This is a genomic window from Pseudomonas sp. EA_65y_Pfl2_P78 (genome assembly GCF_963970495.1).
In the GTDB taxonomy this organism is placed as follows: domain Bacteria; phylum Pseudomonadota; class Gammaproteobacteria; order Pseudomonadales; family Pseudomonadaceae; genus Aquipseudomonas; species Aquipseudomonas baetica_A.
The window spans coordinates 168777-209495 of sequence record NZ_CAXAON010000005.1 but is presented as its reverse complement, the minus strand read 5'-3'; the positions used below and the strand labels follow the sequence as shown (position 1 = coordinate 209495).

36 protein-coding genes (1 of these 36 cut by a window edge) are annotated in these 40719 nt (G+C 58.9%); 15 read left to right on the top strand and 21 right to left on the bottom strand.

Annotated features, from left to right (window positions below; translation table 11 throughout):
* Window positions 1-250: 250 nt before the first annotated feature.
* The 3 genes from yjiA to AACY02_RS07645 all read right to left on the bottom strand — a co-directional run bounded on the left by yjiA (window position 251) and on the right by AACY02_RS07645 (window position 3658).
* Window positions 251-1225: a GTPase gene (yjiA, locus tag AACY02_RS07655; RefSeq protein WP_339431418.1), complete on the bottom strand. Its 975-nt coding sequence runs from the start codon at window positions 1223-1225 to the stop codon at window positions 251-253.
* A 153-nt stretch (window positions 1226-1378) separates the two neighbouring features.
* Window positions 1379-1576, bottom strand: coding sequence for a YbdD/YjiX family protein (locus AACY02_RS07650; RefSeq protein ID WP_003228401.1), 198 nt, complete (start codon window positions 1574-1576; stop codon window positions 1379-1381).
* 15 nt (window positions 1577-1591) lie between these two features.
* A complete protein-coding gene (locus tag AACY02_RS07645; RefSeq protein ID WP_221730122.1) occupies window positions 1592-3658 on the bottom strand; it encodes a carbon starvation CstA family protein in 2067 nt (688 codons plus the stop codon).
* Window positions 3659-3817: 159 nt separating this feature from the next.
* On the opposite strand from AACY02_RS07645, the gene AACY02_RS07640 reads away from it, so the two are divergent.
* A complete protein-coding gene (locus AACY02_RS07640) occupies window positions 3818-4186 on the top strand; it encodes a PilZ domain-containing protein (protein ID WP_339431417.1) in 369 nt (122 codons plus the stop codon).
* A 34-nt stretch (window positions 4187-4220) separates the two neighbouring features.
* On the opposite strand, the gene radA is transcribed toward AACY02_RS07640, so the two are convergent.
* From radA to katB, 3 genes are all read right to left on the bottom strand, one after another.
* Entirely contained in the window at window positions 4221-5588 is a 1368-nt protein-coding gene (gene radA / locus AACY02_RS07635) for a DNA repair protein RadA (RefSeq protein WP_007909773.1), read from the bottom strand.
* Window positions 5589-5634: 46 nt separating this feature from the next.
* A complete protein-coding gene (locus tag AACY02_RS07630; RefSeq protein ID WP_339431416.1) occupies window positions 5635-6180 on the bottom strand; it encodes an ankyrin repeat domain-containing protein in 546 nt (181 codons plus the stop codon).
* Window positions 6181-6241: 61 nt separating this feature from the next.
* On the bottom strand, window positions 6242-7783 hold the full coding sequence (katB, locus tag AACY02_RS07625; RefSeq protein ID WP_339431415.1) for a catalase KatB: 1542 nt from the start codon (window positions 7781-7783) through the stop codon (window positions 6242-6244).
* Window positions 7784-8068: 285 nt separating this feature from the next.
* Here katB and mscL point away from each other — a divergent pair, with 285 nt between their 5' ends.
* Window positions 8069-8482: a large-conductance mechanosensitive channel protein MscL gene (mscL, locus tag AACY02_RS07620; RefSeq protein ID WP_339431414.1), complete on the top strand. Its 414-nt coding sequence runs from the start codon at window positions 8069-8071 to the stop codon at window positions 8480-8482.
* 43 nt (window positions 8483-8525) lie between these two features.
* Here mscL and AACY02_RS07615 read toward each other — a convergent pair whose 3' ends face one another.
* Complete coding sequence (locus AACY02_RS07615) at window positions 8526-9302, bottom strand: ferredoxin--NADP reductase (RefSeq protein ID WP_339431413.1); 777 nt, start codon at window positions 9300-9302, stop codon at window positions 8526-8528.
* 281 nt (window positions 9303-9583) lie between these two features.
* Between AACY02_RS07615 and AACY02_RS07610 the strand changes: the two genes are divergently transcribed.
* Together AACY02_RS07610 and AACY02_RS07605 are read left to right on the top strand one after the other, a co-directional pair.
* Window positions 9584-10297, top strand: coding sequence for an autoinducer binding domain-containing protein (locus tag AACY02_RS07610; protein ID WP_339431412.1), 714 nt, complete (start codon window positions 9584-9586; stop codon window positions 10295-10297).
* Window positions 10298-10474: 177 nt separating this feature from the next.
* A complete protein-coding gene (locus tag AACY02_RS07605; protein WP_339431411.1) occupies window positions 10475-11599 on the top strand; it encodes a class I SAM-dependent methyltransferase in 1125 nt (374 codons plus the stop codon).
* 73 nt (window positions 11600-11672) lie between these two features.
* On the opposite strand, the gene AACY02_RS07600 is transcribed toward AACY02_RS07605, so the two are convergent.
* The 3 genes from AACY02_RS07600 to AACY02_RS07590 are packed head-to-tail and all read right to left on the bottom strand — an operon-like array spanning window position 11673 to window position 14351.
* Window positions 11673-11840, bottom strand: coding sequence for a DUF2474 domain-containing protein (locus tag AACY02_RS07600; RefSeq protein WP_221730131.1), 168 nt, complete (start codon window positions 11838-11840; stop codon window positions 11673-11675).
* A gap of 57 nt (window positions 11841-11897) precedes the next feature.
* A complete protein-coding gene (gene cydB / locus AACY02_RS07595; RefSeq protein WP_339431410.1) occupies window positions 11898-12905 on the bottom strand; it encodes a cytochrome d ubiquinol oxidase subunit II in 1008 nt (335 codons plus the stop codon).
* 3 nt (window positions 12906-12908) lie between these two features.
* Window positions 12909-14351, bottom strand: coding sequence for a cytochrome ubiquinol oxidase subunit I (locus AACY02_RS07590; protein ID WP_339431409.1), 1443 nt, complete (start codon window positions 14349-14351; stop codon window positions 12909-12911).
* 392 nt (window positions 14352-14743) lie between these two features.
* On the opposite strand from AACY02_RS07590, the gene AACY02_RS07585 reads away from it, so the two are divergent.
* The gene (locus AACY02_RS07585) at window positions 14744-15982 is read left to right on the top strand and encodes an MFS transporter (RefSeq protein WP_339431408.1); all 1239 of its coding nucleotides are present in this window, start codon (window positions 14744-14746) and stop codon (window positions 15980-15982) included.
* Between the two features lie 6 nt (window positions 15983-15988).
* Here AACY02_RS07585 and AACY02_RS07580 read toward each other — a convergent pair whose 3' ends face one another.
* Window positions 15989-16540 (bottom strand): DJ-1 family glyoxalase III, encoded by a 552-nt coding sequence (locus AACY02_RS07580; RefSeq protein WP_339431407.1) that lies wholly within the window; start codon window positions 16538-16540, stop codon window positions 15989-15991.
* Between the two features lie 66 nt (window positions 16541-16606).
* Window positions 16607-17056, bottom strand: a complete 450-nt coding sequence (locus AACY02_RS07575; protein ID WP_339431422.1) for a DUF4879 domain-containing protein — start codon at window positions 17054-17056, stop codon at window positions 16607-16609.
* 221 nt (window positions 17057-17277) lie between these two features.
* On the opposite strand from AACY02_RS07575, the gene AACY02_RS07570 reads away from it, so the two are divergent.
* The 4 genes from AACY02_RS07570 to AACY02_RS07555 all read left to right on the top strand — a co-directional run bounded on the left by AACY02_RS07570 (window position 17278) and on the right by AACY02_RS07555 (window position 21144).
* Window positions 17278-18573 carry an NCS2 family permease gene (locus AACY02_RS07570; RefSeq protein ID WP_339431406.1) on the top strand — a complete coding sequence of 432 codons (1296 nt, stop codon included), beginning with the start codon at window positions 17278-17280 and terminating at the stop codon, window positions 18571-18573.
* The gene (gene trmA, locus AACY02_RS07565; protein WP_339431405.1) at window positions 18570-19649 is read left to right on the top strand and encodes a tRNA (uridine(54)-C5)-methyltransferase TrmA; all 1080 of its coding nucleotides are present in this window, start codon (window positions 18570-18572) and stop codon (window positions 19647-19649) included. The genes AACY02_RS07570 and trmA overlap by 4 nt, the downstream gene beginning before the upstream one ends.
* Window positions 19650-19843: 194 nt before the next feature.
* Window positions 19844-20284, top strand: coding sequence for a type II 3-dehydroquinate dehydratase (gene aroQ / locus AACY02_RS07560; RefSeq protein ID WP_339431404.1), 441 nt, complete (start codon window positions 19844-19846; stop codon window positions 20282-20284).
* A gap of 5 nt (window positions 20285-20289) precedes the next feature.
* Window positions 20290-21144, top strand: coding sequence for a shikimate dehydrogenase (locus AACY02_RS07555; protein ID WP_339431403.1), 855 nt, complete (start codon window positions 20290-20292; stop codon window positions 21142-21144).
* A gap of 51 nt (window positions 21145-21195) precedes the next feature.
* Here AACY02_RS07555 and AACY02_RS07550 read toward each other — a convergent pair whose 3' ends face one another.
* Window positions 21196-21864: a TetR family transcriptional regulator gene (locus AACY02_RS07550; RefSeq protein WP_339431402.1), complete on the bottom strand. Its 669-nt coding sequence runs from the start codon at window positions 21862-21864 to the stop codon at window positions 21196-21198.
* Window positions 21865-21966: 102 nt separating this feature from the next.
* Window positions 21967-23868: a 3-dehydroshikimate dehydratase QuiC gene (gene quiC / locus AACY02_RS07545; RefSeq protein ID WP_339431401.1), complete on the bottom strand. Its 1902-nt coding sequence runs from the start codon at window positions 23866-23868 to the stop codon at window positions 21967-21969.
* A 261-nt stretch (window positions 23869-24129) separates the two neighbouring features.
* Here quiC and AACY02_RS07540 point away from each other — a divergent pair, with 261 nt between their 5' ends.
* Window positions 24130-25467, top strand: coding sequence for an MFS transporter (locus AACY02_RS07540; RefSeq protein WP_339431400.1), 1338 nt, complete (start codon window positions 24130-24132; stop codon window positions 25465-25467).
* A 217-nt stretch (window positions 25468-25684) separates the two neighbouring features.
* A complete protein-coding gene (locus AACY02_RS07535; protein ID WP_339431399.1) occupies window positions 25685-29563 on the top strand; it encodes a hypothetical protein in 3879 nt (1292 codons plus the stop codon).
* A gap of 323 nt (window positions 29564-29886) precedes the next feature.
* On the opposite strand, the gene AACY02_RS07530 is transcribed toward AACY02_RS07535, so the two are convergent.
* Together AACY02_RS07530 and AACY02_RS07525 are read right to left on the bottom strand one after the other, a co-directional pair.
* Window positions 29887-30765 carry a DMT family transporter gene (locus AACY02_RS07530; RefSeq protein WP_339431398.1) on the bottom strand — a complete coding sequence of 293 codons (879 nt, stop codon included), beginning with the start codon at window positions 30763-30765 and terminating at the stop codon, window positions 29887-29889.
* A gap of 146 nt (window positions 30766-30911) precedes the next feature.
* Complete coding sequence (locus AACY02_RS07525; RefSeq protein ID WP_339431397.1) at window positions 30912-31688, bottom strand: IclR family transcriptional regulator; 777 nt, start codon at window positions 31686-31688, stop codon at window positions 30912-30914.
* Window positions 31689-31918: 230 nt separating this feature from the next.
* Between AACY02_RS07525 and ypfJ the strand changes: the two genes are divergently transcribed.
* Together ypfJ and AACY02_RS07515 are read left to right on the top strand one after the other, a co-directional pair.
* Window positions 31919-32806: a KPN_02809 family neutral zinc metallopeptidase gene (gene ypfJ / locus AACY02_RS07520; RefSeq protein ID WP_339431396.1), complete on the top strand. Its 888-nt coding sequence runs from the start codon at window positions 31919-31921 to the stop codon at window positions 32804-32806.
* Window positions 32807-33760 (top strand): alpha/beta hydrolase, encoded by a 954-nt coding sequence (locus AACY02_RS07515; RefSeq protein WP_339431395.1) that lies wholly within the window; start codon window positions 32807-32809, stop codon window positions 33758-33760. It begins immediately after the preceding gene.
* Between the two features lie 138 nt (window positions 33761-33898).
* On the opposite strand, the gene AACY02_RS07510 is transcribed toward AACY02_RS07515, so the two are convergent.
* The 3 genes from AACY02_RS07510 to AACY02_RS07500 all read right to left on the bottom strand — a co-directional run bounded on the left by AACY02_RS07510 (window position 33899) and on the right by AACY02_RS07500 (window position 36037).
* Window positions 33899-34492, bottom strand: coding sequence for an HAD family hydrolase (locus AACY02_RS07510; protein WP_339431394.1), 594 nt, complete (start codon window positions 34490-34492; stop codon window positions 33899-33901).
* Window positions 34489-35358 (bottom strand): acyl-CoA thioesterase II, encoded by an 870-nt coding sequence (gene tesB, locus AACY02_RS07505; protein WP_339431393.1) that lies wholly within the window; start codon window positions 35356-35358, stop codon window positions 34489-34491. Before tesB ends, AACY02_RS07510 begins: the two co-directional genes overlap by 4 nt.
* A gap of 109 nt (window positions 35359-35467) precedes the next feature.
* Window positions 35468-36037: a GNAT family N-acetyltransferase gene (locus AACY02_RS07500; RefSeq protein ID WP_339431392.1), complete on the bottom strand. Its 570-nt coding sequence runs from the start codon at window positions 36035-36037 to the stop codon at window positions 35468-35470.
* A gap of 83 nt (window positions 36038-36120) precedes the next feature.
* On the opposite strand from AACY02_RS07500, the gene AACY02_RS07495 reads away from it, so the two are divergent.
* Complete coding sequence (locus AACY02_RS07495) at window positions 36121-37041, top strand: histone deacetylase family protein (protein ID WP_339431391.1); 921 nt, start codon at window positions 36121-36123, stop codon at window positions 37039-37041.
* 281 nt (window positions 37042-37322) lie between these two features.
* Complete coding sequence (locus AACY02_RS07490; RefSeq protein WP_339431390.1) at window positions 37323-38564, top strand: TIGR03862 family flavoprotein; 1242 nt, start codon at window positions 37323-37325, stop codon at window positions 38562-38564.
* A 117-nt stretch (window positions 38565-38681) separates the two neighbouring features.
* On the opposite strand, the gene AACY02_RS07485 is transcribed toward AACY02_RS07490, so the two are convergent.
* Together AACY02_RS07485 and AACY02_RS07480 are read right to left on the bottom strand one after the other, a co-directional pair.
* The gene (locus AACY02_RS07485) at window positions 38682-40022 is read right to left on the bottom strand and encodes a DEAD/DEAH box helicase (RefSeq protein ID WP_027612869.1); all 1341 of its coding nucleotides are present in this window, start codon (window positions 40020-40022) and stop codon (window positions 38682-38684) included.
* Between the two features lie 122 nt (window positions 40023-40144).
* Window positions 40145-40719, bottom strand: the 3' portion of a protein-coding gene (locus AACY02_RS07480) for a putative PEP-binding protein (RefSeq protein ID WP_339431389.1). 289 nt of this gene lie beyond the right edge of the window; the window shows 575 of its 864 coding nt (coding positions 290-864); its start codon lies off the right edge, out of view; its stop codon occupies window positions 40145-40147.

The following is a 40719-nucleotide window of genomic DNA, read 5'->3' as shown; positions in this document are numbered from 1 at the left end:
CTGATCAATCAGCTCTTTCGGGATCGAAGGAAACTGGGGTTTGACCTCCGAGGCCGGTTTCTTTTTGGTCGGCATACATGCTCCTTTTCAACATGTTATGCCCGAACACAAAATTTCTGACAGTCTCGATGATCGCCATCGCGGGCCCGCCCCAACAGTGATTGAGGGTGACCACAGATTTTGTGACCAACCCCATAACCTGTGGGAGCGGGCTTGTTCGCGAAGAGGCCCTTAATGCCTGCGCAAACATTTAGCCTTGCGCCGCCACCCTGGCAAACCCCGCCCGAATTTTCTCTTCCGGCAAATCATCGGCAATAAACACGATCACACTGTCCCGCGCCTCACCCTCGGCCCACTCCGTATCCCAGTCGAAACCGTAGAGTTTCAAAACGCCCTGAAACACCAACCGTCGATCTTCACCGGCAATGTGCAGCACGCCTTTGTAGCGCAGCAATTGCTTGCCGTGCGCCTCCAGCAATTCATTCATGAATTCACTGAGCTGATCGATATCCAGCGGTTGCTCAGTGCGCAGCACCAGACTGCAGATGCGGTCGATGGACGGCGCCTGGCTCACCGGCCGCAGACTCAGCCCGCCACCCAGGTCGGCATTGAGGTTGAAGCCGCGCACATCGAGCAACTCGGCCAGATCGATATTGCCGTGTTCGACCACACGAATCGGTGCACGACGGTTGATCCGCGTCAGCCGTTCGCTCAGCGCGGTGAACGCAGCCGAATCCACCAGATCGGTCTTGCTCACCAGCAAGCGGTCGGCAAAACCGATCTGCGCCTGGGCGATGGTCTGGGTCAGGTGCTGCTCGGCGTGGGCCGCGTCGACCAGTGTGATGATGCCGTCGAGAATGTAGCGCTCACGCAATTCTTCATCAATGAAGAAGGTTTGCGCGACTGGCGCCGGATCGGCCAGACCGGTGCATTCGATCACCAGGCGGTCGAAAGCGATTTCGCCGCTATCCAACCGTTCGAGCAGCAGGTACAGCGCTTTGGTCAGATCGGTGTGGATGGTGCAGCAGACGCAGCCATTGGCCAGGGTCATGACTTGCACCGGCTCGTCGCCCAGCAACTGCGTGTCGATGCCGGCGTCGCTGAATTCGTTTTCGATCACGGCGATTTTCAGGCCGTGCTCGGCTTTCAATAGATGGCGCAGCAAGGTGGTTTTGCCGGCACCGAGGAAACCACTGAGTACCGTGACCGGAATGGGAGAGGACAAAACTCGATCTCCTTAAAAGAAACACAAAACAAATGTGGGAGCGGACTTGCTCGCGAAGACGGTGCATCAGTCAGAACAATCATCAACTGACACTGCGCTTTCGCGAGCAAGCCCGCTCCCACAGGGGGATTGCAGCAACCTCAGGCTGTCAGCTCAACAGCACTTGGGCCCACCCTTGCCACCGTAACGGGCTTCCTGACGTTCGCGGAAGAACATCTCGTAGCTCATCACCGGTTTGTCCGGGTGCTTGGTTTGCATATGCTCGACGTAGGTGTCGTAGTCGGGCATGCCGACCATCAAGCGCGCAGCCTGACCGAGGTATTTACCGAGGCGACTCAGGTCATTGAACATGGTGCAATCCTCTGGTTACGCATCCGGCAGAGCCTGGAATGGCGATTCTTTATCCGTACGCTCTTTTTTGCCCCAGGCGGCGATGCCGACTTTGAGCGCATAGAACAGGATGCTGAATACCACGAACAGGAACAGCGCGGTCAGCGTGGCATTGGTGTAAGCATTGAAAATGACGTGCTGCATCTGATCGATGCTCTTGGCCGGGGCAATAATCTGACCGTTGGCCAAGGCATCGCTGTACTTCTTGGCCAGCGACAGGAAACCGATTGCCGGGTTGGCGTCGAACAGTTTGATGAAACCCGCCGTCGTGGTGCAGATCAGCAGCCAGGTGGCTGGCAGCAGCGTGACCCAAATGTAGCGCTGACGCTTCATTTTGATCAGAACCACAGTGCCGAGCATCAGCGCGATACCGGCCAGCATCTGGTTGGAGATACCGAACAGCGGCCACAAGGTGTTGATGCCGCCCAGTGGATCGATCACGCCTTGGTACAGCAACCAGCCCCACATTGCCACACAACCGGCGGTGGCAATCAGGTTGGCCGTCCACGACTCGGTACGCTTGAGCGCCGGAACGAAAGAGCCCAGCAGATCCTGGAGCATGAAACGTCCGGCACGGGTGCCAGCGTCCACAGCGGTAAGGATGAACAGCGCTTCGAACAGGATCGCAAAGTGGTACCAGAACGCCATGGTGTTTTCACCCGGCAGGACACTGTGCAGGATTTGCGCGATCCCCACCGCCAGGGTCGGCGCACCACCGGCACGGGCCAGAATGGTGGTTTCACCGATGTCATGGGCGACGGCTTGCAGCGCCTCAGGCGTGATCGCAAAGCCCCAACTGCTGACCATCTGCGCCACTGACGCAACATCCCCACCCACCACGGCGGCCGGGCTGTTCATGGCGAAGTAGACGCCCGGTTCGATCACCGAAGCCGCCACCATGGCCATGATGGCGACGAACGATTCCATCAGCATGCCGCCGTAACCGATGTAACGGGCGTTGGTTTCGTTATCCAGCAGCTTCGGCGTGGTGCCGGAGGAGATCAGCGCGTGGAAACCCGACACCGCACCACAGGCAATGGTGATGAACAGGAACGGGAACAGACCGCCCTTCCACACAGGGCCGGTGCCGTCGACGAACTGGGTCAATGCCGGCATTTTCAGCTCAGGCATGGTCACCAGAATGCCAATCGCCAACGCGATGATCGTACCGATCTTGAGGAAGGTCGACAGGTAGTCACGCGGCGCAAGGATCAGCCATACCGGCAGAACCGCCGCCACGAAGCCGTAACCGATCAGCATCCAGGTGATTTGAATGCCGGTGAAACTGAAGGCCTTGGCCCACACCGGATCAGCGGCAATCTGCCCGCCCAGCCAGATCGAACCGAGCAGCAGCACCACGCCAATCACCGAAATCTCGCCGATGCGACCCGGACGGATGTAGCGCATGTAGATGCCCATGAACATCGCGATCGGGATGGTCGCCATCACGGTGAAGATGCCCCACGGGCTCTCCGCCAGCGCTTTCACCACGATCAGCGCCAGCACCGCAAGGATGATGATCATGATCAGGAAGCAGCCGAACAGTGCGATGGTGCCGGGAATGCGGCCCATTTCTTCACGCACCATGTCGCCCAGGGATCGGCCGTTGCGGCGGGTCGACATGAACAGCACCATGAAGTCCTGCACCGCGCCCGCCAGCACCACACCGGCAATCAGCCAAAGCGTGCCGGGCAAATACCCCATCTGCGCTGCCAATACCGGGCCGACCAACGGCCCCGCGCCAGCAATGGCCGCGAAGTGGTGACCGAAGAGAATGTGTTTGTTGGTTGGAACGTAGTCCAGACCGTCGTTGTTGAGCACGGCGGGGGTGGCCCGACGCGCATCGAGTTGCATCACATTGTTCGCGATGAACAGGCTGTAGTAACGATACGCAACCAGATAAATGGCCACGGCAGCGACCACAATCCACAAGGCGTTGATCGCCTCGCCTCGGCGCAATGCCACTACGCCCAGGGCGCACGCTCCTACGATTGCCAGCACTAGCCAGGGTAAGTGGCGTAGCAGGCTATTATTATTTTTCATTTTTTTATTCCAGCCAGGGTGGACAAGAAAGACAGCCACCCCGAGTTTAGCGCTACTGGCGACAAAGGCCATACCCCGACGTTGGTCTAGACGCTTGTCTGCACTGGCACGGTTGAAGAATGCGGGTCTATAGTCAGCGAACATCCGGAGGATTGCGCCATGAGCGAACAACCTGACGAGCGTCGCCGTTTCAAACGCATCGCGTTCGATGCCAAAACCGAGCTGAGACAGGGTGAGTACATCTGGCCAGTGAAGTTGATCGACCTGTCGTTAAAGGGTCTGTTGATCGAAAAGCCTGAGCCGTGGCCAGGTGATCGGGAGCGGCATTTCCTGGTCGATATCCATCTCAACGATGAGGTCGTCATCAAGATGGATGCGCAACTGACCCATGACGACCATGGCCAGCTCGGCTTCGTCTGCAAGCACATCAACCTGGAGTCCATCGAACGCCTGCGGCGCTTGATTGAGTTCAACCTGGGCGATCCGCAGGAGCTGGAGCGCGAGTTGGGCGCTCTGATCGAAATCTAGAAGCCACTACCGCTCCCACCAAGGTGCTGAGTGTTTATTCGAAGAGCGCGTCGAGGGCCTGTTCCAGGCGGGTCACGGCGATGATCTGCAGCCCCGGCGGTGACTCCTTCGGCGCATTACCCTTGGGCACGATCGCCCGTTTGAAGCCATGCTTGGCCGCTTCCTTCAAACGTTCCTGCCCACTCGGCACCGGACGCACTTCGCCAGACAAGCCTACTTCACCAAACACCAGCAGATCATGGGGCAATGGCCGATTACGCAAGCTCGACATCACCGCCGCCATCAATGCCAGGTCAGAGGCCGTCTCCAGCACCTTCACCCCGCCGACCACATTGAGAAACACGTCCTGATCGTGAGTCGGAATACCGCCGTGCCGATGCAAAACCGCCAGTAACATCGCCAACCGGTTCTGATCCAGCCCCAACGTTACCCGGCGCGGGTTGGCCAAGTGGCTGTCATCGACCAACGCCTGCACTTCCACCAACATCGGCCGAGTGCCTTCCCACGTTGCCATCACCACGCTGCCCGGGACTTCTTCCTGAGCACGCGTCAGAAAAATCGCCGAAGGATTAGAGACTTCTTTCAACCCCTTGTCGGTCATGCCGAACACGCCCAACTCATTGACCGCGCCAAAACGGTTCTTCACCGCGCGCAACAACCGCAAGCGTCCGTCGGACTCGCCTTCGAAATACAGCACCGTATCGACCATGTGCTCCAGCACGCGAGGCCCGGCAAGCGCGCCCTCCTTGGTGACATGACCGACAAGGAAAATCGCCGTGCCGCTTTGCTTGGCATAACGCACCAGCAGCGCCGCACTCTCCCGCACCTGGGAGACACCACCAGGCGCCGACTGCAATTGTTCGGTGAAGATCGTCTGGATCGAGTCGATCACCATCACCTTGGGTTTTTCCTGACGGGCGGTGGCGATGATGGTTTCGATACAGGTTTCAGTCATCACCCGCAGTTGATCCTGGGGCAAGCCGAGACGGCGCGCGCGCATGGCCACTTGTTGCTGGGACTCTTCGCCGGTGACGTACAGCGCCGGCATGCTCTTGGCAAGGTTACACAGGGTCTGCAACAGAATTGTCGATTTGCCGATCCCCGGATCGCCGCCAATCAGCACCACCGAACCATCTACCAGACCGCCGCCGAGCACGCGATCGAGTTCGCCCGACGCGGTGGAAAACCGCGGAATCTCTTCAATGCTGACTTCGGCCAGCGTCTTGATCTGCGCCTGCTGCCCGGCCCAACCGGTACGACCGGTGGGCGCGGTGGCCCCGCCGCTTTCGATCATGGTTTCAGTCAGGGTGTTCCAGGCACCACACTCACCGCACTGGCCGGCCCATTTGGGAAAAGTGGCGCCGCACTCGGTGCAGCCGTACATGCGCTTGGCCTTGGCCATCTGAACCCCCGGGGCAAAACCGCGATGATAACGCAGCCATCACCGATCAGCGCGGCGCGGCGGTGCGGATTTCTCCGCCGGCCAGACGCGTGGGGCTGTTGCCCAGCGGATCTTCGGCATTCAGGTCGGCACCTTTGGCCTTGAGTGCGTCGAGCAACTCAAGGCGTTTGAACAATCCGGCGTACATGGCTGCCGTCTGCCCGGCGCCGTTACGCTGGTCGGGGCTGCAGTCGGTCGCCATCAGGCGGCGAGCAATCTGCAACTCGCCCTTGAAAATCGCCCCCATCAACGCCGTGTTACCGCGTTGATCCTGAGCACAGGCATCGGCCCCGGCGGCGAGCAACCTTTCAACCGCCGGCGCCTGACCGTGATACGCCGCCAGAATCAGCGCGGTGTAACCCTTGCTGTCGCGGGTATCGAGGGAGTAACCGGACTCGATGAAGGTGTCCAGCATCGGTACGTCGCCGCGTCGGGCCGCGTCGAAATAGTAATCCTGAAGTTGAGCCTTGATCGCGTCGGGCCCCTGTTCAGGGGAGGCCGCCCACGCGGCGAACGACAGACAACCCGATAGCCACAAAAGACAGATACGCATAAGCACTCTCCTTGAGCGAAACGAGGCCCGGATTCAGACCCCGCGTCGCATCAACGCTGAATCAGTCGACCAGTTTGGCCGCCAGCGCCTTGACTCGGCTCAGGTCGCCCATGGCCACTTTAGTCACGCCGGTGCCGTATTCGGGATCAGCCTTATAAAGGAAGGACAGGATGATGTGCTTGCTCTCGTCATCAGTGGTGGCCAGCGAGCCGCCAAAGCTGTCGATCAGATCACGACGTTCCTTTTTGCTGAACGAGCGATACAGATCGCCGGCCTGCCTGAAGTTCTGCTCACGCTGAATTTTCGCCTGCTGGGTGCTGCCCGATAGCGCCGATGGGCTGTAACGCGCGCTTTGCGTCTCTTCGCGCGGTTGCAAACGGCTCGGCTGATAGTTCACGCCGGAGTGGCTGGCACCCCCATTCATCGCACCGTCCTGATTGCCATTATTCACCGCAACTTTTGGCGCGTTGATCGGTAGTTGCAGGGCGTTGGCACCCAGGCGATACATTTGCGTGTCGGCATAAGAGAATACTCGGCCTTGCAATAAACGGTCTTCCGACGGCTCGATACCCGGCACAACATTGGCCGGCGCCATGGCAACTTGTTCGGTTTCCTGAAACACGTTTGCCGGATTACGGTTCAGTACCATTTGTCCAACTTTTCGCTCTGGAATACCCGGCCAGATCTTGGTTGCATCCAGCGGATCGAAATCAAACTTGGACAAGTCTTGCGGTTTCAGAACCTGAATGTACAAGTCCCACTTCGGAAAATTGCCTTTATTGATGTTTGTCACCAAGTCATTGGTCATATGACTGTAGTCCTGACCTTGAACTTTCGTCACTTCTTTAGGCGCCAGATTCTTTATGCCTTGCAAACTCTTCCAGTGAAACTTTACGTAATGCACTTCACCTTTTGAATTGATCAACTTATAAGCATGTACGCCGTTGCCGTCCATTTCCCGATAACTGGCTGGCGTGCCTGAGTTGGAATACAACTCGGTCAGCGTGCGCGTGGCTTCCGGTACATGGGAGAAGAAGTCGAACCGGCGAGAGTCGTCATCAAGGTTGGTACGCGGATCAGGTTTGAAGGCGTGCACCATGTCCGGGAACTTGATCGCATCGCGAATGAAGAACGTCGGGAAGTTGTTGCCCACCAGATCCCAGTTGCCATCGGCGGTGTAGAACTTGGTGGCGAAACCGCGCGGGTCGCGCAGGGTTTCCGGGGAGTGATTACCGTGCACCACGGCGGAAAAACGCACGAAAACCGGCGTGCTCTGGCCGGCGGCAAAGACCTTGGCCTTGCTCAGGTCACTGAGGTCATTGGTGACCGTGAAAGTGCCGTGGGCGCCAGCGCCGCGTGCATGTACCACACGCTCGGGAATGCGCTCGCGGTCGAAACGCTGCAGCTTCTGGATCAGTTGCACATCCTGCAGCAGCACCGGGCCATTGGCACCGGCAGTCTGCGAATTCTGATTGTCACCCACCGCTGCGCCGTTATCCCGGGTCAGGGGCGCGGCATGCACGGAGAAGGTCAGAAGGCTGGCGGTGAGTACGCCAAGGGTGCGGCGATGGGGAAAAGCCCCTAAGCCAAGCGTGGAAGTCATATCAGGTTCCTCTGGTTTTTTGGGCGCATCCAGGTGCGCCAAACAGAGGCTAGAGGGCAAAACCGGCGAACATAAATAGAAAGTTCGTAACTCGATGATTGATAGATTTTTCTTCCTTTTCATGGTGTTACGGCGTATTTCGCGCGCGATTAGTGGCACTTTGCAAACTAATCGTCGATTAGTGTGTCGATAAAAACGGGCATTGTAAGAAGGTGTTTCGCGCAGGACGCGTTTTGCTGATTTACACTGCGTACACCAAACTCATCTGTAACAAGGAAATAACCTATGGGCGTGCTAAGCGAGTTCAAGGCCTTCGCGGTCAAAGGCAATGTGGTCGACATGGCCGTCGGTATCATCATCGGTGCCGCCTTCGGCAAAATCGTTTCGTCGTTTGTCGGTGACGTGATCATGCCGCCGATCGGCCTGCTGATCGGTGGTGTCGACTTCAGTGACCTGACCATTACGCTGAAAGCCGCCGAGGGCAGCGCCCCTGCGGTAGTGATGGCTTACGGCAAATTCATTCAGACCGTGCTCGACTTCATAATCGTCGCCTTCGCGATCTTCATGGGCGTCAAAGCCATCAACCGCCTCAAACGCGAAGAAGCCGTGGCCCCGACCCTGCCTCCGGTGCCAACCAAAGAAGAAGAATTGCTGGGCGAGATCCGCGATCTGCTCAAGGCCCAGAACAATCAGCCCTGAACGTTGCACGCGATAAACAACGGCGCCTTCGGGCGCCGTTTGTTTACCAGTAGTTTTCCACGGCCACCTGGCCAGGGCGGCGAGTGAGGCTTAAGCTCATCCCCCGTTTTTTCAACAGTGCACGAGTGTCGTCGATCATCTGCGGATTGCCACACAACATGACCCGCGAGTGTTCTGCAGATAGCTCGACACCCGCGACACGCTCAAGCTCTCCGTTCTCGATCAGCGCAGTGATGCGACCGCTCAGCGCGCCGGGATGCGCTTGTCGCGTGACTGTCGGGATGAATTGCAACTTGTGTGCGTGCTCGCTCAGGTATTCACGTTGCGCCAGCCCGGCAATAAGCGGCTGATACGCTAACTCCCGCACTTCGCGCACGCTGTACACCAGAATGATCCGTTCGAATTTTTCCCAGACCTCGAAGTCCTGCAGAATCGACAGAAAAGGCGCCACCCCCGTGCCTGTGGATAACAACCACAGGTCCCGACCGTCGACGAAGCGATCAAGGGTCAGATAGCCGAATGCCTGCCGATCCACCAGCAAGCTATCGCCGATCTGCAGCCGACTTAATTCACTGGTGAATTCACCGCCCGGTACCACGATCGAAAAAAACTCAAGAAACTCGTCGAAGGGTGACGACACCATCGAATAAGCGCGCCACACGGTGCTGCCATCGGCCCTGGTTACGCCAAGCCTGGCAAACTGCCCCGCACGGAAGCGAAAGCCTGCATCACGACAGGTGCGCAAGGTGAATAGACTGGGGGTCAACGGCTGCACGTCGATCAATGTCTGAACCGTGTACTTCTCTGCACTGGCGGTCATGGAGCGCTCCGATAAACGATTGACACCAGTGTCCCGCAATTCCCCCCGTCTAAACACCGATGATTGGTAATGGCATTCGAAAAACCCACCCTTTAGTTAAAATCCAGAATGACCACATGAGTTAAAAATCTTTCGTCGCTAAGAACATTTACTGAACACACCGACATCTTCAAGAGCGAAATAATTTAAAACCACACGCAGGAAATATCCTACACTTCGACCCGTGCCGGGTTTTTGGATCCATTCGGCGCCCCCTATGCAACACCAACGGAGAGTTTCTAATGGAAACTTGGAAGGAGTCGCAGTTAAGGCAACTGACTTTCGCTAAAGGGATAGATGCCGCTTATCCGATTCTGCTCAGATTCGCCGAAAATCTTGGCTTCAATTTCTGTGCAATTTCGGTCACGTCACCCGACCAGGAAGTGCATCTTGATGCGTTTAATATCAACAACTACCCCAAAGAATGGAACCAGCAATATGAACAACAAAAATTCAGCGTAATTGACCCAGTAGTAGCGCATTGCAATCACTCCGTCATGCCGATTGTATGGAATGAAACAGTCTTTGCAGATACGCCGCGACTATGGGAGGCGTTAAAGGAGCACAAACTGCAATATGGCTGGTCCCAGGCGTTCCATCATGAAGATACGGGGTTGTGCAGCATTATCAGCCTTGCACGCAAGCACTGCCCGATCAGTCCGCTCGAGTTGTACGAGCACTTTGGTTATATCTTCTACGCCGCGAGTCACTTGAGCGAACTGTTCGCCCGCACCCTGCCCGTGAATCCGGCCAAATCCGACAAACCACACCTTTCGCCACGAGAACTGGAGGTTCTGCAATTGTCCGCCGGTGGAAAAACAGCTTATGAGATCTCGAAAATCCTCAGTCTGAGCGAACGCACCGTGAACTATCACGTGCAAAACGTGATCGAGAAACTCAACGTCTGCAACAAGATTTCCGCCGTCATCGCGGCCGCCAGAGCCGGAATCATCTAAAGCGTTGCCATGCATCCGGATTAAAACTTACGGGTATTTGCGGAGAAAAAAACGTACCATTTGTGGCCTTTCTGAGTGATAACGTGAAGCTTTGTTGCGTTGCAGTTCACTTGATCGGTTCCGCCGCATGACACCAGGGCTGCGGGATACCCGTTGATCACCCTGAGTCCCCGCCCCATGCCTTTGCTCGATACGCCCTTCGCCCAACTCGACCTGATCCGCCAGCCCGAACAGCAGAACGAACCACTGCAGGCTTTCGATGCGGCCGACGAATACTTGCTCAACCATCTGGCCGCACAGCAACCGACGGCCGACACCCGAATCTTGGTGCTCAACGACAGCTTCGGCGCACTGGCCGCCAGCCTGCTGGGCAAGGTGCAAGTGACCAGCAGCGGTGATTCGTTTCTGGGTTTTCAAGGTCTGGAAAAAAACTTGCTGCGCAACGGCCAAGCGTTCGATGCGATCTGCGGTATTCCGGCCAGCGAGCCTGTGGTCGGGCCCTTCGACCGCGTGCTGATCCGCGTCCCCAAAACCCTCGCCTTGCTCGAAGAACAACTCATTCGCCTGCATGGGCAACTGGCTCCCGGCGCGCAAGTGATCGCTGCGGCGATGGTCAAACATCTGCCACGCGCTGCCGGTGATCTGCTGGAACGTTACATCGGCCCGGTGCAAGCTTCACTGGCAGTGAAAAAAGCCCGATTGCTCATCGCCACACCAGAAGCAAAGACACCGGCGGTGTCGCCCTACCCATCGCGTTATCGTCTCGACACACCGTCTATCGAATTGCTCAACCACGCCAACGTGTTTTGTCGTGAAGGCCTGGATATCGGCACCCGCGCCTTTTTGCCGCATTTGCCCAAGAGTCTGGGTAGCGCACGGGTTGCCGATCTCGGCTGCGGCAACGGTGTTTTGGCGATAGCCAGTGCTTTGCAAAACCCCGACGCGCAGTACACGCTGGTCGACGAGTCGTTCATGGCGGTGCAATCGGCCACCGAGAACTGGCGCGCCGCGCTGGGAGATCGCGACGTGATCGTGCGGGCCGGCGATGGTCTGGCCGGGCAGGAAGCGCAATCGCTGGATGTGATCCTGTGCAATCCGCCGTTCCATCAGCAGCAAGTGGTGGGCGACTTCCTTGCCTGGCGCATGTTTCAGCAGGCTCGCGAAGCGCTGGTGGTCGGTGGTGCGCTGTACATCGTCGGCAACCGTCACTTGGGTTACCACAGCAAACTGGCGCGACTTTTCCGGGGTGTCGAGCAGGTGGCGGCAACGCCGAAGTTCGTGATTCTCAAGGCCCGCAAGTAATCCGCAAGACGAAAAAAAACCCTCCGTCAGGAGGGTTGCAAATCCGTACCCGAAGGCGCCGGGACGAAGTGATTCAGTGAGTGGTCAGGCCTGCGGCGTTCATGAACATGCGCATCAGGCTGGCAACGATAAACAGCGCACCGACACTGCCCACCCAGATCATGGCCAACCAGCCGAGCCGCTGCCATAGCGGTTTTTTTTCAGCCTCTTCGATGTCGTGCAGGGAATGTTTGCCGGGCATTGCTTCATCCTCCGGTTGGGGGCGATGGCGCCGCTGGCGACGCCTTCGTGGTCACGACTAGTGATAACCGTCCTCATGAGTCACCTTGCCGCGGAACACGTAGTAGCTCCAGAAGGTGTAACCCAGGATGAACGGGATGATGAACAACGTACCCACCAGCATGAACCCCTGACTTTGCGGCGGCGCGGCGGCGTCCCAGATCGAGATCGACGGCGGCACGATGTTCGGCCACAGGCTGATGCCCAGACCGCTGTAGCCCAGGAAGATCAGCACCAGGGTCAGCAGGAACGGCATGTAGTTGGCGTTGCGCGCCACGGCGCGGATCAAGCCGTACAACGTGATCAACACCAGAATCGGCACCGGCATGAACCAGAACAGGTTCGGCATGCTGAACCAGCGTGTTGCGATTTCCGGGTGGGCCAGCGGTGTCCAGAGGCTGACAATACCGATCACCGCCAACAGCACGAAGGCCAGCGGCCGCGCCAGGTTGTGCATCTGCTCTTGCAGCTTGCCTTCGGTCTTCATGATCAGCCAGGTGCAGCCGAGCAAGGCATAAGCCACCACCAACGCGGCACCGCAGAACAGCGTGAACGGCGTCAGCCAGTCCAGTGAGCCACCGGCGAACTGCCGATTGACCACGGGCAGACCATCGATGAACGCACCGAGCGCCACGCCCTGGAAGAACGTCGCCGCCACCGAACCACCGATGAACGCCTTGTCCCAGAGATGACGTTTATCGTCCTTGGCCTTGAAGCGAAACTCGAACGCGACGCCACGGAAGATCAGACCGATCAGCATGAAAATCAGCGGCAGGTACAACGCCGACAGCACCACCGAATAGGCCAGCGGGAACGCGCCGAACAACGCCGCACCGCCCAGCACCAGCCAGGTTTCGTTACCGTCCCACACCGGGGCGACGGTGTTCATCATTACGTCACGGTCGGTCTTGCCCGGGATGAACGGGAAGAGAATCCCGATCCCCAGGTCGAAGCCGTCCATGACCACGTACATCATGATGCCGAAGATGATGATCACGGCCCAGATCAGCGGAAGATCAATACCCATGATTCAAATCTCCTTGCTCAGGGTGGGGCTGTGGTCAGCCTCGGCGCCATCGTCGTCAGCCGCCGACAGCGGCCTGGCCGGCGTACGTTTCTGGCCAGGACCACCGTCGTTGGTTTCCTTGCCTTCGTCGGTTATCGGCCCCTTGCGCACCAGACGCATCATGTAGCCCAGACCTGTACCGAACAGCGCGAAATACACCACCACAAACATGATCAGCGTGATGCTCATCTGCATGAAGCTGTGGTTGGAGGACGCATCCGTCGTGCGCATCAACCCGTAAACCACCCACGGTTGACGACCGATTTCCGTAGTGAACCAGCCCGCGAGGATCGCGATCAGGCCGGACGGCCCCATCCACAACGCCAGGTACAGGAATGGCCGCGAGGTATACAGCGTGTCGCGTTTGCGCAGCCACAGGCTCCACAAACCGGTGAAGATCATCAGGAAGCCGAGGCCGACCATGACCCGGAACGACCAGAAGACGATGGTCGAGTTAGGCCGGTCCTCCGGCGGGAACTCCTTGAGCGCCGGCACCTGCTTGTCCAGCGAGTGGGTCAGGATCAGGCTGCCGAGGTACGGGATCTCAACGGCGAATTTGGTTTTCTCTTCTTTCATGTCCGGCCAGCCGAACAGAATCAGCGGTGTGGCTTCGTCACCTTTGTTTTCCCAGTGACCTTCAATCGCAGCGATTTTCGCCGGCTGATGTTCCAGCGTGTTGAGGCCATGGAAGTCACCGATGACGGCTTGAATCGGCGCAACGATCAACGCCATCCACATCGCCATCGACAGCATGGTGCGGATGGCCGGATTGTCCTTGCCGCGCAGCAAATGCCAGGCCGCCGAGGAGCCGACAAAAAAAGCGGTCGCGACGAACGCCGCCGTGGCCATGTGCATAAGGCGATACGGGAACGAGGGGTTGAAGACAATCGCAAACCAGTCGGTCGGGATCACCTGACCGTTGACGATTTCGAAGCCCTGCGGGGTTTGCATCCAGCTATTGGAAGCGAGAATCCAGAACGTTGAAATCAGCGTGCCGATGGCCACCATCACCGTGGAGAAAAAATGCAGGCCACGTCCGACCTTGTTCCAGCCGAACAGCATCACCCCGAGGAAACCGGCCTCAAGGAAGAACGCCGTGAGCACCTCGTACGTCAGCAGCGGCCCGGTGACGGCGCCAGCGAAATCAGAGAAGCGACTCCAGTTGGTACCGAATTGATAAGCCATGACCAACCCGGAGACCACACCCATGCCGAAGTTGACGGCAAAGATCTTCGACCAGAAATGGTAAAGGTCACGGTAGGTGTCGTTATGGGTTTTGAGCCACAGGCCTTCGAGTACCGCCAGGTAACTCGCCAGCCCAATGGTGATGGCCGGGAACAGGATGTGGAACGAGACGGTGAACGCGAACTGAATTCGGGCGAGATCGAGTGCCTCTAAACCGAACATAAGTCTTCCTCTGTCAGGTAATACCGGCTGTGGGGCTTGTGGCCCCAACGCCTACTGCCCCCACGGATATGGAGTGCGGCGAATTCTGATTCGTTCTTTTTTAACAACCATCGCAACGCAGGGAGTCTGGCCAACGGGCCACCGGATCAATTCCGCTCAGGGTTTTGATCTGGATCATGCAACGTTGAAAGAGTAGTCCCATTTTGAGTGATGAACGGCGTGGTTGTTTGCCGCGTGACAAGTTGCCTCATCACCTTGGCGCCCCAGCGATGCGTTGATCTGTGCCCTGAAAGAAAGTCGATGTCTGGCTAACTAAATTTTCTACCTTGGCAACTTCCTGTTACAGACTGGTGATAATCTCGCGATTCCCCACCAGCCAGACCTGCCTTCAGATGCCCAGCCAAGAGCCCCTGCTGTTACGTCACCACCGCCCTTTTCTTGCGTTCTGGCTGGCCCGGATCTTTACCGCCAGCGGTTTTCAGATGCTCACCGTGGCCATTGGCTGGAACCTCTATCAATTGACCGGCAACGTGCTTGATCTGGGTCTGGTTGGCCTGGTCGAGTTCGCCCCGCGTGTGTTGTTCATGTTGCACACCGGACACGTCGCCGACCGCTATGACCGGCGCAAGGTCGCAGCGATCTGTCAGTCGCTGCAAGCGTTGATTGCGCTGGCGCTGGCAATTGGCAGCGCCACCGATCACGTCACCCGGGAAATGATCTTTATCCTCGCTTTTCTGCTCGGTGCCGCACGCTCGTTCGAGATGCCAACCACCCAGGCACTGCTGCCGAGCATCGTGCCCGGTGCGCTGTTCCCGCGTGCAGTGGCGGCGGCGCAATCGGCGCAACAATCCGCAACCATCGTCGCCCCGGCCCTTGGCGGCTTGCTCTATGCGTTCGGCAGCGTCTGGGTGTATGGCCCGACGGTGATTCTCTATGTCATTGCCTGCTCGCTGATGCTCAACCTGCCTGCACGACAAACGCCCTTGAACAAAGGCAAAGCCACGCTTGATTCGCTGCTCGCGGGGATTCGTTTCATTCGCAGCCGTCCCGACATCCTCGGAGCGATATCGCTTGACCTGTTTGCAGTGTTGCTCGGTGGCGCCACGGCGCTGCTGCCGGTATTTGCCAAGGACATCTTGCTGACCGGTCCGTGGGGCCTGGGTTTGCTGCGTTCGGCGCCCGCCGTGGGCGCCTTGTTGATGTCACTGTTCCTGGCGCGGTTTGCCGTAGAGCGCAACGTCGGCCGGGTGATGTTCACCGCCGTCGGGGTCTTCGGCGTCGCGACCATTGCCTTCGGCCTGTCGACCTCGTTCTGGTTCTCGCTGGCGGTGTTGGTGGTGCTCGGCGCGGCGGACATGATCAGCATGGTGATCCGCGCGTCCTTCGTGCAACTGGAAACACCGGACGAAATGCGCGGCCGGGTCAGTGCGGTCAACGGGCTGTTCATCGGCGCCTCGAACCAGTTGGGCGAGTTCGAATCCGGCATCACCGCGCACTGGTTCGGTACTGTGCCGGCGGTGGTGATGGGCGGGATCGGCACACTGGTGGTGACCGGAACATGGATCAAACTGTTCCCGACCCTGGCCAAACGGGACCGGATGACGGAGTTGGTGGAAGAGGCGAAGGTTTAGCGCTCGTCAAACCTGCAACGCCCCCTCCACTTTCCCCCGCAGAGCCTTGCCGCCAAGTTGTTCGACCAGCACCAGCGCAAACTCCAGCGCAGCACCAGAACCCTGGGCGGTGATGCAGTTGCCATCAACTACCACGGGTTGATCCACAAACGTGCAGCCCGACAATTGATGACTGACGCCCGGCAGGCAGGTCATGCGTCGCTGACGCAAAACGCCGAAGGCTTGCAAGGCGACTGCCGGGCCTTCGGCGATAGCGGCGAACAGGCGCCCGGCGCTGGCCTGATCCTTGAGCAGTTGCTGCAGCGGCTGATGTGCCGAAAGGTGTTGTGAACCGACGTCGCCGCCCGGCAGGACAATCAGATCGAAAGTCTGCGCCAGCACATCGACCAGCATGCCGTCAGCCGTCAGGCGGGTACCGCGCGCGCAGGTCAGCATGCGCCGTCCTTCGATGCTGGCTGCCATCACTTCGATGCCGGCGCGGCGCAGCACGTCGATCAGGGTCACGCTTTGCAGGTCATCGATCCCCTCGGCGAGGGTAATCAGGGCTCTAAAGGTCATGGGCGATTTCCGCTGGGTGATCTTCAAAGCGTAGTCAGCTTCCTCCAGATCGCGCAGCGGCTGCCATTACTTGATGTAAAGCTGCGTCGACATCGTGTTGCGTGGGGCATTGATCGAGGTGTTACTGAAGAGGAAGGTGCCCTCCTGCTTACCTTTCAGATCAAAGGTATAGAGGGAGCCGACGGTATTGCTGCCGGGCGTGCACTCGGTCAGATTGCCGTTACCAAAGGCACATACCGGAGCCCGGGTGCCGTCCACTTCGAAGCCGTCCAACGTGGCATGCGGCTGACTCTGACCATACCCGACTTCCAGCACGTAGACCTTGATGCTCGGTCCGCTGTGATTGCATTGAGTTTGCGTCTGGCCATCAGCGATGTCCTCCAGACCGCAGGCAGGCGATTGCACCTTGATGACTTTCACTTCACTCAAGGGCGGTGCCGATGCCGCCCACACAGCCGATGTCCCGACCATCAGCCCTGCAATTACTCCGAAAGCCTTTACCCAGCCCATGCTCATGCGTTCCCCGTCCCCAAAAATCAGCGCGCAGTATGGCGCAGTTGCTCTCACGGCAAAACTTCGCCGACGATCGACACCAACAACCGCCATATTGCCCACGCTGCTGGTATGATGCGCGGCTTTTTCCGGCCCATCACAATTTTCCAGGCGCTTGCGACGGTCTGTGCTTTGCTGTTGAGGTCGATACATTCACGGCGCCATGCGCGCCACGGGGAGCAGACATGCTGGAAAGGCTGTTTCAACTCAAGGCACACAACACCAACGTGCGAACCGAGATTCTTGCGGGTATCACGACGTTCCTGGCCATGGCCTACATTCTGTTCGTCAATCCGAGCATCCTCGGCGAGACCGGCATGGACAAGGGCGCGGTGTTCGTCGCCACCTGTCTGGCCGCCGCGATCGGTTCGACGGTCATGGGCCTGATCGCCAACTATCCGATTGCCCTCGCTCCGGGCATGGGTCTGAACGCCTTCTTCACTTACACCGTCGTGCTGCACATGGGCCATACCTGGCAAGTGGCACTGGGCGCGGTGTTCATTTCGGCCGTGCTGTTCTTCCTGCTGTCGATCTTCCGCATCCGTGAATGGATCATCAACAGCATCCCGCTGCCGCTGCGCTCGGCGATTGCCGCCGGTATCGGCCTGTTCCTGGCGCTGATCGCCCTGCACAACGCCGGCATCGTGGTCAGCAACCCGGCGACCATGGTCGGCCTCGGTGACCTGAAAGCCCCGGCGCCAATTCTCGCCACCCTCGGTTTCGCCCTGATCGTCGCCCTCGAAGCACTCAAAGTACGCGGCGCGGTGCTGATCGGCATTCTGGCGGTCACCGTTGTCTCGATCGCCCTGGGCTTCACCCCGTTCGGCGGTGTGATTTCGATGCCACCTTCGCTGGCCCCGACCTTCCTGCAACTGGACATCAAAGGCGCACTGGACATCGGTCTGGTCAGCGTGATTTTTGCTTTCCTGTTCGTCGACCTGTTCGACAACTCCGGCACCCTGATCGGCGTTGCCAAGCGCGCCGGCCTGATGGGCAAGGACGGCCACATGCCGAAAATGGGTCGTGCGCTGATCGCTGACAGCACCGCCGCCATGGCCGGTTCGCTGCTGGGCACCTCGACCACCACCAGCTACATCGAATCCGCGGCTGGCGTGAGTGCGGGCGGCCGCACCGGTCTGACTGCCGTCGTCGTCGCGATCCTGTTCCTGCTGGCGCTGTTCTTCTCGCCATTGGCGTCCAGCATTCCGGCATTCGCCACCGCACCCGCGCTGCTGTTCGTCGCCGTGCTGATGACTTCCGGTCTGGCGGAAATAGACTGGGAAGACATCACCGTTGCCGCCCCGGTCGTGGTGACCGCGCTGGCCATGCCGTTCACTTACTCGATCGCCAACGGTATCGCGTTCGGTTTCATCGCCTGGACCGCGATCAAGTTGTTGTCCGGTCGCGCCCGTGAACTGAACCCGGCGCTGGTGATTTTGTCGATTCTGTTCGTGATCAAGTTGGGTTGGTTCAACGCATGACTTTCGATTCCCAAGCCTACGCCGCTCAGCTCGAAGACAAGGTGACGCGCCTGCGTGACCTGCTGGCACCGTTTGATGCCCCCGAGCCGACAGTGTTCGACTCACCGCTGCAGAACTTCCGTCTGCGCGCCGAATTCCGCCTGTGGCGCGAGGCCGGCGAGCGTCACTACGCGATGTTCTCCCAGGACGACAAACGCACGCCGATTCTGATCGAAGCGTTCCCGATTGCCAGCCTGCGCATCAATCAGTTGATGCCGCAGCTCAAGGCCGCGTGGCAGGCGAGTTCGGCGCTCAGTCACAAGCTTTTTCAAGTGGAGTTCCTGACCACGCTGGCCGGCGACGCAATGATCACCCTGTGCTATCACCGTCCGCTGGACGAGCACTGGCAGGCGGCGGCCACCAAGCTGTCGGCAGACCTGGGGGTCAGCATCATCGGTCGCTCCAAGGGCAAACGCGAAGTGATCGGCCACGACTACGTGGTAGAAAAACTCGAAGTCGGCGGCCGCACTTTCAGCTACCGCCAGCCGGAGGGCGCGTTCACCCAGCCTAACGGCACCGTGAACCAGAAGATGTTGAACTGGGCTTACGAAGCACTGGGCGATCGCACTGACGACCTGCTGGAGCTGTATTGCGGCAATGGCAACTTCACCCTGCCGCTCGCCACCCGCGTGCGCAAAGTGCTGGCCACCGAAATCAGCAAGACGTCTGTCAACGCCGCACTGAGTAACCTCAGCGAAAACGCTGTGGATAACGTCACCCTGGTGCGTCTGTCCGCCGAAGAGCTGACCGAAGCGCTCAACGAAGTGCGTCCGTTTCGTCGCTTGCAGGGCATCGACCTGAAGAGCTACGAGTTCGGTAGCGTATTCGTCGACCCGCCACGCGCGGGCATGGACCCGGACACCTGCGAGTTGACCCGGCGCTTCGACAACATCCTGTACATCTCCTGCAACCCGCAGACCCTGGCGGCCAACATCGCCCAGTTGCACGACACGCACCGCATCACGCGCTGCGCGTTGTTCGACCAGTTCCCGTGGACGCATCACATGGAATCGGGTGTGTTGCTGACCCGCCGTTGATGCCGATACCGGATACGAGAAAGCCGTCGTGATGACGGCTTTTTTGTGGATAAGTGTTGACCGTGCGATCACCGAACAAAAAAAACCCACGGCAAAGCTGTGCAATTGACCCAAGTAACCATCTAGTACATTTTATCTCCACTGGCTGCCCCCCCCTCAGCCAAAGCCAAAAACAATAAGTGGAGTTTCCCCTCATGCCTCCTATCGTTCTGGTGCTTAACGGCCCGAACCTGAACTTGCTCGGCACCCGTGAACCGGCGACTTACGGCCACGAAACCCTGGCTGATATTGCTGCGTTGTGTGGACGTGCCGCCGAGGAGTTCGGTCTGGCCGTGGAGTTTCGCCAGACCAATCACGAAGGCGAACTGCTCGACTGGATTCACGCGGCCCGTGGCCGTTGCGCCGGGATCGTGATCAACCCGGCGGCGTGGACGCACACCTCGGTGGCGATTCGCGATGCGCTGGTTGCCAGCCAATTGCCGGTCATCGAAGTGCATCTGTCCAATGTCCATGCGCGCGAACCGTTTCGTCATCATTCGTTCGTCTCGGCCATCGCCACGGCAGTAATGTGTGGTTTCGGCAGCCATGGCTATCGCCTGGCCCTGGAACATTTCAGCCAGCGATTGAAGGGGTGAATCCGATGTCCCGCCACAACGCGATACTCGCCGGGCTGATCGGCGCCGGCATTCAGGCCTCTCGCACCCCGGCCTTGCATGAACACGAAGGCGATGCGCAGGGCATGCGTTATCTCTATCGACTCATCGATCTTGATCAACTGCATGTGGACTGCACCGCCCTATCCGACCTGCTGTTGGCCGCCGAGCGCATGAATTACACCGGTTTGAACATCACGTTCCCGTGCAAGCAGGCGATCATCCCGCTGCTCGACGAATTGTCTCCAGAGGCCCGTGGCATCGGCGCGGTGAATACCGTGGTGTTGAAGGACGGCAAACGCGTCGGTCACAACACCGATTGCCTGGGTTTCGCGGAGGGTTTTCGCCGAGGCCTGAAGGATGCGCCCCGTGAACGTGTCGTCCAGATGGGCGCCGGTGGCGCAGGCGCGGCAGTGGCCCACGCGTTGCTGAGCGAAGGCGTACCGCAACTGAGCATTTTTGATGTCGACGGCGAGCGCGCCGAAAGTCTGGCCAACAATCTCAATCAGCATTTCGGTTTCGCTCGCGCCATGGCCGGACATGATCTGCCCAGTTCACTGAGTCTGGCGGACGGCCTGGTGAATACCACGCCGATGGGCATGGCCAAACTGCCGGGCATGCCCGTACCGGTGGAGTTGCTGCGCAAGGAATTGTGGGTAGCGGAAATTGTGTATTTCCCGCTGGAAACCGAACTGCTGCGCAACGCCCGCGCCTTGGGTTGCCGCACGCTGGATGGCGGCAACATGGCGGTGTTTCAGGCCGTGAAGGCGTTTGAGCTGTTCAGCGGTGTAGTGCCGGATGCGCAGCGGATGCTGGCGCATTTTCAAAGCATGAAGGGTTGAACTCGATCCTCCTGTGGGAGCGGGCTTGCTCGCTCCCACAAGGGGAATGCGTCAGGCCTGCAAGTAACGCAACACCGACTCACAGATCATCTCGCGATGACGCTGCTTGATGCTTTCGTCCGGCAGATCGATCTGAAAAATCTCACCGAACGTATGTCGGTTCGACACGCGATAGAAGCAGAACGAACTGATCAGCAGGTGCACGTCCAGCGCATTGAGCCCGGTACGGAACACACCTTGTTCAACACCCCGACGCAGGATCTCGCCCAGTGAATCGAGGATGGTGTTGTTCATTGCCTTGATCGCATCGGAACGCTTCACGTATTCGGCGTTGTGGATGTTCTCGATACTGACAATGCGCACGAAATCGACATTGTGATCGTGGTGATCGAACGTGAACTCCACCAGACGCCGAATCGCCACAATCGGCGACAACTCGTCCAGATGCAGACGGTTTTCCGTGTTGCGGATATCGCCGTAGAGTTTTTCCAGGACCTCGACGTACAACTGCTCCTTACTGCCGAAGTAGTAATAGATCATGCGTTTGGAGGTGTGGATGCGCTCGGCGATCGCGTCGACGCGAGCACCGGACAGTCCTTGCTGGACGAACTCGACGATCGCCTCTTGCAGGATGTTCTCGCGGGTTTTTTCCGGATTGTTCTTGCGACTCTTGCGCGGCTCCGCAACGGGAGCGGCGGGGAGTTCTGAAGTCATTGTCATTGCGGGCTCACGGCCATCACTGCACAGGCTGGCGATTATGGGCCGCGCGGCACAGTGAAGGAAGCCGCGCGGCATGTGTTTAATCCCGCGTTTACGAATTTCCTACAACTTCACCTGGCGCACAGCGCCACTGCGAGATTTGGCCATCGCCGCCAGACGCACCGCGACGTTCGCCGCGCCGTAACCGGCATAACCGTTTTTACGCTGGATGATCTCGAAGAAAAATCGCCCTTCAAACGGCTCTGTATAGACGTGAAACAACTCACCACCCTGCGGGTCGCGGTCATAGAGGACGTTGTAATACGCCAGTTCGCTGAGGAATTGGTCGTCGAAATCAAAGCGTGCGGCAAGATCGTCGTAGTAGTTCAGGGGAATATCCAGCAGCGGTACACCGGATGCTTTGGCACGACTGACTTCGGCGAAGATGTCGTCACAATCGAAGGCGATGTGATGCACGCCAGAGCCGCGATAACTCGACAACGCATGGGAGATCGCGGTGTTGCGATTCTCGGAAATGTTCAGCGGCAAGCGGATGGAACTGTCGCGACTGCGCAACGCACGGCTCTTCACCAGACCGTAAGGGTCGGGCAGCACGACTTCATCGTCAGCCTCGAAATCCAGCAAGCTTTTGTAAAACAGCACCCAACTGTCGAGGCTGTCAGCCGGCAGCGCCATGGCCATGTGATCGATGCGTTTGAGACCGCCACGGGCCGATGCACCTGGCAGCAGATTGAAGTCGGTGCCGTAGACATCCGCCTCTTCATCCACCAGATAAATCAGGCTACCGTCCGGTGCGCGCACCGCCGCCAGCTCCAATTCGTTCGGGCCAACCAACCCGCGATATGGCTGGCCCTTGTAAGCCACGGCACGCGCCAGCGCACGGGTGCTGTCCTTGACTCGCACAGCGGTGGCGCACAGCGATGGGCCGTGAGCCTCAAAAAAACTGTGGGCAAACGAATAGGGTTCGCAGTTGAGGATCAGGTTGATATCACCCTGACGCAGCAGGCTGACGCTCTTGGAGCGATGCTGACCAGCCTTGACGAAACCCAGCCGCTCCAGCCAGTGCGCAAGCTTGGCGCCGAGGCTTTCATCGACGGCGAATTCGAGAAACTCGATGCCGTTGTACTCGCGGGCCTTGGGGGTTTCGAAGAGGATTTCGCGATTGACCACGGGCGCTGTTTCTTGTTCAAGGCGCTGACGGGTTTTCTCTTCCAGGTACAGCAGCGAGCGTAAACCGTCGGCGGCATTGGCCCGCGGCGGTGCGGCGCGGAAACCGTCATTGAAGATTTCCAGCGACAGCGGCCCGGTGTAGCCGCTCTGGATGATCGGTGCGAGGAACCCCGGCAGATCGAATTCACCCTGGCCGGGGAAGCAGCGAAAATGCCGACTCCACTCCAGGACATCCATCGACAGAATCGGCGCGTCGGCCATTTGCACGAAGAAAATCTTGTCTGCGGGAATGTCAGCGATAGCGCGCGGATCGCCCTTCAACGACAAGGTATGAAAGCTGTCGAGCAACACGCCGAGGCTGGGGTGATCGGCCTGACGCACGATGTCCCAGACCTGTTGCCAGGTATTGACGTGGCGCCCCCACGCGAGCGCTTCATAACCAATGCGCAGCCCACGAGCACCGGCCTGTTCGGCCAGCAAGCGCAGGTCATCGACGAGAATCTGCTGATCGCCAACGCTGTCAGGCGAGGCGTTGCTGCAGACCAGCACCAGATCGGTGCCCAGTTCCTGCATCAGATCGAACTTGCGCTCGGCCCGCTCCAGGTTGCGCGCCAGACGGTCACGGCGGCAGCCTTCGAAATCGCGGAACGGCTGGAACAGGGTGATGGCGATCCCGAGATCGGCGCACATCTGTTTAATGTCGCGGGGGCTGCCGTCGTAGTACAACAGATCGTTTTCAAAAATCTCCACCCCGTCGAAACCGGCGGCGGCGATGGCTTCGAGTTTTTCCGGCAGGGTGCCGCTCAAGGAAACGGTGGCAATGGAACGCTGCATGTTTCAACTCCCGGACTGCGCCGCGTTGTTCGTTTTTTGTCGTGGGGAAATTATTGGCTGCATCACTTCTCGCAGCAATTTAAAGTGTACTACCCAGTTAGTTTTGCGTGCGATTATCGAACACAATGCCGGTTTGACGAATTGACGAGTTTTCGTCCACTGCCCAACATCCACAGCACATTGAGTCCGGTCGCGACGCACCGGTCGCAGCGTTCAAGAAAAAAGAACACCAAATAACAACTCCAAAAACGGGTGGAACACATGATTCCTTCACAGACTTCCCGCATGGCGCCAGCCATGAGCACTGCCACGGGTGGCATCGGCGACAAGATCCGCGGCGCCATGGCCGTCGGCAAGACCCGTTGGGGCATGCTGGCGCTGGTATTTTTCGCCACAACCCTCAACTACATCGACCGCGCCGCGCTCGGGGTCATGCAGCCGATACTCGCCAAGGAAATGAGCTGGACGGCGATGGATTACGCCAACATCAACTTCTGGTTTCAGGTCGGTTACGCGATCGGCTTCGTTCTGCAAGGTCGCTTGATCGACCGGGTCGGCGTCAAGCGCGTGTTCTTTTGCGCGGTGCTGCTCTGGAGCCTGGCCACCGGCGCCCACGGTCTGGCAACCTCGGCGGTCGGCTTTATGGTCTGCCGTTTCATCCTCGGCCTGACGGAAGCGGCCAACTATCCGGCCTGCGTGAAAACCACACGCCTGTGGTTCCCGGCCGGTGAACGCGCAGTCGCCACAGGCATCTTCAACGCGGGCACCAACGTCGGCGCGATGTTCACGCCGATGCTTCTGCCGCTGGTTCTCCATGTATGGGGCTGGCAGGCGGCGTTTCTGTGCATGTCGGCACTGGGCGGGATCTGGCTGCTGTTCTGGGGTCTGAAATACTTCAACCCGGAAGATCATCCGAGCGTCAAACAATCGGAACTCGATTACATCCAGCAGGAAGTCGAGCCGGAACAGGCTCGCGTGCCGTTCTCGAAAATCCTGCGGATGCGCGGCACCTGGGCCTTCGCCCTCGCCTACTCGCTGACCGCTCCGGTGTTCTGGTTTTACCTGTACTGGCTACCGCCGTTTCTCAATCAGCAATACAACCTGGGCATCAACGTGACCCAGATGGGCATCCCGCTGATCATCATCTACCTCACTGCCGACTTCGGCAGTGTCGGCGGCGGCATCCTGTCTTCATTCCTGATCGGTCGCGGCATGAACCCGATAAAGGCGCGGCTGCTGTCGATGTTCCTGTTCGCCTGCTGCATCATCGGCGTGATCATGGCGGCCGGTTCGAGCAGTCTGTGGGTGGCGGTGGCAGCGATTTCCCTGGCCATCGGCGCGCATCAGGCCTGGACCGCGAATATCTGGAGCCTGGTGATGGACTACACCCCCAAGCACATGATGAGCACCGTCTTCGGTTTTGGCGGCATGTGCGCGGCGATCGGCGGGATGTTCATGACCCAGATCGTCGGCCATATCCTGACCGTCACCCACAACAACTACACCGTGTTGTTCACCCTGATTCCGGCGATGTACTTCATCGCGCTGATCTGGATGTACTTCATGGCACCGCGCAAGATTCCTGACGTCACCGAGTAACCCGGCTACCTACCTGACGGTGAAACTTTCCTCTTTTATGGATTGAGCCTAAATCCCTGCAGAAACTGCCGAAGGCTTCGATTTTGTGTTTTTGACGCTGCCATCCACGACCGCTCGTCGGAACACCTTGCGCACCTGTCAGATCTGACAGGTGCGCCATCCTTGCCTTTGCGCCCTAATCACTCCATCGCCTTATTCAGTGGCAGGAGTGCTCACCATGCTCGTCCAACCCCGCAAACCCATCAGCACTCTGGCCCTGCCCGAGCAGGAAATCCCCGGCGGCATACGCTTGCCTGGTGACATCTGGGGCATCAACCTTGCCGCTGCGCGACTCAACTTTCCCGACTGGGGCCTGAAAGTCCAGATCCCTGTCTGGTCCAACAAAAGCCAGGGCGACAAGGCCGAGCTATTACTCGATGGGCAAATGGTGGATCACAAGACCATCACGGATCCGGTTGAATTGAATCAACGCACCACCCTGTTTGTTCCGGCGCAGCAGTTGCAGAGCGGATCATGGGAGTTGTCCTATTCGGTAAGGCGCCACGGGCAGACAAAACCCGAGCCGGGGCCGATCTTCAAGCTCTTCGTCAAACTCGAGTTGCCTGGCGGTCAGGATATCGATCCGGACTATGGCCACTCCGAACTGGCCATGGCATTTATCCCGCCAGAGGTGGTGCGCGACGGTGTCGACAAGGACAGCATCAAGGATGGCGTGTACGTCATCGTTGCGCCCAAGTCCGGCACCGGCCTGCCGTACCCCTACGTTGCCGTGGGCGATGTGATTTCGGTGGGTTGGGCCGGCCAGACCGTGAAGTCTGAACCGGTCACCCAGGCACAAATAGACGCCCCTGACGCCAACCCGATCAGGATCTTCATCGATGAGAAGACTCTCCTTGCGGCCGGCGACTCGGATACTGACGGCGTGTCCGTCAGCTACATGATTCGCGACTGCGTGCTCAACCAGTCCGAGGACTGGTGCAAGGCACAGCGCATCGTGGTCGACTCCGGGAATTCGCGGCTGGAGGCGCCGATCCTCAAGCAGGCCGACGGCCTCAGGGTGGACCTGGACCTGATGGGTGACGATAAACCCGTGCTGCAGGTCTGGGCGGCATCAGATGTATTCAAAAAGGACGACGTCATCATCATGACGCTGACCGGCACCACCGCCGACAATCAACCGATCGACATCAAGGTGCGCCAGCCCATCGACAAGATGCCGCCGACGCAGGTCGACGTACTGCACAGCAACACCAGCCTTCGCGCGCTGGGCACACGCCAGGCGGTGTACGAGTTCGAGCTGGAGCGCGATGAGCAAGTCATCCAGCGCTCCAAATCCCGTACCTACAACATCATCGGTGAACCCAAACGCCTCGCTGCGCCCATCGCCCTGGATGCGCCGCAGGGCGCACTCGATCCCGATGCCTCGCGCTACCGCATCCGCATTCTGAACGATCCACAGATTACGGCCGAAAACGCCATCGAACTCAAATGGTTCGGCCTCCGGCCCGATGGCACCACCTACGACCCGGATCTGGACTGGTTTTTTCCGACTGAAGAGGAGGCCAATGACCCCGCGGGCTTCATCATCACCGCCGACGGCGAGCACGGTAAAACCTTGGAAGGCGGCACGCTGGACCTCTCGTACTGCCTGATCAGCAGCGTGGACGAGGTGATCATCTCGCGTCCTTCGCAACATGCCTCGCTGCTGAACGTCGGCGAACCCAGGCTGGAACTGGTGCCACCGACTGTCCTCGGCGAAAAAGACGGCGCCCTGGAACCCAAAGACCTGCTCGACGGCATCAGCAAACTCACCGCCCCCCGCCCGATCGCCACCCCGACCGAATCCGGGGATACCGTGACTTACACCTGGGTCGGTGAAGTCACTGGCGAGAAAGAAGACTTCAAGATCCTCAACGCGCTGTCCAGGGACAAGGATGTGGTATTCCCGCTGAATGCCACGTTTGTGGCGACGCACATCGAGCCGAACCGCGGGAAAAAGGTGACGGTGAACTACCGGATTTTGCGGGCGGCGACCAACACCACGAGTTATTCGGATGCGTTGGAGTTTGTGGTGGGTGAGGCGGTGGAACTTGATCCGCCGACCATCGAATCAGTGAAGGGATCACCAAGCGGCAAGGAAATTGTCGACGGTGGTACGACCGTTGAAACCAGCGTGGTGCTGAGCGGCATCGCCGCCAAGGGCAAAAACGTCGAGATACGCGATGGCGTCGAGGTCAAGGATCAGGTCAAGGCAGATCCGGAGTCCGGAATCTGGACATACACCGTGCCGAATCTGAGTGTAGCGAAGCACAGTTTTACCGCGACCGGAAAGTATGCTGACGAACCTGGTTCCACCGCTTACAACCTCACCGTCACTGCCGTCATCGTGCCAACACTGAGCAATGTACTAGACGACAGGAACAAGGAAGTGCCGGAAGGTACAACCACGGTCAGCACGTCTCTGACACTCAAAGGCACCGCCAGCAAGGGTCAGGATGTCGAGATTTTTGATGGCAACGGTGCAAGCGCAGTGTCGAAGGGAACTGCGACAGCGGATGAAGTCACAGGGCTATGGGAACGCACGATCACTGCTGAAGCGGGTGCGCGTCGGTTGTATGTCAAATCGCTGTACCACAACTCTGCGGTGTATTCGAATGTGCGCACACTGATCGTGGAAACCGTCAGGGCGCCAACTTTGACTTCAGTTAAAGGCTCTCCAAGCGGCAACGAAATCCCCGATAATGGCTTCACCATGGAAACAGCCGTCATCTTGAGCGGCGCTGCAGCAGCCGGGCGGGAAGTTGAAGTGCTCGACGATACGGTTGTCACGGGTAAGGAGACCGCCGATGAAACAACCGGATTCTGGAGCCTGACCGTTTCAAATCTGAGCAAGGCGAAGCACAGCTTTACGGCCAGAGATCTGGAACAACCAAGCCTTGTGTCGGCAGCGAGAACGCTAATGGTGACGGAAGAACTGCGGGAGCCCTTTATGGTGAACGCAACGAGCCCGATTCATCCACTGGCGTATCCGCAAGGCGTGACGATGCGGATGGAATTCCAAGCGCTGGATAACGACAGAGGGCGGCTTGATCATGTAAATGCAGTGGTCGGAGCACCGCCGTTCAAATTAAAAAAGTTTAATGACAACAACCGTGTAAATGAGCCGCTGCCGCAAGCATTCTGGATGACTCACCAAGACTCGGTCGTTGAGTTCCGGTGGATTTTAAACCGTGATGGAGGCCTGGCTGGAAGGTCACCAACGATGAAGGTACGTGTCGAAAAAATCGAGGATGGCGATACACGATTGCCCACGCCCGTAATAGCCGGGAATACAAGCAATCTACTCGACATTACTCAACTTCGGAGCACTGATCAGTCGACCGTTTCGATGTCACCCCATACGCCACGAGAAGTACGGTGGTTGCTTTATGAAGGAATAGACAGACACGGCTTGATCGTAAAATTTCATGACCCCGAGGAGGAAGAAAACGAAACCGCCTCAGACTTCGAAAAAAGCATTCCCTTGGATCGGCTCAAAGAGCTGGGGAATGGCACCACATTAACAATGACATACATTGTCAACTTTAAAGGCGAGTCCATACTGGAAGATGCTACAAAGTTTCCGATTCGAACTTATTCCATTCGGGCAATACCGCTCCTTGATGATTTTACAAACTTTGCCAACCTCCAGAGAAATGGCTGGGTAAATGGCCCGGTGATTGTTGATCAGAGAGACTGGAGCTATGCCAACCTTCTCGGATTCTCATCTCTGACCAATAGCACTTACACAAACAACTCAGCAGGTGTCGTATTAAAAAAAACCTACACCAACTTGATTCGTGGCAAAAAATACGAATTCAGCTGTCTTGCATCCAATGGAAATCAGCCTCCGCTTGCACAGCTTTCGTTCAGATCAGACTATGAAGTGCTAATAGCCTTCATGTCCCCACCGGCCTCACAGTGGACACCTTATTCATGTACTTTTATTGCGCAATCGGAAAACATGAATTTTGTGTTTGTTAGCCACTTGGCTACCGGTGCCGGTAATGACTATTTCTTGACTAATTTGCGCATGAGAGAGGTTCAAGGCCAATAAGGGTGACCGCAGAGAGCGTGGAAGCGTTCAGAATCCTGGTTCTCTAGCGTCTCGCAGTCTCCGACAGCACCACCGGAACGAAGCAGTCTTTCTGAAGGGGGTTGCCGAAGCTGCGCGCATTGGGATTGTCTTAAATAAGCTAGTTAACCAACGCTTCCGATCACGGACCAAGGCTCCCCCTGCACGCTTGCCTACCGCTACGCCAAAATCCGCCGGCTTGTGTGCCTTTGAGGCGAGTTCTATTGTGGTTCGGTCGCTGACAAGCTGCGAGTGATGTGGTGCGGTTGCGGACGCCTTCGCGAGCAACCCGCTCCCACACGTTCTTATCGACGGCTTTGTTGCCACGCTGCCGCCAGACCGCTGCAACAGATCACCGCAATACCGATCACGGTCAACAGACTCGGTGTGTGATTGAAGACCACCCAGCCCAGCAGCCCCGCAAACACGATCTGGCAATAACCGAACGGTGCCAACAGTGCCGGTGCGGCATGGCGGAATGCCTGCGTCAGAAACAAGTGCGCCGTCATCCCGCAACTGCCCAACGCCAGCATCAGTGCGGCGTGAGTCAACGTCGGCACCTGCCAGAAGAACGGCACCAGCGCACTCATCACCAGCGTATTGCACAGCCCGGCGAAAAAGTTGCTGGTGGTCGGGCTGTCTATCTCGGCGAGCTTGCGAGTCAGCAATTGATAGAAGCAGAAAAACAGCGCCGAACAGAACGGCAACAACACGGCGGGCGTGAAGAGTTCACCCCCCGGATGAACGATGATCAGCACGCCGATAAAGCCGCAAATGACCGCAATCCACTGGCCGCGGGTGACCCGCTCCTTCAATAGCGGCACCGACAACGCCGTCACCAATACCGGCGCCAGGAAGTTCACCGCCGTGGCTTCTGCCAGCGGGATATACAGCAGCGCCGTGGTGAAGAACAGGCTGGTGCCGAGCAGGCAAAGTGCGCGAGCCAACTGCCATAAAGGCTTTTTCGTGCGTAGGACGCGCAGTCCGGACTGCGGTAAAAAAATCCCTGCCATGAGTAAGGTGTGCACCACATACCGGGCCCACACCACCATCACGATCGGATAGAAACCCGAGAGATATTTCGACAGCGCGTCGTGACTGGAGAACAGGAAGGTTGCCACGACAATCAGCAAGATCCCTTTGAAGGGTTGGTTGACTCCGGATAGCGGGGTGCTGACGGTCATTGAATATCTCTAAGAGAGGAACAAACTGAGAGAAGAGCCTCGAGCAATAATCTAGAACCCGATTCCACTTTCAGACAACCATCATCCGTAAAAGTGTGCGAACAACGCACACTTTCATAAACGGGCAACGCCCACAGAATTTCAGGTTAGACGAACAGCTCCGAAGCCAGACTCGCTGCAGACAGCTCTTCGGTAAACCGCAACAGCAACGGTGCCAGTTCGTGCAACCTGGCGCCCGGCATCCGCGCACTCGGCCCGGCGATGCTCAGCACACCGATCACTCGCCCATCCGCGGGATGGCGCACCACCGCCGCAATCGCCGACGTCCCTACGGCCGAACTTTCCTCGACGCAGGCATAGCCCTGCTCGCGCGCCAATCGCAGGCGTTCAAGCAGTTCGATATTGGAGCGCGGTGCATTCGGCCCGATATCCACCGGCACCTCAGCCGCTTGCCGCTCAACCCGCGACAGCGCCTCGGCATCCGTCATGCACGCCAGCCAGGCATGGCCCGAAGCGGTGTAGAACAGCGGAGCATCGCGGCCCATGTCCGGGTCGTAGCGCAAGCCGGTGCGCGCCCCCTGAGCTTTGGCAATCCACGTCTGCCGCTCGCCGTCGATGACGCCCAGGCGCACCAGTTCGCCGGTTTCCTGAGCCAGACGATCAAGCACCGGTTGCACGATGTCCGCGCCACTGCTCGACAGGTAACGAAAACTCATCGCCACCAGTTTCGTCGACAAGTGATAACGCAAGGTTTCCGGGTTTTGCCGCACGTACCCCAAGCGGACCAGTTCAGCGAGCAAACGGTGAGTCGCACTTTTCGGGATGTCGATCTGCTCGGCGAGCGTTTGCAGCGCTAAACCACGCGGGTCACTGGTGAGGTTTTCCAGCACGCTGAAAACCCGTTCGATTTGACTGCCGGCCATGGTGAGATCCCAATGAAATGTCGTGGATTCTAGAATACGCGCGACACAAAGCAAAATCTGGAACAGCTTGAACGGTTCACAAAAAAACGGTGTTGAATGGAATTCGCCGAACACGACAGGTTCTTACCCGTCGGCTTCGCTGCGGGCGTACGAATAGACGGACGACTGGACTGGCGCCACACTCACACACCAGCAACACTCATCACCACGATCAGAAAGAGGATTCCCGCATGCTATGGAAAAAAGGCCGACGCAGTGACAACGTCGTCGATGCCCGTGGTGATGATACCGGCGGTGGCGGCGGGATGCGTTTCGGTGGCGGCAAGGGCCTGAGCCTTGGGGCCATTTTGTTGATCGTTGGCATCGGCTGGATCACTGGCCAGGATCCGTTGCAGATCCTCGGTCAACTCACCGGCCAGACGGGCCAGCAAACGGCACCCACCTCGCAAACCCGCCAGGCGCCGCCGGCCAATGATGAACAGGCCGAATTCGTCCGTTCAATCCTCGGCGATACCGAAGACACCTGGGGCGCGATTTTCCAGCAGGCCGGCCGCCAATATAAGGATCCGACCCTGGTGCTGTTCAGCAATCGGGTCAATTCCGCCTGTGGTCTGGCCACCTCAGCCACCGGGCCGTTTTATTGCCCGGCGGATCAGAAGGTCTATCTGGACATGGCGTTTTTCCAGGAAATGGCGCAACGCTTCAAGGCTGCCGGCGATTTTGCCCAGGCCTACGTGATCGCTCACGAAGTCGGACACCATGTGCAGACGCTTCTTGGCGTCTCGGCGAAAATTCAGACAGCCCGCCAGCAAGGCCGGCAGATGCAAGGTGCTGGTGGATTACTGGTTCGTCAGGAGTTGCAGGCCGACTGCCTGGCCGGTGTCTGGGCCTATAACGCGCAGAAGCGTTTGAACTGGCTGGAACCGGGCGACATCGAAGAAGCCTTGAACGCCGCCAACGCCATCGGTGATGATCGCCTGCAGCAACAAGGTCAGGGCCGTGTGGTGCCGGACTCGTTTACCCACGGTACGTCGGCGCAAAGGGTGCGCTGGTTCAAAACCGGATTCGCGCAAGGCCAAGTCGGCCAGTGCGATACCTTCGCGGCGAAAAACCTGTAAATGCATAAGTGGCTTTTGGCTTTACTGATCATTGGCAGCACCGCGCAAGCGGCCGGGGTCGACGCCATCAGCCCCGGGCGCCTGCAACTCAAGGCCGGCGAAATGGCGGTGGGCATCGGCCCGGCGCCGGAAAAGATCGAGCGAGTGCTGATCATCATTCATGGCCGGTTGCGCAACGCCGAGACCTATCGCAAAAGCGCCGAAAGCGCCACTGAACTGGCAGGGCAAACCGCCCACACGCTGGTCATCGCTCCGCAGTTCCTCAATGAAAGTGATACAGCCCTGTACTCCTTGCCTGCCACCGTGTTGCGCTGGAAAGGCAATGAGTGGATGGGCGGTCGGTTATCCACAGGCCCGAATCCGCTGAGTTCCTATGCGGCACTGGACGAAATCGTCGCCCGGATTACTGATCGCAAGCAGTTTCCGGACGTGAAACAGATCGTGATTTTCGGTCACTCCGGCGGGGGGCAGGTGGTGCAGCGATACGCTTTGCTCGCCAAGGATCAACCCGCGCTGAAGGCCAACGCAATTCACCTGCGCTACGTGGTGGCCAATCCGTCTTCGTATGCCTATTTCAACGAACAGCGACCGGTCGCGTTCGATCACGCGCAATGCCCCAACTTCAATCGCTGGAAGTACGGCCTGTCAGACATGCCGATATACGCCGGTGGGCAAACGCCGTTGCAGCTTGAAAGCCGTTACATCAAACGCGAGGTGATTTATCTGCTCGGACAGCAGGACATCGACCCGCAGCATCCGGCGCTGGACAAAGGCTGCGAGGCCGAGGCGCAAGGGGCTGACCGCCTGACGCGCGGGAAGCTGTATTTTGGCTACCTGCTACGCCGCCATCCGGAAGGGGTGAATCAGCGGCTGGTTGAAGTACCCGGGGTTGGGCACAACGGCGATGGGATGTTGACGTCGCCTGAGGGACAAAAAGCTCTGTTTGATCAGTAATGCGGTGGCCATGTCGGCCTCTTCGCGAGCAAGCCCGCTCTCACAGAGGACGGGCTTCGGACTCAACGTTGTATCCACTGATAATCCCCTGTGGGAGCGGGCTTGCTCGCGAAGGCGTCCGTCCAGACACTCAATGGCTCAGGCGAACACCATCCGCCGCAACTCAACACAATCCTGCGCATGCCAGTCCGTCAGCTCCGGCCATGGGTTATCCGGCAGGTTCACCAGCACCGTCCGCGTCCCTGCCGCCCGACCGCAATCCAGATCAAAGCGGTAATCGCCGACCATCACCATCTCGCTGGCCGGCACCGACCACGCCTCGGCCAACTTCAGCAATCCACCCGGATGCGGCTTGGGCGGCGCGTCATCACGGCCCAGCACATCCTCCACGGCAAAGCAGTCAGCCAGGCCAATCGCCTCCAGTGTGACATGCGCCAGTTCGCGGGCATTACGGGTGAGAATGCCGAGGCGATAACCGCGCGAGTGCAGGTCACGCACCAGTGCCACGGCGCCGGTGGCCGGGGTCGAACCCCGCGCCAGATCACGTTCGTGCTCCAGCAACCAGGCATGTTTCGCCGCTGCTTCAGCGGCTGGCAGCGCGCCAAGGTGGGTGAGAATGTCGTCCTCGGGCGGAATCGACAACGCCACGCGAATCGCCGCGAAGTCATGGACGGCAACGGTGAGCGTGCCGTCCATGTCGAACACCCAATGCTTCACATCAACGAGGCTCATGCCCAGTCCTTGCGATGCCGAATCAGGCCTTCCTGAGTCACCGAGGCGACCAGTTGCCCGGCACGGTTGTAGACGCTGCCACGGGAGAAACCACGGGAATTGCCGGCCCACGGACTGTCCATCGCATAGAGCAACCAGTCATCGGCACGCAGATCGTTGTGGAACCACAGCGCGTGATCGAGGCTGGCGACCTGCATGTCTTTCTGCCAGACCGATTTGCCGTGGGGCAGCATCGAGGTGGTCAACAGACCGAAGTCCGAGGCATAGGCCAGCAGGTATTTATGCAAGGCCGGGAGATCGGCCAAGGCGCCGTCGGCGCGAAACCACACATACTTCACCGGATCGGCCGGTTGCGGGTTGTACGGGTCTTTCTCGGTGACCGGGCGCACCTCGATCGGTTTCGGGCACAGCAGTTTTTCGCGCATGTGCTCCGGAATCAGGTGCGCGCGCTGCTGGGTCAGTTCCAGTTCCGATGGCAGGTTTTCCGGCCCGACCACGACCGGCATCTGGCTCTGATGCTCGAAACCCTCTTCGTCGTACTGGAACGAAGCACTGCAAGTGAAAATCGGATGGCCCTTCTGGATCGCCGTCACCCGGCGAGTGCTGAAACTGCCGCCATCGCGCACGCGGTCCACCGAATAGACCACCGGCAACTTGGCGTCGCCCGGACGCAGGAAATAGCCGTGCATCGAATGCACATGGCGGGTTTCTTCAACCGTCTGACTGGCCGCCGACAACGACTGACCGAGTACCTGCCCCCCGAACAACTGACGAAAACCAAGGTCCTGGCTACGGCCTCGGAACAGGTTTTCTTCGATCGGTTCCAGGGTCAGCAGGTCGACCAGATCTTCCAATACTTGGCTCATTCAGACTCTCCTCACACAAAGCTATGCCGCGCAGTCTTGGCTGCGGCGGCCGATTCAGATTCTGGCGCGGGCCAATGATATGGCGGCCATTGTAAACGTCCGTGTCGGCTTATCCATGCAAGGTTTGCAGCCACTGCTCCCGGGTGATGCGGTACAGCACATGTTTGCGTAACGGATCACCGACGGCGAGTTTCGGGTGATCGAAATCATCCGCCGGCGCGTGGTGCATGCCGATCGCCTGCATGACTTTCTCCGAAGGCAGATTGGATTTCGCGGTGAAGGACACCATTTCCTTCAGGGCCAACCGGTCAAACCCGCAACGCAGAGCAGTCCATGCCGCTTCACTGGCATAACCCAAGCCCCAATGTTCCTTGGCCAGGCGCCAGCCGATTTCCACTGCCGGCGTAAAAGGTGCATCGAAACCGACGACGCAAAGTCCGGTGAAACCGATGAACTCGCCACTGTCCTTGCGCTCCAGCGCCCACAAACCGAAACCATGCTCAGCAAAATGCCCGCGCACACGGCCGATCAGCGCGGCGCTTTCCAGACGGCTCAACCGAGCGGGAAAGTAGCGCATCACCTGAGGATCGGCACACATCGCCGCAAATGCCGGCAAATCTTCGTCCTGCCACTGACGCATCAGCAGGCGTGCGCTTTCCAGTTCCAGTATCGGCTCCATCGTGCTCCTCCGTTTCCATGCCGCAAGTCTACATCGCTGGTAGGATCGCTCACTCTTTCCTACGTTTCCTACATGAAGTCGCCATGCCACTGCCGCTGATCTATCACGAAGACTACAGCCCCGAGTTTCCGGCGGATCACCGCTTCCCCATGGACAAATTCCGTCTGCTGCGCGATCACCTGGTCGACAGCGGCCTGACCCGCGACGCCGACCTGCTGCGTCCCGAGATCTGTCCCAACGACATCCTCGCCCTGGCCCATGACCGTCGCTATATCGAACGTTACATGAGCGGCGAGTTGTCCCGCGAAGACCAGCGGCGCCTCGGCCTGCCATGGAACGAAGCGCTCGCGCGGCGTACGGTGCGCGCGGTCGGTGGCTCGATTCTGGCGGCGGAAAAAGCCTTGGAGCATGGTCTGGCCTGTCACCTGGCCGGCGGGACCCATCACGCTCACTACGACTACCCGGCCGGGTTCTGCATCTTCAATGACTTGGCGATCATCAGCCATTACCTGCTGCAAAGCGGTCGAGTGAACCGAGTGCTGATCTTCGATTGCGACGTGCATCAGGGCGACGGCACCGCGCGGATCCTCCAGGACACGCCGGAGGCGATCACCGTTTCCCTGCACTGCGAAAAGAACTTTCCGGCACGCAAGGCCGAAAGCGACTGGGACATTCCGCTGCCCAAAGGTATGGGCGATGCCGACTATCTGCAGGTGGTGGATGACACCCTTAACTACCTGCTGCCGCTGTATCAACCGGACCTGGTGCTGTACGACGCCGGGGTCGATGTGCACAAGGACGACGCCCTCGGTTATCTGCAGCTGACAGACGCCGGCGTCGCCGCCCGCGATGAAAGCGTAATGCGTCACTGCCTGGGCCGCGACATCCCGGTGGTTGGCGTGATCGGCGGCGGCTACAGCAAGGATCGCCACGCCCTCGCCCGCCGCCACGGCATCCTGCATCACAGTGCGCAACGGGTCTGGACGTCACACGGTTGTCACTAAGCTGTGCTGCGTTACCCACAATCGCTGTGGAACGGCCTGTGGATAACCTGAGCGAAAGGGACTACAGGCCACAGCGAACATGGTGTACAGCGCGATGGTTATTTTTTAACCACATACTGAATTCACCTCGATCTCCTTGTAGGAGTGAGCCTGCTCGCGATGGCGGACCGACATTCAGCACTCATGTCGCCTGATCAACCGCCATCGCGAGCAGGCTCACTCCTACAAAGGTCTGCGCTGTTAGAATGCGCGCCTTATCCCGCCATACCGCAGCGCACGCCATGACCCAGACCTCCGCCCCCCTCCCCGCTCACGTCGCCATCATCGGCGGTGGCCCCGCCGGCCTGATGGCCGCCGAAGTGCTGAGCCAGGCCGGCGTGCGCGTCGATCTGTATGACGGCATGCCCTCGGTCGGTCGAAAGTTCCTGCTGGCCGGGGTCGGCGGCATGAACATCACCCACTCCGAGCCTTACCCGGCGTTCCTCGCGCGCTACGCCGAACGCGCGCCGCAGATCGCGCCGTTACTGCGCGGTTTCGACGCCGACGCGTTGTGCCGCTGGATTCATGAATTGGGCATCGAAACCTTTATCGGCAGCTCCGGCCGGGTATTCCCCACCGACATGAAAGCCGCGCCGCTGCTGCGCGCCTGGCTCAAACGCCTGCGCGACAGCGGCGTGGTTATCCACACCCGCCATCGCTGGCTCGGCTGGGATGAACACGATGCGCTGCGCATCGCCAGCCCCGACGGCGAAATCATCGTCAAACCCGACGCCACCCTGCTCGCCCTCGGCGGCGGCAGTTGGTCGCGGCTGGGTTCGGATGGCGCGTGGATGCTGCCCCTTGAGCAAAAAGGCGTAGGACTGGCGCCGTTACAACCGAGCAATTGCGGCTTCGAGGTGCAGGCCTGGAGCGAGTTCCTTGTCAGTAAATTCGCCGGCGCACCGCTGAAAAATGTCGCCATCGGTTTGAACGACGATATCCCGCGCCTGGGCGAATGCGTGATTACCGCGAACGGGGTCGAAGGCAGCCTGATCTATGCACTGTCGGCACCGATTCGCGAAGCGATCAATGCACACGGCTCAGCCACGGTGCACATCGATCTGCTGCCCGGCCGTCCTGTGGATAAATTACAGGCCGCGTTGAGCAAACCACGCGGCTCGCGTTCGATGGCCAAGCATCTGCACAGTCAGGTCGGAATTGATGGGGTGAAAGCGGCGTTGTTGCGAGAGCTGAGCGATGCAGCAACGTTTGCTGATCCGGCGCTGTTGGCGCGGGCGATCAAGGCGTTACCGCTGACTTTGGTAAAAACGCGGCCGCTGGATGAAGCGATCAGCAGTGCCGGTGGCGTGACGTTCGAAGCGCTGGATCAGCGTTTGATGCTCAAGGCGTTGCCGGGGGTGTTCTGTGCGGGCGAGATGCTGGATTGGGAAGCGCCGACGGGCGGCTATCTGCTGACCGGGTGTTTTGCCAGCGGGCGGGCGGCGGGACTGGGGATGTTGGAGTGGTTGCAGCGCCAGGGCTGAAGACCGCGGCGCGCCCTTCGCGAGCAAGCCCGCTCCCACAGGAGATCTCCATTTCAATGAAGACCCATGTGGGAGCGGGCTTGCTCGCGAAGGCGTCCTTACAGACGCCACATCAGATCAAGGCTTGCGCTTACGCGGCCCGGTATTGAACACCGGCACTTTACGCACAGGCTTGATCGACGGCTCCGGCGCCTGGGTGTCGCCACTGTCGACCCACTTGCCCAGATTGCGTTTGCCGCCACCGCCGCCGGACGTCTTCGGCTTTTTCGGTTTCTTCGGCTTCTTGATCACCTGACCGCTGGCATCGGTATCCGGCACGCGGTGCTCAGGTTCGAAGTCCGGCTCGTTCTGACGCTTCAAGGTCTGACGCGTGAGCATCTCGATCGCCGAGAGCATGTTCACTTCATCCGCGCACACCAGCGAAATCGCCTCGCCCGTCGCGCCCGCACGGCCCGTACGACCGATGCGGTGAATGTAATCCTCGGCGACGATCGGCAGGTCGAAGTTGACCACCAGCGGCAAATCTTCGATATCCAGACCACGGGCGGCGACGTCGGTCGCCACCAGAATCTGCACTTCACTGAGCTTGAAACGATCCAGCGCACGCTGGCGGGTCGCCTGCGGTTTGTCGCCATGGATGCCGTCGGCGTTGATGCCCAGGCCCTGGAGTTTTTCCACCAGCGCATCCACACCGTTACGGGTCTTGGCGAACACCAGCACCTGCTTCCACTTGTTCTTGCGCATCAGGTGCACGAACAGTTCCGGCTTGCGCTTCTTGTCCACCGTCACCACCCACTGCTTGACAGTGTTGGCCGCGACGTTGCGCGGGCTGACTTCGATGCTCAGCGGATCGTTGAGCATCTGCCCGGCGAGCAGGCGGATGTCATCGGAGAAGGTCGCAGAGAACAGCAGCGTCTGGCGCTTCTTCGGCAGCATGCGGTAAATGTTCGCCAGTTCTTCGGAGAAGCCCAGGTCCAGCATGCGGTCGGCTTCATCCAGCACCAGGGTTTGCAACTGATCGAGTTTCAACGCGTTCTGGCGGAACAGGTCGATCAGGCGACCCGGCGTGGCGACCAGCACATCAACGCCGCCGCGCAGCTTCATCATCTGCGGGTTGATGCTGACGCCGCCGTAAACCGCATACGTGCGCAATGGCAGGTTTTCAGCGTATTGGCGCACCGACTCATGAACCTGCTCGGCCAGCTCGCGGGTCGGCACCAGAATCAGCGCACGCGCCGAATTGGCGGCCACTTTCGGCCCTTCCATGGCCAACAACTGCAACAACGGCAAGGCGAAACCGGCGGTCTTGCCGGTGCCGGTCTGGGCCGCAGCCATCAGGTCGCGACCGGCCAGAACGGCCGGAATGGCTTGCGCCTGGACCGGCGTTGGAGTCTGGTAGCCGAGCTTCTCGAGGGAGCGCAGCAAGGGTTCGATCAGGCCAAGGGTGGCGAAAGTCATGGGAGTACCAAAAAAAATCATTGCAAGAGAAGAGCGGCAGGCAGTTTACCTTAATTAGGAAAAGTATCCTCAGATGCTGCCGATGCAAGCCGCTTGGCATGATTTAATTTTCACGCGGCGCTCTACATCTCCCGCTTTAAATTGCGTTTGGCCTGATTAGTCTGCCGTTTGATCTGATCGACCAGGTTTACATCTTCCAGGTCCAGAAACGCCGGGTTATCCGACAGTTCCGGCAATTGACCATAGTGCAAGGAAACATAATTCACGTCTTCCTGGCAGATCCTTTCCAGGATAGGCGCGGAAAACTTGCCCGCCACCCCGTACTCGCATGCCCCGGAAACATCGGCAATTGCCAGATGAATCAGACGCCACAAAGCCGGGTGCAGTTTTATGGCATCGGTCCCGCGATCCTGACCGAGCGTCAAACAGGAAAGATCATTCAGACCGAACACCAGATTGCTCGCACCGCTGTTGATGAAGTGTTCGACCTCAAGCAACGCGGAGGGTACTTCCAGCATTGTCCCGAACCTGTTTGGCCAATGCATGGTCTTGAGTGCCGACGCAAAATGGTCGAACTCGGTCCGATCCTGGATGAAGGGAAAAATGATATGCAGATTGTCGAAACGTGCAGCGAGCGCCCCCAATATCTCCAGCTCGATCCGGAATGACTCGGGATCAACTCGGGCACGCCGCAGCC

Coding starts and splice junctions, on each gene's coding strand:
- cydB (WP_339431410.1), bottom strand. CDS start 12,905: ATGGGTATTGATCTTCCGCTGATCTGGGCCGTGATCATCATCTTCGGC.
- mscL (WP_339431414.1), top strand. CDS start 8,069: ATGGGCGTGCTAAGCGAGTTCAAGGCCTTCGCGGTCAAAGGCAATGTG.
- AACY02_RS07550 (WP_339431402.1), bottom strand. CDS start 21,864: ATGACAATGACTTCAGAACTCCCCGCCGCTCCCGTTGCGGAGCCGCGC.
- AACY02_RS07640 (WP_339431417.1), top strand. CDS start 3,818: ATGAGCGAACAACCTGACGAGCGTCGCCGTTTCAAACGCATCGCGTTC.
- ypfJ (WP_339431396.1), top strand. CDS start 31,919: ATGCTATGGAAAAAAGGCCGACGCAGTGACAACGTCGTCGATGCCCGT.
- AACY02_RS07650 (WP_003228401.1), bottom strand. CDS start 1,576: ATGTTCAATGACCTGAGTCGCCTCGGTAAATACCTCGGTCAGGCTGCG.
- AACY02_RS07515 (WP_339431395.1), top strand. CDS start 32,807: ATGCATAAGTGGCTTTTGGCTTTACTGATCATTGGCAGCACCGCGCAA.
- radA (WP_007909773.1), bottom strand. CDS start 5,588: ATGGCCAAGGCCAAGCGCATGTACGGCTGCACCGAGTGCGGCGCCACT.
- AACY02_RS07525 (WP_339431397.1), bottom strand. CDS start 31,688: ATGGCCGGCAGTCAAATCGAACGGGTTTTCAGCGTGCTGGAAAACCTC.
- katB (WP_339431415.1), bottom strand. CDS start 7,783: ATGACTTCCACGCTTGGCTTAGGGGCTTTTCCCCATCGCCGCACCCTT.
- AACY02_RS07555 (WP_339431403.1), top strand. CDS start 20,290: ATGTCCCGCCACAACGCGATACTCGCCGGGCTGATCGGCGCCGGCATT.
- AACY02_RS07580 (WP_339431407.1), bottom strand. CDS start 16,540: ATGACCTTTAGAGCCCTGATTACCCTCGCCGAGGGGATCGATGACCTG.
- AACY02_RS07530 (WP_339431398.1), bottom strand. CDS start 30,765: ATGACCGTCAGCACCCCGCTATCCGGAGTCAACCAACCCTTCAAAGGG.
- tesB (WP_339431393.1), bottom strand. CDS start 35,358: ATGAGCCAAGTATTGGAAGATCTGGTCGACCTGCTGACCCTGGAACCG.
- AACY02_RS07575 (WP_339431422.1), bottom strand. CDS start 17,056: ATGAGCATGGGCTGGGTAAAGGCTTTCGGAGTAATTGCAGGGCTGATG.
- AACY02_RS07590 (WP_339431409.1), bottom strand. CDS start 14,351: ATGTTCGGTTTAGAGGCACTCGATCTCGCCCGAATTCAGTTCGCGTTC.
- AACY02_RS07645 (WP_221730122.1), bottom strand. CDS start 3,658: ATGAAAAATAATAATAGCCTGCTACGCCACTTACCCTGGCTAGTGCTG.
- trmA (WP_339431405.1), top strand. CDS start 18,570: ATGACTTTCGATTCCCAAGCCTACGCCGCTCAGCTCGAAGACAAGGTG.
- AACY02_RS07510 (WP_339431394.1), bottom strand. CDS start 34,492: ATGAGCCTCGTTGATGTGAAGCATTGGGTGTTCGACATGGACGGCACG.
- AACY02_RS07605 (WP_339431411.1), top strand. CDS start 10,475: ATGCCTTTGCTCGATACGCCCTTCGCCCAACTCGACCTGATCCGCCAG.
- AACY02_RS07610 (WP_339431412.1), top strand. CDS start 9,584: ATGGAAACTTGGAAGGAGTCGCAGTTAAGGCAACTGACTTTCGCTAAA.
- AACY02_RS07495 (WP_339431391.1), top strand. CDS start 36,121: ATGCCACTGCCGCTGATCTATCACGAAGACTACAGCCCCGAGTTTCCG.
- AACY02_RS07540 (WP_339431400.1), top strand. CDS start 24,130: ATGATTCCTTCACAGACTTCCCGCATGGCGCCAGCCATGAGCACTGCC.
- AACY02_RS07500 (WP_339431392.1), bottom strand. CDS start 36,037: ATGGAGCCGATACTGGAACTGGAAAGCGCACGCCTGCTGATGCGTCAG.
- AACY02_RS07600 (WP_221730131.1), bottom strand. CDS start 11,840: ATGCCCGGCAAACATTCCCTGCACGACATCGAAGAGGCTGAAAAAAAA.
- aroQ (WP_339431404.1), top strand. CDS start 19,844: ATGCCTCCTATCGTTCTGGTGCTTAACGGCCCGAACCTGAACTTGCTC.
- quiC (WP_339431401.1), bottom strand. CDS start 23,868: ATGCAGCGTTCCATTGCCACCGTTTCCTTGAGCGGCACCCTGCCGGAA.
- AACY02_RS07615 (WP_339431413.1), bottom strand. CDS start 9,302: ATGACCGCCAGTGCAGAGAAGTACACGGTTCAGACATTGATCGACGTG.
- AACY02_RS07535 (WP_339431399.1), top strand. CDS start 25,685: ATGCTCGTCCAACCCCGCAAACCCATCAGCACTCTGGCCCTGCCCGAG.
- AACY02_RS07630 (WP_339431416.1), bottom strand. CDS start 6,180: ATGCGTATCTGTCTTTTGTGGCTATCGGGTTGTCTGTCGTTCGCCGCG.
- AACY02_RS07490 (WP_339431390.1), top strand. CDS start 37,323: ATGACCCAGACCTCCGCCCCCCTCCCCGCTCACGTCGCCATCATCGGC.
- AACY02_RS07585 (WP_339431408.1), top strand. CDS start 14,744: ATGCCCAGCCAAGAGCCCCTGCTGTTACGTCACCACCGCCCTTTTCTT.
- AACY02_RS07570 (WP_339431406.1), top strand. CDS start 17,278: ATGCTGGAAAGGCTGTTTCAACTCAAGGCACACAACACCAACGTGCGA.
- AACY02_RS07485 (WP_027612869.1), bottom strand. CDS start 40,022: ATGACTTTCGCCACCCTTGGCCTGATCGAACCCTTGCTGCGCTCCCTC.